39 protein-coding genes and 3 pseudogenes are annotated in these 44,671 nt (G+C 72.0%); 27 read left to right on the forward strand and 15 right to left on the reverse strand.

The genetic code is table 11. From position 1 onward, the window contains the following. Nucleotides 1-185: 185 nt before the first annotated feature. The 5 genes from KBX37_RS17655 to KBX37_RS17675 all read right to left on the reverse strand — a co-directional run bounded on the left by KBX37_RS17655 (nt 186) and on the right by KBX37_RS17675 (nt 6,321). Nucleotides 186-1,928: an ABC transporter substrate-binding protein gene (locus KBX37_RS17655; protein WP_210777047.1), complete on the reverse strand. Its 1,743-nt coding sequence runs from the start codon at nt 1,926-1,928 to the stop codon at nt 186-188. A gap of 155 nt (nt 1,929-2,083) precedes the next feature. Beyond that, entirely contained in the window at nt 2,084-3,070 is a 987-nt protein-coding gene (locus KBX37_RS17660; protein ID WP_210777048.1) for an ABC transporter permease, read from the reverse strand. Nucleotides 3,071-3,080: 10 nt separating this feature from the next. Beyond that, nucleotides 3,081-4,091 (reverse strand): ABC transporter permease, encoded by a 1,011-nt coding sequence (locus KBX37_RS17665; protein ID WP_210777049.1) that lies wholly within the window; start codon nt 4,089-4,091, stop codon nt 3,081-3,083. After that, nucleotides 4,088-5,269 (reverse strand): ABC transporter ATP-binding protein, encoded by a 1,182-nt coding sequence (locus KBX37_RS17670; protein ID WP_247658319.1) that lies wholly within the window; start codon nt 5,267-5,269, stop codon nt 4,088-4,090. The genes KBX37_RS17665 and KBX37_RS17670 overlap by 4 nt, the downstream gene beginning before the upstream one ends. Beyond that, nucleotides 5,266-6,321: an ABC transporter ATP-binding protein gene (locus tag KBX37_RS17675; protein ID WP_307849107.1), complete on the reverse strand. Its 1,056-nt coding sequence runs from the start codon at nt 6,319-6,321 to the stop codon at nt 5,266-5,268. The genes KBX37_RS17670 and KBX37_RS17675 overlap by 4 nt, the downstream gene beginning before the upstream one ends. Before the next feature lie 288 nt (nt 6,322-6,609). Between KBX37_RS17675 and KBX37_RS17680 the strand changes: the two genes are divergently transcribed. The 7 genes and pseudogenes from KBX37_RS17680 (at nt 6,610) to KBX37_RS17710 (ending at nt 15,619) form a co-directional block, all read left to right on the forward strand. Beyond that, nucleotides 6,610-7,158, forward strand: coding sequence for a Uma2 family endonuclease (locus KBX37_RS17680; protein WP_210777051.1), 549 nt, complete (start codon nt 6,610-6,612; stop codon nt 7,156-7,158). A 33-nt stretch (nt 7,159-7,191) separates the two neighbouring features. After that, entirely contained in the window at nt 7,192-8,628 is a 1,437-nt protein-coding gene (locus KBX37_RS17685) for a TldD/PmbA family protein (RefSeq protein WP_210777052.1), read from the forward strand. Further along, nucleotides 8,625-10,013: pseudogene (locus KBX37_RS17690) on the forward strand (TldD/PmbA family protein); the annotation flags it as partial. The gene KBX37_RS17685 and the pseudogene KBX37_RS17690, both read left to right, overlap by 4 nt. A gap of 194 nt (nt 10,014-10,207) precedes the next feature. Further along, a complete protein-coding gene (locus tag KBX37_RS17695) occupies nt 10,208-11,551 on the forward strand; it encodes a BtrH N-terminal domain-containing protein (RefSeq protein WP_210777054.1) in 1,344 nt (447 codons plus the stop codon). A 269-nt stretch (nt 11,552-11,820) separates the two neighbouring features. Continuing rightward, complete coding sequence (locus tag KBX37_RS17700; protein WP_210777055.1) at nt 11,821-12,627, forward strand: hypothetical protein; 807 nt, start codon at nt 11,821-11,823, stop codon at nt 12,625-12,627. An 11-nt stretch (nt 12,628-12,638) separates the two neighbouring features. After that, on the forward strand, nt 12,639-14,552 hold the full coding sequence (locus KBX37_RS17705) for a fumarate reductase/succinate dehydrogenase flavoprotein subunit (RefSeq protein ID WP_210777056.1): 1,914 nt from the start codon (nt 12,639-12,641) through the stop codon (nt 14,550-14,552). Beyond that, nucleotides 14,552-15,619: a succinate dehydrogenase/fumarate reductase iron-sulfur subunit gene (locus KBX37_RS17710; RefSeq protein WP_210777057.1), complete on the forward strand. Its 1,068-nt coding sequence runs from the start codon at nt 14,552-14,554 to the stop codon at nt 15,617-15,619. Before KBX37_RS17705 ends, KBX37_RS17710 begins: the two co-directional genes overlap by 1 nt. Nucleotides 15,620-15,780: 161 nt before the next feature. Here the strand turns inward: KBX37_RS17710 and KBX37_RS17715 are convergent, their stop codons facing one another. After that, the gene (locus KBX37_RS17715) at nt 15,781-16,170 is read right to left on the reverse strand and encodes a (deoxy)nucleoside triphosphate pyrophosphohydrolase (RefSeq protein ID WP_374103781.1); all 390 of its coding nucleotides are present in this window, start codon (nt 16,168-16,170) and stop codon (nt 15,781-15,783) included. A 236-nt stretch (nt 16,171-16,406) separates the two neighbouring features. Here KBX37_RS17715 and KBX37_RS17720 point away from each other — a divergent pair, with 236 nt between their 5' ends. Together KBX37_RS17720 and KBX37_RS17725 are read left to right on the forward strand one after the other, a co-directional pair. After that, a complete protein-coding gene (locus tag KBX37_RS17720; RefSeq protein WP_210777059.1) occupies nt 16,407-16,715 on the forward strand; it encodes a 4a-hydroxytetrahydrobiopterin dehydratase in 309 nt (102 codons plus the stop codon). A 304-nt stretch (nt 16,716-17,019) separates the two neighbouring features. Next, nucleotides 17,020-17,358, forward strand: a complete 339-nt coding sequence (locus tag KBX37_RS17725; RefSeq protein ID WP_247658321.1) for a hypothetical protein — start codon at nt 17,020-17,022, stop codon at nt 17,356-17,358. Nucleotides 17,359-17,421: 63 nt separating this feature from the next. On the opposite strand, the gene KBX37_RS17730 is transcribed toward KBX37_RS17725, so the two are convergent. Beyond that, nucleotides 17,422-18,492: a DUF4190 domain-containing protein gene (locus tag KBX37_RS17730; protein WP_210777060.1), complete on the reverse strand. Its 1,071-nt coding sequence runs from the start codon at nt 18,490-18,492 to the stop codon at nt 17,422-17,424. Nucleotides 18,493-18,576: 84 nt separating this feature from the next. Between KBX37_RS17730 and KBX37_RS17735 the strand changes: the two genes are divergently transcribed. The 7 genes from KBX37_RS17735 to KBX37_RS17760 all read left to right on the forward strand — a co-directional run bounded on the left by KBX37_RS17735 (nt 18,577) and on the right by KBX37_RS17760 (nt 24,460). After that, nucleotides 18,577-18,939: a PH domain-containing protein gene (locus tag KBX37_RS17735; protein WP_088960401.1), complete on the forward strand. Its 363-nt coding sequence runs from the start codon at nt 18,577-18,579 to the stop codon at nt 18,937-18,939. 149 nt (nt 18,940-19,088) lie between these two features. Then, entirely contained in the window at nt 19,089-19,775 is a 687-nt protein-coding gene (locus KBX37_RS17740) for a hypothetical protein (protein ID WP_210777061.1), read from the forward strand. 93 nt (nt 19,776-19,868) lie between these two features. Continuing rightward, nucleotides 19,869-20,519 carry a hypothetical protein gene (locus KBX37_RS17745; RefSeq protein WP_210777062.1) on the forward strand — a complete coding sequence of 217 codons (651 nt, stop codon included), beginning with the start codon at nt 19,869-19,871 and terminating at the stop codon, nt 20,517-20,519. Between the two features lie 1,349 nt (nt 20,520-21,868). Continuing rightward, nucleotides 21,869-22,387, forward strand: a complete 519-nt coding sequence (locus KBX37_RS17750) for a trans-aconitate 2-methyltransferase (protein WP_247658323.1) — start codon at nt 21,869-21,871, stop codon at nt 22,385-22,387. A 61-nt stretch (nt 22,388-22,448) separates the two neighbouring features. Continuing rightward, nucleotides 22,449-22,640 (forward strand): hypothetical protein, encoded by a 192-nt coding sequence (locus tag KBX37_RS34570; RefSeq protein ID WP_247658325.1) that lies wholly within the window; start codon nt 22,449-22,451, stop codon nt 22,638-22,640. Between the two features lie 773 nt (nt 22,641-23,413). Then, entirely contained in the window at nt 23,414-23,734 is a 321-nt protein-coding gene (locus KBX37_RS17755) for a hypothetical protein (protein WP_154940200.1), read from the forward strand. A 159-nt stretch (nt 23,735-23,893) separates the two neighbouring features. Continuing rightward, entirely contained in the window at nt 23,894-24,460 is a 567-nt protein-coding gene (locus KBX37_RS17760; protein ID WP_247658327.1) for a YciI family protein, read from the forward strand. A gap of 279 nt (nt 24,461-24,739) precedes the next feature. Here KBX37_RS17760 and KBX37_RS17765 read toward each other — a convergent pair whose 3' ends face one another. The 4 genes and pseudogenes from KBX37_RS17765 to KBX37_RS17780 form a co-directional block, all read right to left on the reverse strand. Beyond that, entirely contained in the window at nt 24,740-25,675 is a 936-nt protein-coding gene (locus tag KBX37_RS17765) for a hypothetical protein (RefSeq protein ID WP_210777063.1), read from the reverse strand. Beyond that, nucleotides 25,672-26,367, reverse strand: a complete 696-nt coding sequence (locus KBX37_RS17770; RefSeq protein ID WP_247658328.1) for a SigE family RNA polymerase sigma factor — start codon at nt 26,365-26,367, stop codon at nt 25,672-25,674. Before KBX37_RS17770 ends, KBX37_RS17765 begins: the two co-directional genes overlap by 4 nt. Before the next feature lie 321 nt (nt 26,368-26,688). Then, nucleotides 26,689-26,802: pseudogene (locus tag KBX37_RS35245) on the reverse strand (DUF933 domain-containing protein); the annotation flags it as partial. Nucleotides 26,803-26,876: 74 nt separating this feature from the next. Next, entirely contained in the window at nt 26,877-27,284 is a 408-nt protein-coding gene (locus tag KBX37_RS17780; protein WP_210777064.1) for a hypothetical protein, read from the reverse strand. Nucleotides 27,285-27,457: 173 nt separating this feature from the next. Here KBX37_RS17780 and sigJ point away from each other — a divergent pair, with 173 nt between their 5' ends. Continuing rightward, the gene (gene sigJ, locus KBX37_RS17785) at nt 27,458-28,399 is read left to right on the forward strand and encodes an RNA polymerase sigma factor SigJ (protein ID WP_210777065.1); all 942 of its coding nucleotides are present in this window, start codon (nt 27,458-27,460) and stop codon (nt 28,397-28,399) included. A gap of 325 nt (nt 28,400-28,724) precedes the next feature. Here sigJ and ychF read toward each other — a convergent pair whose 3' ends face one another. Further along, entirely contained in the window at nt 28,725-29,810 is a 1,086-nt protein-coding gene (ychF, locus tag KBX37_RS17790; RefSeq protein ID WP_210777066.1) for a redox-regulated ATPase YchF, read from the reverse strand. Nucleotides 29,811-29,914: 104 nt separating this feature from the next. Between ychF and KBX37_RS17795 the strand changes: the two genes are divergently transcribed. Beyond that, complete coding sequence (locus tag KBX37_RS17795; RefSeq protein ID WP_210777067.1) at nt 29,915-30,499, forward strand: exonuclease; 585 nt, start codon at nt 29,915-29,917, stop codon at nt 30,497-30,499. Between the two features lie 35 nt (nt 30,500-30,534). Here KBX37_RS17795 and KBX37_RS17800 read toward each other — a convergent pair whose 3' ends face one another. Continuing rightward, complete coding sequence (locus tag KBX37_RS17800) at nt 30,535-31,269, reverse strand: peptidase E (protein ID WP_210777068.1); 735 nt, start codon at nt 31,267-31,269, stop codon at nt 30,535-30,537. Nucleotides 31,270-31,337: 68 nt separating this feature from the next. Then, on the reverse strand, nt 31,338-31,877 hold the full coding sequence (locus KBX37_RS17805) for a MarR family transcriptional regulator (protein WP_307849106.1): 540 nt from the start codon (nt 31,875-31,877) through the stop codon (nt 31,338-31,340). Nucleotides 31,878-31,929: 52 nt separating this feature from the next. On the opposite strand from KBX37_RS17805, the pseudogene KBX37_RS17810 reads away from it, so the two are divergent. Further along, nucleotides 31,930-32,751: pseudogene (locus KBX37_RS17810) on the forward strand (EamA family transporter); the annotation flags it as partial. A 77-nt stretch (nt 32,752-32,828) separates the two neighbouring features. Here KBX37_RS17810 and KBX37_RS34580 read toward each other — a convergent pair. Continuing rightward, nucleotides 32,829-33,278 (reverse strand): hypothetical protein, encoded by a 450-nt coding sequence (locus KBX37_RS34580; protein ID WP_247658331.1) that lies wholly within the window; start codon nt 33,276-33,278, stop codon nt 32,829-32,831. Between the two features lie 174 nt (nt 33,279-33,452). Between KBX37_RS34580 and KBX37_RS17815 the strand changes: the two genes are divergently transcribed. The 8 genes from KBX37_RS17815 (at nt 33,453) to valS (ending at nt 44,669) form a co-directional block, all read left to right on the forward strand. Then, nucleotides 33,453-33,962, forward strand: coding sequence for a SigE family RNA polymerase sigma factor (locus tag KBX37_RS17815; protein WP_210777070.1), 510 nt, complete (start codon nt 33,453-33,455; stop codon nt 33,960-33,962). Beyond that, nucleotides 33,959-34,447, forward strand: coding sequence for a hypothetical protein (locus KBX37_RS17820; protein WP_210777071.1), 489 nt, complete (start codon nt 33,959-33,961; stop codon nt 34,445-34,447). Before KBX37_RS17815 ends, KBX37_RS17820 begins: the two co-directional genes overlap by 4 nt. A 154-nt stretch (nt 34,448-34,601) precedes the next feature. Beyond that, entirely contained in the window at nt 34,602-36,095 is a 1,494-nt protein-coding gene (locus tag KBX37_RS17825) for an AlkA N-terminal domain-containing protein (RefSeq protein WP_210777072.1), read from the forward strand. After that, nucleotides 36,092-36,601, forward strand: a complete 510-nt coding sequence (locus KBX37_RS17830) for a methylated-DNA--[protein]-cysteine S-methyltransferase (protein WP_210777073.1) — start codon at nt 36,092-36,094, stop codon at nt 36,599-36,601. The genes KBX37_RS17825 and KBX37_RS17830 overlap by 4 nt, the downstream gene beginning before the upstream one ends. A 37-nt stretch (nt 36,602-36,638) precedes the next feature. Then, nucleotides 36,639-38,444, forward strand: coding sequence for an ABC transporter ATP-binding protein (locus KBX37_RS17835; protein ID WP_210777074.1), 1,806 nt, complete (start codon nt 36,639-36,641; stop codon nt 38,442-38,444). Then, nucleotides 38,441-40,315: an ABC transporter ATP-binding protein gene (locus tag KBX37_RS17840; protein WP_210777075.1), complete on the forward strand. Its 1,875-nt coding sequence runs from the start codon at nt 38,441-38,443 to the stop codon at nt 40,313-40,315. The genes KBX37_RS17835 and KBX37_RS17840 overlap by 4 nt, the downstream gene beginning before the upstream one ends. A 152-nt stretch (nt 40,316-40,467) precedes the next feature. Continuing rightward, nucleotides 40,468-42,048 carry a S1 family peptidase gene (locus tag KBX37_RS35650; protein WP_210777076.1) on the forward strand — a complete coding sequence of 527 codons (1,581 nt, stop codon included), beginning with the start codon at nt 40,468-40,470 and terminating at the stop codon, nt 42,046-42,048. A 56-nt stretch (nt 42,049-42,104) separates the two neighbouring features. Next, the gene (gene valS, locus KBX37_RS17850; protein ID WP_210777077.1) at nt 42,105-44,669 is read left to right on the forward strand and encodes a valine--tRNA ligase; all 2,565 of its coding nucleotides are present in this window, start codon (nt 42,105-42,107) and stop codon (nt 44,667-44,669) included. Nucleotides 44,670-44,671 lie beyond the last annotated feature (2 nt).

Raw genomic sequence — 44,671 nt, forward strand, 5'->3', positions numbered from 1 at the left:
CATCCCCGCCACGATCTCTGTTGCACACACATCGCGATCATGGCGGGGATGATCTATTTGTCGAGCACCGCCAATCGGCGCGTCTCGCTATAACCCTCAGTCCTCAACCGGTTACCCGACGGTCTCTGAGACGCGGAAGGCCCCGGCCGACACCGTTGTCGACCGGGGCCCGTCCCTACCGCGAGTTACTGCTTGACGTGCGCGTTGACGAAGGCCGGGTAGCCGAAGACGCTGGAGATGAAGACCCCGCCGGCCTTGGAGCCGTGCACGACGTAGGCCACGTCGACGTAGAGCGGCACCACCGGGGCGTGCTCCTTCATGATCCGCTCATCGAGCTTGCCCCACTCCGGGCCCTGGTCGGCCGGGGACATGGCCAGGATCCGGTCGAACTCGGCGTTGATGGCCGGGTCGTTGAAGTAGGACTGGTTGCTGTTGCCCTCGGCCTTGATCGACCGGCCGTCGTAGAGCACGGGCAGGATGGACGCGCCGCTCGGCCAGTCCGCCGCCCAGTTGCCGATGTACAGGTCCCAGGGGTTGTTCTTCTTCTTGATCTCGTCGAGCTTGGCGTCGTCCGGGATGTTCCGGATCGTGATCTTGAAGCCGGCCTTCTCCAGGTTGCTCTTGATCTGGGTGGCCATCTCCTGCTCCTCCGAGTCGTCGGAGGCGCCGAGGACGAGCTGCGGGGTCTGGCCGCCGAGCAGCTCCTTGGCCTTGTCGATGTCGCCGCTGGCGCCCGCCGGGTACGCGTCGTACGCCTGGTAGCCGATCGTCGCGGGCGGCATCAGCGTGGTCAGCGGGGCCGCCACGGAGGAGCCACCGAGGGTCTTGATCAGGCCGTCCCGGTCGATGGCGTAGTTGAGCGCCTGCCGGACCTTGAGGTCGGTGACCCGCTGGGTGTTGATGACCAGCTGGTTGGCGCTCGGCGTCGGGGAGAGGATGGTGCGCGACTTCAGGTTGGCGTCACCGGCAACCTTGGCCACCAGCGAGGCGGGCACGAAGTTCCACGCGAGCGCGCTCTGGTCCGCGCCGTTGTCGGCGATCACCCGGTTGTTCGCGGCGTCGGCGGTCGGGCCGAACGTCCAGACGAACTGGTCCGGGTACTGGTGCCGCACCGGGTCGGTCTTCGGGTCCCAGTTCGGGTTGCGGTCCAGGGTCAGCTGCACGCCGACCTGGTGCTTGGCGACCTTGTACGGCCCCGACGAGAACGGCTTCTGGTCGAGGTTGACGCCGGTGTCCATCTCCGGCTTGAGCGGCGCGGTGGTCGGCAGCGAGACGGCGAACGGCAGGTCGCAGCGGGGCTTGGCGAACTCGAAGCGCAGCGTCTTCGCATCCGGCGTGGTCAGGCCCGGGGGCAGCCCGGTCTTGTTCTTCTTGAAGTCCCACTTGGTGTCGAACTGCGGGCTGTCGGCCAGCCACTCCTGGATGTAGGTCGGGCCGCCGGGCAGGTCCGGGTCGAAGGAGCGGGCGATGCCGTACGCGATCTCCTTGGCGGTGATCGCGGTGCCGTCCTCGAACTTCACCCCGTCCTTGATCTTGAATTCCCAGACCTTGCAGTCGTTGTTGACGTTGGTGCCGGGCGTCTCGGCCAGGTCACCGACGAGCACCAGGCCGCCCTTGCCGTCGTCCTTCCAGGTGGTCAGGTAGCGGGCGAAGAGCGGGTTGGCCATCAGGCCGGCGAACGAGTACGTCCGCTGCGGGTCCAGGTGGGAGATCGGCGTCTCCCGGATGATGCTGAAGGTGCCGCCCTTCTGGGCCCCCTCGACCTCGGCCGCCGGCCCCTGGGACTCCTTCGGGTCGGTCGCGATCACCCCGGTCTGCTTCCGGTTGTTGTCCACCACCGGGCCGTCGTCAGTGTTCTTCGTGCACGCGCCCAACGCCACAACCAGTGCGATAGCGCCGGATGCGGCTGCCGCCACCCGTGGTCGCATGTCGTACCTCCTCCACCGTGTGCTCTGCGGGCGCCGGGCGGGGACCCGCCGACGTCCCGAGGATCGTAAAGAAGAAAACCTTCGAGTTGTGTAACAGTTGTCGATAAATTTCGACGAGGCGTACATCGGGTGTCCGCCCCCGACCCGCGACCGCGTCAGCCCAGCCGGACCCGCGGGTCGATCGCGGCGTAGAGCAGGTCCACCACCAGGTTGGCGACCACCACGAAGAAGGCCGAGATCAGCACGGTGGCCATGATGGTGGGCAGGTCACCGCCCTTGACCGCGTCCACGGCGGTACGCCCCAGCCCGGTCAGGCCGAAGGTCAGCTCGGTGATCACCGTGCCGCCCAGCGCCCCGCCGACGTCCAGCCCGGCGATGGTCACCACCGGGGTGATCGCCGCGCGCAGCGCGTGCCGCCCGTACACCTGGGGTTTGGCCAGGCCCTTGGCCCGTGCGGTCCGGACGAAGTCCTCCGACAGCGTCTCCAGCATCTGCGCCCGGGACAGCCGGGCGTAGATGGCGGAGAAGAGGAAGGCCAGCGCGACCCAGGCGAGCACCAGCCCGCTCGCCCACTTCAGCGGGTTGTCGAGGATCGACGTGTAGCCGGGCACCGGCAGCAGCCGCGTCGTGTAGACGAAGACCAGCAGCAGCACCGCGCCGACGAAGTAGAGCTGCAACGAGGCGCCGGTCAGCGAGAAGCCGATCGCGGCCCGGTCCACCCAGGTGCCCCGACGCAGCGCGGAGATCATGCCGAGACCCACCCCGAGCAGCAACCAGAGGATCGCCGCCGGGATCACGATGCTCAGCGTCACCGGCAGCACCCGGGCGATGGTGTCGGAGACCGCCTCGTTGGCCACGTAGGACCAGCCCAGGCAGGGGGCGTCACACCGCCCGCCCTGGGCGCTGCCCAGGTCCCGGCCGGTGAAGATGCCCTTCATGTAGCCGGCGTACTGGGTGACGAGCGGGTCGCGCAGCCCCAGCTCCTGGCGTACCCGCTCCAGCCGCTCCGGGTTGCAGTTCTTCGGGCACATGCCGCTGACCGGGTCGCGGGGCAGCGCGAAGAACATCAGGAAGGTCAGCACGCTCACCACGAAGAGGGTGAGGGCGGCGGAGAAGATCCGCTTGATCAGGAAACGGGCCATGTCGGCACCCCTACCGCGACGACTTCGGGTCGAGCGCGTCGCGCAGCGCGTCCCCGAAGAGGTTGAAGGCCAGCACCAGCAGGAAGATCGTGACGCCGGGGAAGAAGACGTACATCGGGTCGGTCTCCAGGTAGCGCAGGCTCCGGAAGATCATCCGGCCGAAGCTCGGCGTTTCCTCGGAGAGCCCGACGCCGATGAAGGCCAGCGCCGCCTCGCTGGTGATGAACTGCGGCACCGCCAGCGAGAAGGCCACCAGGATCGGCGCCCAGATGTTCGGCAGCAGCTGCCGGAAGAGCATGTGCCCCAGGCCGGCGCCGCTGGCCCGGGCGGCCTCCACGAACTCCCGCTCGCGCAGCGCGATCACCTGCCCGCGGACCAGTCGGGCGGTGCTGGTCCAGCCGAAGACCGCGAAGATCGCGATCAGCATCGCCACGCCGAACGCCTCGGGCACCGCGTCGCGCTCGCCGTAGAAGCGCAGCACCAGCGTCGGCGTCAGGGCCAGCGCGATGATCAGGAACGGCATGGCCAGCACCAGGTCGGTGATCCAGGTGATCACCGCGTCGACCCAGCCGCCCAGGTAGCCGGCGACGACACCGAGCGTCACGCCGAGCGCGGTGCTGAGCACCGCCGCCGAGAAGGCGATCAGCAGGGAGGTCCGCAGGCCGTACACCATCCGGATGAAGATGTCCCGGCCGGTGCCGGGCTCCAGCCCGAACCAGTGCTCGCCGGAGATGCCGCCCAGGTAGCCCAGCGGCATGCCGCAGCACGAGTCCAGCTTGTCCTTGAAGTCCTCGCCGGGACCGACGCCGTACACGATGGACAACAGCGGGGCGACCAGCGCGACCACCACGAAGAAGACCAGCAGGGCGGCACTGACCCGGGCGGTCCGGTCCCGGCGCAGCCGGGCCAGCGCGAGCTGGCCGGGTGACCGGCCGACGACGCCTCTGCTCCGCGGCGCGTCGCCGTCGCCGCCGGACTCGATCTCCGCCAGCGCCACGCCCTCGATCGGGGACAGACTCACTTCGCCACCTCCTCGCCGCTCGCGCCCACCGATCCGGCCGGGGGCGTCGACCCGGCCGGGGGCGTCGACGCGGCCGGAGCCGTCGAACCCGCCGACTCCACCGACTCCGCCGGCCGCACCGGGACCACCGGGCCGGCGGCGGCCACCGGGCCGGCCTCCGGGCTCCTGCCGGCCGGTTCCCCTTCGGGGCTCGTGCCGGCCGGTTCCCCTTCGGGGAAGTGGCAGGCGGTGGCCTGCCGGCCGCCGTCCCGGGGCACCAGGGCCGGTTCCTCGGTGGCGCAGACGTCCTGCGCCTTCCAGCAGCGGGTCCGGAACCGGCAGCCCGAGGGCGGGTCCAGCGGCGTCGGGACGTCGCCGGCCAGCCGGATCCGGCCGGCCGGACCGAGCGCCGTCACGTCCGGGATCGCCGACAGCAGGGCCCGGGTGTACGGATGCTGCGGCCGTTCGTAGATGTCGGCCCGGTCGCCGACCTCGACGATCCGGCCGAGGTACATGACGGCGACCCGCTGGCAGAAGTGCCGCACCACGGCCAGGTCGTGGGCGATGAACACGAACGCCAGGTCGAGGTCGCGTTGCAGGTCCCGGAGCAGGTTGATCACCTGCGCCTGGATCGAGACGTCCAGCGCGGAGACCGGCTCGTCGGCGACGATCAGCTTGGGCCGCAGCGCCAGCGCCCGGGCGATGCCGATGCGCTGCCGCTGTCCGCCGGAGAACTCATGCGGGTAGCGGTTGTAGTGCTCCGGGTTCAGCCCGACCAGCTCCAGCAGTTCCTGCACCCGCTTGCGCACCCCGCCGGGCGGGTCGATGCCGTTGACCTGCAACGGCATCGCCACGATCCGGCCCACGGTGTGCCGGGGGTTCAGCGAGGCGTACGGGTCCTGGAAGATGATCTGGAGGTCCTGCCGCAGCGGCCGCAGCTCCCGCCGCCGGGCGTGGGTGATGTCCCGGCCGGCGAACTCGATGGTCCCGGCGCTGGGCTCCAGCAGCCGCACCAGCATCCGGCCGGTGGTGGTCTTGCCGCAGCCGGACTCCCCGACCAGGCCCAGGGTCTCCCCCGGCCGCACGTCGAAGTCCAACCCGTCGACCGCCCGCACCAGCCCCCGGCTGCGCAGTCCGGTGCGCACCGGGAAGTGCTTGGTCAGCCCGCGTACCCGCAGCAGCGGTTCGGTCTCGCTCATCGGGCCACTCCCACCTGTGCCACGTCCTCCTGGTAGAGCCGGGTGCGCTCCTGCGCGGACAGGTGACAGGCGACCAGGTGGCCGGCCTCGCCCGCCGGGCCCAGCTCGGGCACCTCGGTGCGCGAGCGGTCACCGTTGCGGCCGGCGTACCGGCAGCGCGGGTGGAACGCGCAGCCCGACGGCAGGTTGATCAGCGAGGGCGGCGTGCCGGGGATCGGCACCAGGTCCGCGTCCGCGTCGCCGTGCAGCGAGGGCACGCTCGACAGCAACCCCCAGGTGTACGGGTGCTGGGGGCGCCGCAGCACCTGCTCGACCGTGCCCCGCTCGACCGCCCGGCCCCCGTACATCACCAGCACGTCGTCGGCGACCTGGGAGACCACGCCCAGGTCGTGGGTGATCAGGATGATCGCCGAGTGGAACTCGGCCTGCAGGTCGGTGAGCAGGTCCAGGATCTGCGCCTGCACGGTCACGTCGAGGGCGGTGGTCGGCTCGTCGGCGATCAGCAGGTCCGGGTCGTTGACCAGCGCCATCGCGATCATCGCCCGCTGCCGCATGCCGCCGGAGAACTCGTGCGGGTACTGGTCGAAGCGACGCGCCGGCTGCGGGATGCCGACCCGGCCGAGCATGTCGACCGCCCGGGTACGCGCCTCCCGCCGACCCGCCCCCGGGTGGTGCACCCGGTACGCCTCGGCGATCTGCCGGCCCACCGTGTAGTAGGGGTGCAGTGCCGACAGCGGGTCCTGGAAGATCATCGCCATGTCCCGGCCGCGCAGCCGGCGCACCTCCTCGTCTCCGAGGCCGACCAGTTGACGACCGCCGAGGGTGATCTCCCCGGTGATGGTGGTCCGCTTGGCGTCGTGCAGGCCCAGGATGGCCAGCGAGGTGACGCTCTTGCCCGAGCCGGACTCGCCGACGATGCCGAGCGTGCGCCCGCGCGCCACGTCGAAGGAGACCCCGTCGACCGCGCGCACCACGCCGTCGGTGGTGGCGAAACTGACCCGCAGGTCGTCGACCCGCAGGTGGGCCGCCTCGACGGCGCGCTGCTCCGGCACGCCGGGGCGGTCGTCCGACTGCCCGGACGGCACGGGTTCCGGACTGGCCACGACCGCCTCCCTCAGGTTGTAGAGAACCTACAACAAAGATTCGAGGGTGAAAATAAGCTACAAGCGGCGGAGCTGTCAGCGGCCCACAGCGTAACGAGTCGACAACGGGCGTGAACAGCCCTCACCAGGACATCCACCCCGGCAACTCGATGTCGTGCCACCACGGTCGCACCTCGGGTGCGACCATGGTGGCGGCACCCGCGGGAGGATTCCCGCCGGCACGAGGTGGAGGTGACCATGACCGCGGCGGTGTTCGACCACGAGGGACCGTGGACCGAAGAGGAGTACCTCGCCCTCGGCGAGACGCAGCAACGCGTCGAACTCTTCGACGGGAGCCTCCACGTGACCCCAGCCCCCACTCCCCGCCACCAGAACATCTCCGGCGAGCTTCGGGCCGTCCTGCGGCAGCCGGCTCGCGAAGCGCGACTCCGGGTCCTGGAGGCGGTCAACGTCCGGCTACGGCCGGGTCGCATTCTCATCCCCGATCTCGTCGTCACCGGTGAGATCGACTTCGACGAGGTCAACATCGAGGCGCACGACGTCCGTCTCGTCTGCGAGATCATCTCGCCGAGCAACGCGGCGACCGACAAGGTGCTCAAGATGCACTATTACGCCACCGCAGGTATCGAGTGGTACCTCCTGGTGGAGCAGGAGAACGGCACCCTGCACCTTTATCGCCGGCAGAGCCGGCACTACGTGGAGCAGTCGGTGGCCAAGGTCGGCGAGACGCTGGAGCTGACCGAACCGGTTCGCGCCACCATCAGGCCGGAGGAGCTACTGCCCTGACGGATGTCGGCCGGCTCGCCTAGGGTCGGGCGCATGACCGAGTTCGACGCGGCCTCCGCCGCCGTCCAGGCCGCCCTCGACGCCGGCGCCCGGTACGCGGACGCCCGGGTGATGCACCGCCGCTACGAGTCGATGTCGGCCCGCAACGGCGCCATCGAGGAGCTGACCCAGGACGAGAGCATCGGCCTGGGGGTGCGGGCGCTGGTCGGATCGAGCTGGGGCTTCCACGCCGTACCCGAGCTGTCCGACGCCGCGGCCCGCGATGCCGGCCGGCGCGCCGCGGCGATCGCCGCCGCGAGCGCGCGGGTGCCCGGCCCGCCGATCGACCTGGTGCCGACCGACGCGACCGTGGCGAGCTGGGCCTCGTCGTACCGGGTCGACCCGCTCGGGGTCGCCCTCTCCGACAAGGGCGACCTGCTGGTCGGGGCCACCGCGACGATGCGGGAGCACGGCGCCGACCTGGCCGAGGGGCTCTACCAGATCTGGGACACCGCCAAGTGGTTCGTCTCCAGCGAGGGGCACCGGATCGACCAGCGCATCCGCGAGTGCGGCGGCGGCATCTCGGCCACCTCCATCGGTGACGGCGAGACCCAGCGCCGCTCCTACCCCAGCTACCGGGGCCAGTACGGCACCACCGGCTGGGAACTGGTCGAGTCGCTGGACCTCCCCGCGCACGCCGCGCGCATCGCCGAGGAGTCCCGGGCGCTGCTCACCGCGCCCGAGTGCCCGGCCGGCGAGACCGACCTCATCCTCGGCGGCGAACAGCTCGCGTTGCAGATCCACGAGTCGGTCGGCCACGCCATCGAGCTGGACCGCATCCTCGGCTGGGAGGCCGCCTTCGCCGGCACGTCCTGGTTGGACCTGGCCCAGCTCGGCTCGCTGCGCTACGGCTCCGAGCTGATGAACATCACCATCGACCCGACCATCCCGGGCGCGCTGGGCAGCTTCGGCTTCGACGACGAGGGCTCCCCGGCGGTCCGCCGGGACGCGGTCCGCGAGGGGCGCTGGGTGGGCGTGCTCGCCGGTCGGGACTCGGCCGCCGTCGCCGGTCTCGACCACGGCGGCAGCGTACGGGCCGACGGCTGGGCCCGGCTGCCGATGGTCCGGATGACCAACGTGGGCCTGGAGCCCGGCCCGCACACGCTCGACGAGATCATCGCCGCCACCGACGACGGGGTGCTGATGGACGTCAACCGCTCCTGGTCGATCGACGACAAGCGGCTCAACTTCCAGTTCGGCTGCGAGATCGGCTGGGAGGTGAAGAAGGGCCGGCGCGGGCGGATGCTGCGCAACCCCACCTACACCGGCATCGGCCCACTCTTCTGGCGCTCGATGGACATGCTCTCCGCCGAGACCGTCGCCTGGGGCACGCCCAACTGCGGGAAGGGCCAGCCCGGCCAGGTCGGCCACACGGGCCACCCGGCCGCCCCGGCCCGCTTCCGTTCCGTCCGAGTGGGGGTGCGTGCATGACCGAGCTGGACGTCGCCGGTCAGGTGGTGGAGCTGGTCCGCCGGCTGGCCGGCCCCGACGCGCAGGCCGAGGTGGCGGTGACCCGGCACGACCTGGCGCTGACCCGGTTCGCCAACTCCTTCATCCACCAGAACGTGGCCGAGTCCGGGGTCTCGGTGCGGCTGCGGCTGCACGTCGACGGCCGGACCGCCGCCGGCGGTGGCAGCCTGGTCGACGCCGACGGCCTGCACGCGCTGGTCGAGCGGACGGTGGCGGCGGCGCGGCTCTGCCCGCCGGACCCGGCCTGGCCGGGGTTGACCCCGCCCACGGCGGTGCGCTCCAGCGGCCTGCTCGACGAGGACACCGCCTACGCCGAGCCGGACGCGCGGGCGGACCGGGTCCGCGCCTTCGTCGACGCGGTGGGCGGCCTGGAGGCGGCCGGCTACTGCCGGACGTCGTACCGGTCCGGGGCGTTCGCCAACTCCGCCGGCCACACCGCGCAGGGCCGCACCACCGAGGCGGCGATGGACGGCATCGCCCGGGCCGGCGGCGCGGACGGGGTGGCGCGGCTCTGCGCCGACCGCCTGGCCGACCTCGACGGGGCGGCGCTGGGCACCCGGGCCGCCGGCAAGGCGCGCGCCGCCGCCGACCCGGTGGAGCTGCCCCCGGGCCGGTACGAGGTGGTGCTGGAGCCGGCCGCGGTGGGCGACCTGCTGCAGAACTTCTCCTGGTACGGCTTCAACGGCAAGCGGTACGCCGAGCGGCAGTCCTTCGCCGAACCGGGCAATGCCCAGTTCGACCCGTCGGTGACCCTGGTCGACGACCCGCTGCACGCCTCCGCCCTCCCGTACGACCTGGAGGGCAGCGCCCGGCGGGCGCTGACGCTGGTCGAGGCCGGGGTGACCCGCGCGGTGGCGCACGACCGGCGCAGCGGCGCCGAGGTGGGCACCGGGTCCACCGGCCACGGCATGGTCGGCGCCTCCACCTTCGGCCCGATCCCACGCAACCTCCGCCTGCTCGCCGCCACCGGCCCGGGCGGGCGGCCCGACGGCGGCGCCGAGGTCACCCCCGGGGCGGTGGCGGACGGGGACACTGCCGCGCTGGTCGCCGGGATGGAGCGCGGGCTGCTGGTCAGCGACTTCTGGTACACCCGGGTGCTCGATCCGAAGAGCCTGGTGATCACGGGGCTGACCCGCAACGGGGTGTGGTTGGTCGAGGACGGCGTGCCGACGCGGGCGGTCCGTGACTTCCGGTTCACCGAGTCGTACCCGCGGGCGCTGGCGCCGGGCGCGGTGCTCGGCCTCGGCCGACGGCCGGTCCGCCAGCCGGACCGGCTGGACGGGGTCTGGTGGGAGGCGCCGGCGCTGCGCCTGGCGGCGTGGAACTTCACCGGCGGCGCCTCCGGCTTCCCTCGGGTAGCGGGGTCGCGCGCACGCTCGCGTGCCGGACCTCCTGACCTGGCGCCCACGCCGCCTGGCCGAGCGGGGGCGAAGGTGGCCCGTTGCCATCGCGAGTGACGCGTGTCGTTCGGGCCGATCCGCCGGATGGACGCGACGCCGGCGTGGGGTACGGCGGTCGCGCTGTCCAGAAGGCGTAGCTCATGACCGAACAGAAGAAGCTCAAGCAGCGGGTACGGGCCCGCATGGCGGCCACCGGCGAGAGCTGGACCACCGCCCGCCGCCAGGTGCTGGCCCACGCCGAGCCGTCGGCGGACCGGGTGCTCCCGCCGGGCCTCGTGCCCGGCTACCGCACCTTCGGTCCCCGCCAGCACCGCGAGTCGGGGCTGCTCGCCCACGTGCTGGCGGCACAGGGGGTGCGCGCGCCGCACACCGACGCCCCGTACACCGAGGCCATGCTCGCCGGGCTCGGCGGCGGTGTGGGATTCATGTACGCGGTGTTCGAGTACCGCGATCTGCCCCCGTTGCTGACCATCGTGGCCCAGCACCATCCACAGCCCTGGGTACCGGCCGCGCTGGACCGGCTGGGCCTGCCGTACGTCGAGGAACACAGCTCGAAGGCGGGACCGGCGATCGACCGGCTCCGGACGGCGCTGGGCGGAGGCCGACCCGTCTTCGCCACCGTGGACCGCAGTCGACTCCCGTGGCACGGGCTGGAGCCGGGGCCCGGCAACGACCCCTATCCGGTGGTGGTCGCCGGCGTCGACGGGGATGTCCTCCACCTGGACGACGAGGGGCCGCACCCCCGCCAACTCCCGGTGCAGGCGTTCGCCGCCGCCTGGTCGGCCCACCGCAAGGGGCGCCACCAGGCCGTCACGGTCACCGCCAGCCGCCAGCGGACCGACCTGCCGACCGCGATCCGCGACGCCGTCGCCACCACCGTCGCACACCTGACCGGTCCGGTCCTCCACAACAGCTTCGACACCAACTTCGGCTTCAGCGGCATGGCGAAGCTCGCCCACCAGTTGCGCGACACCCGCACCAGAACCGGTTGGACCCGGCGCTTCGGAGCCCCGGTGCCCTTCTTCCACGGGGTGCGCCGGTTGTACGAGTGCCTGGAGGTGGAGTACACCGCGCCCGGCGCCACCCGGCCGGTCTACGCCGACTTCCTCGACGAGGCCGCACCCCTGGTCGGCGACCGGCTCACCGAGGCCGCAGCGCTGTTTCGCCACTCCGGTGAACAGTGGTCGCGCCTCGCGGCACTCGCCCTGGACACGGTGCAGGGACTCGGCGCGTACACCGAGGTGGCCGAGCAGCGCATGGCGCTGGTCTTCAGCCGGGGGCGCGACGCCGAGGCCGAGATCCGGGAGCTGACCCGGCGCCTGGCCGAACTCGCCGAGGAGTTCACCGCCGAGGACCAGCTCGGGGCGGTCGGCCGGCAGGAGCTCTTCGCCGCCATGGCGGATCTGGTGGAATCCTGCCTGGAGTCGGAGCGGCACGCGGTGACCGCGTTGGCCGGCAGGACCATCGGCGGGGTCTCCGGCTGACCGTCCGGCGTCAACCGGAGACGATCTTTCCCGGTTGACGGACATTGATCATGCTCCGGGTCTTTCCAACCTGCGGGACACACGGGACACTGCGTTGCGCGGCCGGGCCGTGGAGATCGGCGTAACGTGTGTCACTTAGCTGCGCCGTCACGCCGGTGCGGTCGTTGGTGTGCGCAAAGACGTGGCAGTGGACCCCAGTCCCACCGGTCCGCTGACCGAACGGAACGTGATCCGCCGCCCGCGAGGGCCCCGTCAGGGAGACGACTCGAATGACATCAACGGCAACGAAGCCGCTGGGGGCGCGGGCGCGCGCCGCCATCGCGGCGAAGACGTTGCGGACCGACCGATGGTGGCTCGCCCCACTGCTCACCTTCCTCGGGCTCAGCGCCTGGGTCGCGTACGCGACGGTCCGGGTCTTCATGCACGACTGGTACTGGGTCGACGCGTACCACTACCTGACCCCGTTCTACTCCCCGTGCGTGACCGACCGGTGCATCGAGGGTGCCTCGCACTTCGGCCGGTTCCTGCCCGGCTGGTGGATCGTCCCGGACGCCGCGCTGACCCTGCCGTTCCTGCTGTTGTTCCGGTTGACCTGCTACTACTACCGCAAGGCGTACTACCGCTCGTTCTGGCTGTCGCCGCCGGCGTGCGCGGTGCCCGACGGGCACAAGGCGTACAGCGGCGAGACGCGGTTCCCGCTGCTCGGGCAGAACCTGCACCGCTACTTCTTCTACGCCGCCGCGATCATCTCGCTGATCAACACCTGGGACGCGATCCTGGCCTTCCACTCGCCGAAGGGCTTCGGCTTCGGGCTGGGCAACATCATCCTGCTCGGCAACGTGGTGATGCTGTGGGCGTACACCATCTCCTGCCACTCCTGCCGGCACATCATCGGCGGCCGGCTCAAGCACTTCTCGAAGGCTCCGATGCGTTACAAGGCCTGGACCTTCATCTCCGCCCTGAACGTCCGGCACATGCAGCTCGCCTGGATCACCCTCGGCACCCTCGCGCTCACCGACTTCTACGTGATGGCGGTCGCGGCCGGGTGGTTCAACGATCTGCGGTTCATCAACTGAAGGCCCGGGACATGACTGAGACGCGAATCGAACGACACCACTACGACGTCGTCGTGATCGGGGCCGGCGGCGCCGGCCTGCGCGCGGCGATCGAGGCCCGGCTGGCGGGCAAGAAGACGGCGATCATCTCCAAGTCGCTCTTCGGCAAGGCGCACACCGTGATGGCCGAGGGCGGCGCGGCGGCCGCCATGGGGAACGTGAACAACCGGGACAACTGGCAGGTCCACTTCCGCGACACCATGCGCGGCGGCAAGTTCCTCAACAACTTCCGGATGGCCGAGCTGCACGCGAAGGAGTCGCCGCAGCGGATCTGGGAGCTGGAGACCTACGGGGCGCTCTTCGACCGCACCAAGGACGGGAAGATCTCCCAGCGCAACTTCGGCGGTCACGAGTACCCGCGGCTGGCGCACGTCGGCGACCGCACCGGCCTGGAGCTGATCCGCACCCTCCAGCAGAAGATCGTCTCCCTTCAGCAGGAGGACAAGCGCGACCACGGCGACTACGAGGCCCGGATCAAGGTCTTCTCCGAGACCACGATCACGGAGCTGCTGCTCGACGGTGACCGGATCGCCGGCGCGTTCGGCTACTACCGGGAGTCCGGCGAGTTCGTCCTCTTCGAGGCGCCGGCGGTGGTGCTGGCCACCGGCGGCGTCGGCCGGTCCTACAAGGTCACCTCGAACTCCTGGGAGTACACCGGGGACGGTCACGCGCTGGCGCTGCGCGCCGGGGCGACGCTGATCAACATGGAGTTCCTCCAGTTCCACCCCACCGGCATGGTCTGGCCGCCCTCGGTGAAGGGCATCCTGGTCACCGAGTCGGTGCGCGGCGACGGCGGCGTGCTGAAGAACTCCGAGGGCAAGCGGTTCATGTTCGACTACGTCCCCGACGTCTTCCGCAAGCAGTACGCGGAGACCGAGGAGGAGGCGGACCGCTGGTACACCGACCCGGACAACAACCGGCGCCCGCCGGAGCTGCTCCCCCGCGACGAGGTCGCCCGCGCGATCAACAGCGAGGTCAAGGCCGGCCGGGGTACGCCCGCGGGCGGCGTCTACCTGGACATCGCCTCCCGCCGCTCGGCGGAGGAGATCCGTCGCCGGCTGCCGTCGATGTACCACCAGTTCAAGGAGCTGGCCGACGTCGACATCACCGCCGAGCCGATGGAGGTCGGCCCGACGTGTCACTACGTGATGGGTGGCGTGGAGGTGGACCCGGACTCGGGCGCCGCGTACGGCATCGTGCGCGGGCTCTTCGCCGCGGGTGAGGTCTCCGGGGGCATGCACGGCTCGAACCGGCTCGGCGGCAACTCCCTGTCCGACCTGCTGGTCTTCGGCAAGCGGGCCGGCGGGCACGCGGCGTCGTACGCCGACCAGCTCGGCGCGCGGCCGAAGGTGTCGATCGGCGCGGTGGAGGCGGCGGTGGAGACGGCGCTGGCGCCCCTGCAGCGGGACACCGGTGAGAGCCCGTACACCCTCCAGCAGGACCTCCAGGCGGTGATGGGGGACCTGGTCGGGATCATCCGGCGGGAGGGTGAGCTGATCGACGCGCTGCGCCGGCTGGCGGAGCTGCGCGAGCGGGTGGCCAAGGTCAGCGCCAGCGGCGGCCGGCGCTACAACCCGGGCTGGCACCTGGCCCTGGACCTGCGCAACATGCTGGTGGTGTCGGAGTGCACCGCGAAGGCGGCGCTGGAGCGGCAGGAGTCCCGCGGCGGGCACACCCGGGAGGACTTCCCGGCGATGGAGCCGAAGTGGCGGCGGGTCAACCTGGTCTGCTCGCTGGACGGCGACACCGTACGCCTGGACCACAAGCCGCTGCCGACGATGCGGCCGGAGCTGATCGGCCTCTTCGACCGTGCCGAGCTGGCCAAGTACCTGACCGACGAGGAGCTCGCGGAGTTCGACGCCCTCGCTGAGGAGGCGGGCAAGTAATGGGCAACAAGCGACAGTTCCGGATCTGGCGGGGCGACGAGACCGGCGGCGACCTGCAGGACTACACGGTCGAGGTGAACGAGGGGGAGGTGGTCCTCGACGTCATCCACCGGCTCCAGGCCACCGACGCGCCCGACCTCGCCTGCCGGTGGAACTGCAAGGCGGGCAAGTGCGGCTCCTGCTCGATGGAGATCAACGGCAAGCCACGGCTGAGCTGCATGACCCGGATGTCGACCTTCGAGGAGGCCGAGACGGTCACGGTCACCCCGTTGCGCACCTTCCCGGTCATCCGGGACCTGGTCACCGACGTCTCGTTCAACTACGAGAAGGCCCGGGAGATGCCGGCCTTCGCGCCGCCGGCCGACGTGGCGCCCGGGGACTACCGGATGCAGCAGGTCGACGTGGAGCGCTCGCAGGAGTTCCGCAAGTGCATCGAGTGCTTCCTGTGCCAGACCGTCTGCCACGTGATCCGCGACCACGAGGAGAACAAGCAGGCCTTCGCCGGCCCCCGGTTCTTCATCCGGGCGGCGGAGCTGGACATGCACCCACTGGACGCGAAGACGGACCGCAAGGATTACGCGCAGGCCGAGCAGGGCCTCGGCTTCTGCAACATCACCAAGTGCTGCACCGAGGTCTGCCCCGAGCACATCAAGATCACCGACAACGGGATCATCCCCATGAAGGAGCGGGTCGTCGACCGCAGGTACGATCCCCTCGTGTGGCTTGGTAGCAAGATCTTCCGTCGGGGTGACACGCCCCAGAGCACCGCGGGCAGCGCGGGGAAGGAGTCCGCGGTGCACAGCGGCGCTCGTCAGGCTGGGGTCCACTCGCACGCGGGGGGTTCGCACGATCCGCTCGCCGAGGTGCAGGCCCAGCAGGGTGTGAACTGGCACCGCGAGGTCCCGCACCCGACCGCCCCGGCGGTCGACGCCACCGGCCGGCTGCCGCTTACGGAGCTGACCTTCGACCGGGCGGCGGCACCGTCGCCGTTCGGCGACGACGTCACCTTCCCGCTGCCGCCGGAGCACCTCAACTTCGCTCACCCGAGCCAGGACGAGAAGCACTGATCAGGACGAGCATCGACGGGGGCCGCGGCGACAGCCGCCGGCCCCCGTCCCCTTTTCGCCCCCCTGTCGCTTTCCCCCGGGGTCGTCCAGCTCGTTGATCACGAAGCTGTCGCCCGGGTCGGCGTGTCGGGGCGACAACTTCGCCGGGCGGACCCCGGGGGTCAGGGGGCGGTCAGCAGGAGGGGGCGGAGGGCGGCCACGATGGGAACGTCGGCGGGGAGCCAGGTGACGGTGTCCAGCTCGGCGGCGGAGAGCCAGCGCATGGCCTGGTGCTCCAGCGCCTTCGGCTGGTCGTCGTGCAGGAGCCGGGCCGCGTACACCTTGAGCACCGAGCGGCCGTGGGCCATCCGGACGTCGCGCCCCACGCGGTCGCCGATCTCGACGCGTACGGCCAACTCCTCGGCGCACTCACGGGCCAGCGCGGCGGTCTCGCTCTCGCCCGGCTCGACCTTGCCGCCGGGGAACTCGTACATCCCGGCCACCTCCGGCGGCGCGGACCGCGCGCAGGCCAGCACCCGCCCGTCGCGGATGATTGCCGCCCCGACGACCACCTTCGGCTCGCGCCGCTCGGCCTGTCCGCTTCCGCCTACCCGTTCGGTCCGCACGGGCGTCCAGCGTGCCAGATCAATCGTCGGTTTGGGTACCGTCCCCGACCGGTAGGTCAGCAGAACACGGAAGTGTGGGCGTGGACACACCGTCCCACTGACGACAGACTAGGGACATCGCGAGGACACGGGACGGCGACGATTTGGCCACAAGCCGGCAACGACGCCTGGGAGGTGCGGTGATGCGCGGGCTGTTCAACAGCCGGTCGAAGCACGACTACCTCAGCGACGCGCTGACGCTCCTCACCGGGTGGACCCGCGAGGGTGAGCAGATCCGGCGGACCCTCGTGATGGACGACACCCAGCACGCGGCGCTGACCGAACGGGTCAAGGTGGTCGCGGACGCGCTCCGGCTACGTCCCGAGATCAGTCGCCGGGACGAGAAGACCCAGATCCGGGTCGGGCACGGTGACGGTGAGCCGCTGACCGAGGGCGAGGTCCTGCTGGCGGCCCGCATCGAGGACGCGTACCGGGCAGTCACCGCCTCCTGAGCGGCACCCGTCGAGGCCGCAGCCTGGTGGCACGTCTCCATCGTCGGCCCCCGTCCCCCACCGCCGGGGTGATCGGCGGCGTCGCTCCCAGCCTAGGGCTCGCCGGTGCCGCCCGGCCTCGCCGGAACGTGCGGGACCGGGCCGGCCGAGTGGCCGGTCGGCGACGGTCCGTCGTCCCCTCCTGAGACTTTCCTGAAAATCTGTCGTTTCCGTGAAGTCGCCCAGGGTACAAGCTTCGGCACGGGCAGGCTGAAAAGGCCCGTAGAGGACTAACCCACACGAAGTTATCCCCTTTGGAGCTGACATGACCACGCCCACCGGCACCAACGTCACCACCCACGGCGTCGACCACCACGGTGACCACCTCGGCCACCACGACGTGCGGGTCGCCCGTCGGCACGGCGACGAGACCAAGCCCTCGTGGAAGACCACCGAGCTCGCCGTCTACCTGCTCTCTGTGATCGGCGTGCTGATCGCCTCGAACGCCGTCGGCGACGGCGCCGCCAACAACGGCGGGGACTACTTCGCCGCCGACAAGGCCTGGTGGTACATCACCCTGCTGACCATCGGTTACCTGGTCAGCCGGGGCCTGGCGAAGTCGGGCAGCCGCAGCCGCGACGACGACCCGCGCACCAACCACTGACGACCGCACCTCCGCGGCCCCGCCGCGCCGCGTCCCCGACGCGACCGGCGGGGCTCGCGCGTGTCAGCGCGCCGGTTCGCCCTGCACGGTGGACAGACCCAGGGCCCGGCGTACGGCCAGCTCCGTCTGCGGCTCGCGGCGCTGCTCGGCCTGCGCCACCAGCCGGAGCGTCTGGTCACGGTCGGCGGCCTTCTCGGCGTCCCGCCAGTACGCCGCGGCCTCCTGCGCCTCGGCGATCAGCTTCTCCATCGGCTCCTTGACCTGCGCCGGCCACGCCTGGGCGCTGAGCGCGAGCCAGAACCGGCCGTTGGCCGTCGCCGTCCGGGCCACCATGGCGCGCAGCTCGGCCGGCGCGGCGGTCGGGCCCTGGGCGGCGAGGACGGCCCGGGCCTCGTCGAGCTCGCGGGTCGCCATCAGGTAGGCCAACTGCTCGGGGCGGACCACCGTGGCGTCCTGGCGCAGCTGCCGGGTCAACGGCGTCGACCCGGCGGCCAGATAGCAGGTGATCTGCGGATAGGTCGGCCACTCGACCCGCGACGGGACGTACCAGCGCAGCCGCACGTCCGGCGGGAGCGAGAGCGGGTCGAGGACGTAGCTGCGCTGCTGCTGCCGGCAGGCCGCCTCGGCCTGCGCCGACAGCGCGGCCGTACCCGGGTACGCCTCGCCGGCGTGCCGAACGTAGGCGGGCAGGCGGTCGACCAGCTCCGCGTCGTGCGGCGCGGTGCAGGGCACCGTGGTGACCTCCTCCGGCGCGGTGCGCGTACCCGTGGGGGTGTCGTCGACGCGGAAGCAGTCACCCGCCCGCAGCCCCCGGACGCCGACCGCCGGGTCGGGCCGGGACACCACCCCGGTGAGGACCAGCACCAGCGCCAGCGCCCAGACGCCGCAGAGCACCAGGCCGGCGACCGCCAGACCCCGGCCCCGCTCCCCGGTCCGCCTGATCCGGTGCAGCGCGACCACCCCGGCCACCGCCCCCAGCACCCCGCCGAGCAGGCCGAGGACGAAGGCGGCGACCGCCAGGCGGTTCATCCGCCCACGCGGCCGGGGCCCCGCCCACGGCTCCCACTCACCCGCGGCCGGCTCGGCGAGGCCGGGCGACGTCGGTTGCCTCGCCCTGGTGTCGTCCGTGGTCATGTCCGGTCCCTTCCCCCGCATCCCCCGTGCGGCGTGCACACTAGTCGATTCGGCCGGTGGCGTCCGCTTCCTACCGTGGGATCCATGGCCAATGCGACGTACGACCGCAAGGAGCAGTTCCAGCAGATCCAGAGTGGACTGCTCGACGGAGAGCAGATCATCGCCGTCTACGACGCCGTCGGCACCGGCACCGGGTTCATCGGGCTCACCGACCGGCGCGTGATCATTCAGGACCGGTCGTTCATCGGCAAGCGGTACGCCATCACCAGCATCCCGTACTCGAAGATCACCAGCGTGAGCGTGGTGAGCAACAAGTCGTGGGGTGGCTCGTTCTTCTCCACCGGAGCGATCGCCGTCCACGTCGGCACACACACCTACGAGGTGGAGTTCCGGGGCGCGCAGAAGAGCCACCACGTGCACAACGTGATCCTGCACTACATCAGCTGATCCAAAAACTTCGCGCCGGCATTTGCAGGGGAAAATATCGACAAGTCCGATGCTTATGTGGATCTTCTCACAGGCACATAGACGTTCGTCGTCATCCACATTCGACTAGCCTCCTACCAGATCGGAACTGGAAATCACGGGGAGGCGCTTTGCGCAGTAGAGAAAAGAAGAAGTCGTCGGCCACAGTGCGGGAAGTCGTGGCGGCGGCCACCGTCGTCGGCGTCCTGGCAACCGGCGCCACCGCCGCCCACGCGGCGCCGGAAGGCACCGACCAGCCGGCCACAGCGTCCGTCACCTTCCTCTCACCCGAGCAGTACGAGCAGCAGTGGGGCGTGCCGTCCACGGTGCCGCCGAAGGTGTCCGAGCTGGCGGACGAGGCCAGGGTCACGGTCGCCACGAGCGACAGGCAGGCGTCCGGCGCCGCCCCTGCGATCGAGATGGATCCGGGCGGCGGCAAGCCGGCCGAGTGGTGGATCATCTTGAAGGAGTACCGGGACCGGTCCAACCGGACCGTGCCGGTCCGGCTGGGCAACGGCGCGCTCGGATACAATCACTACGCCGTTCGGCACAATCTCCGGAGTTTCGCTCCCCTGGAGGCCGCCTTCAAGACGACCAAGCCGGACAAGATAAACGGCAACCGGATCGAGTACATCGCCTACGTGGTGAACACGGGCAACGGCGCGATCCACAAAATCGTCCGGGTCATCACGCAAAACGCACGCCACAGCAGCGATTACGCCTACGAGACTCCCGACGGCAAACCGGTCGGCGTGATCACCGCGTACTGCCAGGGCGAGAACAAGTGCCCCGACTGGGTCAACAAGGTTCCGTCCTAGCTCGGAACCGAATCGAGGAGTTGCCAGAGAATGGCGAACAGCCTGAGGGACGCCGTCCACCAGTTCATACTGCGGAGCACGCTGCCGCTTCTGGTGACGGCGTCCCCAGGTGGTCCCACGGTCAGGGGCATCGTCCGCGCGGACGACGGGCACACGAGAATCGCGCTGTGGGCCGGCGACGCCGGACCTGGGGTCGCCGCCGAGTTCGCGCTGGAGAGTTTGGCCGACAACGGCGAGGTACTGCGCGCGGAGGCGGCAGTCGACCATGTCCGCACTGTCCTCACGGCCGACTTCGAGCGGCACCGCAGCAACCCGTCGCTCACCCGGGACAGTCACCACAACGCGATCGTCCCGGTATCGCCGGCGGAGATCGCCGCGCTGGCCGGGCGGGTCGGTCCCGAGCACGGCCTTGCCCGGCTGTTCGCCATGCTCGCCTACGGCGGTGATCCACCGTGGTTCGCCGAGGTCTTCACGTTCACCGGATTCATGCTCCAGGCCGGCCAGCGGTGCCGGTCGTACCTCAGGGCCGCCGAGGACGGCACGACCTACGGCATCGACTTTCCACTCAGGCACGCCAACGGCCACGCCATCCGGGGGACCGCCGCGAGCCTGCCCCAGGAACTCGAATCCCTCATCCGGGTCGGTGACCTGCCGATCCAACCGCGGATCGACGTACCCGACGACTACTGCGACGTGCTCGTTGACATGACCCAGTGGGTCGACCCGCCGTCGCCCGCCGGCTGAAGTTCCGCGAGGGCGACCTGCTGAGCCTGCCGGCGGCGGACGGTGAGTTCGGCGCGGCGGTCGCGCTGTACTCGGCCATCCATTGCGACGCGCGGAGCTGCGGCCGGCCTTCGTCGAGATGCGGCGGGTGCTGCGGCCCGGCGGCGCGCTGCTGGTGGCGTTCCACCGCGGAGCCGAGGTGCGACGGGACCTACTTCGCCGGTCGCCGACCCACGGCCGCCAGCCGGCACCTGGCGGCTCGCCGACGAGGACGAGCGATGGGTACGGCTCGACCTCGGCGTCCGCGAGGCCGGCCCCGCCCGGGACCACGGGTCGCCCGACCGGTACGCGTTCGGCGACGCCCTACTGGTCGACCACGGGACGCGGGTTCGCGCTGCTGACGTTCGACGGCTCGCCGGACGAGGGGTGGACGAACGCTTCGACCGCTGCGCATCCTGACCGGCTGGGATCGACTCGGTCTGCGGGGCGGCGACCCCCGACGGCCTGTCCGACCGCCCCACTACGGTCGGGTCGACCTTCGGGAGATCGCGAGTCCGGGTAACGGTCGAGAGGTTGAGACGTGGGCGCTTCGGGCTGGTCGTACAGCGTCGCCTACCAGCCGGACGTCGCCGCTGCGCTCCGGCAGCTACGTCAGGACGTGTACGACCGGGGCGCGTACCACCGCGAGGAGCCGGGCCCGACGTACGCCCTGACCGAGGACGAGTTCCGCGCGACACTCGATCCCGCGCACGACGACAGCGGAATCAACGATTTCCTGCTGGACGATTGGCGAGCCGCGCAGCGGCGACCCGACCGGTCGACCCGGGCTCGCTGTTCGCCGCGCAACCGCACTCGGGTACGCACTCCGTCATCGACATGGTCAACGGCGGACCGGGGAGGACAGTTCCTCGCCACCGGCCGGGTGGCCATTCAGCCCCCGGCCGGTCGCGCTGTCACTGGAAACGCCTGCCGGGCCTTCTGGCGCCGGTCGGCTTGCTGATCACGGAATCCTTGGCTCGGCGGCGCACCACGATCGCGCTCGCCTTCCTCCGCAACCCCTTCAGGATCCTGTCCTTCATCGCCGGCATCCCCTCTCGCGTACGTCAGATCAGTCGTGCGCGTTTCCGCACCGGATCCTTCGCGTACCGCAGTCCGCGTACCCGATGGGACAGCAGCCATTCATCAGCGTCGGGCTGGCCTGCCCCACGTCGGCGGGCAGACCGACCATCCCGCCCAGCCCGCCAGACCAGGGGACGGGGCCGGAATCGGACGTTGAGGCGGAACTCGGGCGGCCCTCCCGTCACCTGTGCCGACCTGGGCGGCTGGGGCGCGCGGAAAGTCCGGGCATCGACGGCGCAGATCGTGTCAGGATGCTCGCCATGTCTCGTCGCGCACTGAGCTTCGGAGTGGTGGCGGAAGCATACGAACGGTTCCGGCTGGGTTATCCCGTGGAACTCTTCGACATGGTGATGACGTACGCGGGTCAACCGGTCCGGACTGCCCTGGAGATTGGCGCCGGGACCGGCAAAGCAACCCGTCTGTTCGCTGAACGAGGGCTCACGGTCACCGCGACCGAGCCTGACGGGGCCATGCTCGCCGAGCTGCGAAAGCACGTGGCAGCAAACGTCAGGACCGTGCAAGCCGCGGTCGAGGACTTGCGACCGGGCGAGCGCTACGGGCTGGTGTATGCGGCAGCGGCGCTGCATTGGACGAATCCGGAGGGCCGGTGGTCGCGCATGGCCGCGCTGCTGGAGCCGGGTGGCGTGTTCGCCTCGTTCGGTGGACCACTCCAGCTGGCCGATCCGGCTGTGGAAGAAGCTGTTCGCGCGGCCCGGGCACCGTTCTTGGAGAGCGAGGATGTCTCCAGATGGGACGCCTCCGGGACATGACATGCAGTGGCCGGGTACGGAGCTCCGCCGGTCTGAGTGGTTCGCCGATGTTCGGCAGTCCGTGATCGTGCGGCGGGCGACGATGAGTGCGCGCGACTACGTCGGCCATCTCTCGACCATTTCGGCTTATCTCGAAATGCCGACCCTGGAGCGGGAGCAGGTATTCGGTCAGATCATGCAGGTCCTGCCCGAGACGGTCGAGATTGCCGCCGACATCACCGTTCACCTCGCGCGTCGGTGCTGCGAGCAGTAGTGCTTCGACATGCTGAAGAAGGCCGGCACCGCGCGTTTCCGCAGGCCAACAGGTGTGCGTGTGACAGCGCGCACGGCGGGAAGGTCAGTCGGATGACTGACCCAGGGGAGCTGGCGCGAAGCGCGCTCCAGCGAATCCACAAGGCTGCCGTGAGACATCGGGACCTTGAGCTGCACCAGGCGGCCGATGACATCGCCCGAGCGGCCCAGGCGAGGGGCCTCGATCCGGGCTCCGTCGAGTCGTACCGCCCCTGCCCGGTGTGCGGTGCTGAGCCGGGACAGTTGTGCATGACCGTCCCTGGCCGCCCGGTGACGCCGGGCGACATGCACCCTGAGCGCACGAAATAGGGGCCACTTTCCGTTCCGTCGGCTCTCGAAACGGACGTAGCCAACCGCCTGGCTTGCGGGAACACGCCGCCGATAGTGTTCGCCGTCGTCCGGTACTGAAGCAGGCAACCCCGCGACCACCGCCAGCTCGCTGATGCGGCCGGCCTCCGGGCTTCCCAATCTCCGCGCATGCCGCCGGGCATCTTGCGTGGCCGGCACGGAGCGACAGCGGAGTGCAGGCCACGCCCCGGCGGCGGCGCGTGTGGTCCGCTTGTCGGGCCGCCTTAAAAGACGTGCAGAAGCTTGAACGCGGATTCAAGGGGATATTCTGTCCGGTCTCGGGACCTGGGTGACAGATCGGTATCAGGACCTGCGTGACAGACCGCCGAGTCTTCGTGGAGATCACCGGGGTGAAGCACAATCCGGGGTTGATGCCATGCTGACTCGGTGCCCAGTCAACCGTTCCAACCGTTCCCCACCCGTGTCTGGCAGGCCACAGACCGCACCGGCGGCCCGCTTGACGAGCTGCTCGACACGCTTCGCCAGCAACACCCCGGCTTGTGGGTGGAACGACTCGACAAGACCCAACCCGGCGACGACAACAACGTCTACTTCCTCGGTCTCGGGCAGACCCGCGACATCGTGCAGGTCGACACCGGCCCAGACGGACAAGCACCGTTCACCGTCGAAGCCGATGACCGGGTCGACACCACCGAACCCGGCGAAGCCCTCGCCGCTATTCGAGCCCGGCTCAACCCAGCACAGTAAGAGCCCACACCGCAACCAGGGCAAGATCGTCTAGCCGGACGTGTCACGCAGGTCCCGAGACTGATCTGTCACGGAGGTCCTGAGACCCGACATTCAAGGGGACATTCAAGGGGACGGTGTTGTCGTACCGGTTGATGCATTACAGGTTGGCTTCACATGATGCGTGACACTGAGGCCATGTTCTTCTGCTACCACCGCGACCGGCCCGGTTCCGTCCCGCTGCGCAAGGACCTGCTGGAGGAGCACTGGTCCTACATGGACCGCTACGCGTCACAGATGATCGCCCGCGGCCCGACCTTCGCCAGCGACGGCGACACCCCCACCGGCAGTCTTCACATCGTCGACCTGCCGGATCTCGCCGCCGCCCGCGCGTTCGCCCTCGACGAGCCCAATTACCAGGCCGGCGTGTACCGGGACGTGTTGCTGCGCCGGTGGCGCAACATGCTGGGGCGCACGATGTGGGATTTTCCCGGTGGCCGGACCGGTGGCAACCGGTACCTGGTGCTCGGCCTCGGCTCGGGGGAGGCCGCTGATCTCGCCGTGCCGCCCGACCGGGACGAGCTGATCGTGTACGGGCCGCTGCTCTCCGACAACGGCACTACCTGGCTGGGTACGGCGGTGCTGCTCAGGTCGCCCGACCAGGACACCGCACGCGCCGTCCTCAACCCGGACCGGTACGCCGACATCGAGGTCCACGACTGGCAGTTCGGCGGGCGGCCCTCATGAGCCGAGAACGTTCAGCACACCACGAAGTCGGCCGGGAAGATCCGCACCTGGGCGGGCAGGCGGCCTGAACCAGATGTGGGCCGCCAATCCGGAGGCAACAAGATCGTCCAGCCGGATGCGTTACGGATCATCCGACCTTGATCCGTAACGCATCCAGTGGAGCCCGGGGCCGGCGTGCCACCGCCAGTCGCCGGACGCTGAGGACCGCATCTCCGGGCGCTCGGTCGCTCGCTGCGGGTACGGCCGTCGTCATCGCCGAGGCGATTCGTCCCGAGTTAGTTACTTGGACGGCCACGTATGGAAGTGGGCCGGCGGCTCGACCTTCACCGGCGTGCCGTAGTCGGACAGTTCGGTGACCACGTGCAGGTGGTAGGTGTGGACCTCGCCTCTGGTGACGGAGACCGTACGGTCGTAGGCCACCCTCGCGATCCGCTTGTCCGCGCCGAGCGTCACCTCGCCCACGAGACGGTCGACGGCGCCCCGCGAGGGAACGTCCTTCACCTGAACGTCGAAGTGGTAAGCGCCATCGGGGGTCTCGGTGACCTTGGCCCCGACCCGCTGCAGGGCACGGAACAGCTCCTGCGGATCCGCCGAAGCGGTCAGGCCACCGCCCAACGCGAGGTCGTAGTCCAGGTTGTTCTGCTGGCCCGGGTATCGACTCCAAACGATCTTGCCGTTGTCAGGCGCGGAGCCATCCCGGGTACCGATGTACCGGACGCCGTTGACCAGCCGCTCATGTTCGAAACCCGCGGCGACCACGGGACGCAGACCGGTGTACGGCGAGTCCAGGTAGCCGGTGGCCGTCGCCGGATCGAAGGCTCCCTTCGTGACCCAACTCGCGCTCACCGGCTCGGGCAGTTCATTCCTCGGCGGGAGCTTGTCCTTCACGGTGGTCGTGACCTTCACCCGCCAACTGATGTTCTCGCTGGCCGCGGCAGCTGCGGCCAGCCGCAGCTGCGGCGTGTCGACCGTCGTCGCCGTGGGCCGCTCGGCAACCGGCCCGGGCGAGACTGCCGTGCCGCCGGTGCCCACCGTCATGGCCGCGGCAAGCGCCCCGGCCACACCGACGACGCCGGCGGCGTACGCGGTGCGGTGCCAGGCGGTGCGCCGCCGGTGCCGTCGGGTGGCCTCCCCCAGTACGTCACGGGTGAACGCCAAGCCGGCGACCTCGTCCCGCATCCCGACGGTCAGCTGATCTTCCAGGTCAATGGTCATCTACCCACTCCGTTCATGCCTGCGTCTTCGAGCGCCCAGGCGGCCGTGAGCTCGCGTAGCCGGGCCAGCCCTCGGGAGGCGGTCGACTTGACGGTGCCGACCGAGCAGCCGAGCAGCTCGGCGGCTTCGGATTCGCTGAACTGCTCCCAGTAGCGGAGCACCAGCACGGCCCGTTGCCGCGGCGGCAGCATGGCCAGCGCCTGGATGAGTGCCTGCCGGAGGTGCAGCGCCTCGGTACCGTCCGCCTGGCCCGGCGGCTCGATCTCGGCCAACACCTCCGGCCGGCGCCTGCGGAGCCGCCACCGGTCAACCGCAAGGTGGTACAACGTGCGACGCAGGTACCCCTCCTTGTCGCCCTGTACCCGGCTCCAGTTCCGCATCAGCCGCTCCAGCGCCACCTGCAACAGGTCCTCCCCAGCGACCCGGCTGCCGGTCAGCAGTACCGCCGTCGCGAGGAGCGCACCGCCGCGTTCGGCGACGAGGACGTCCAACCCGTCGAAGCGTTTCTTCCGCCGCACCCGATCTCCTTCCGTCCCCAGCAAGGACGACGGGTACAGCCCGAAGGTTGACTGGCCGGCGAAACTCGCCTGGATCGAATGGCAGTTCGCGCCGCAGTCCAAGGTGCGCACCGAGCCGAAGACTCGCCGGTCACGCCGGACCGTCCCGCTACCCCAGGTGGTGGCGACTGCCATCCGCGAGCATTCGACGCAGTTCACGCCGGCTGCCGATCGGCGCCCCCAGAGCGGTCCAACCGCCTGACCTGCCGGAACGGGCCGCAATCAGACGTTGAAGTGGAACAGTAGGCCGGTAGCTTCGGGACCTTGTGCCCCGGCTGTACCCCAGCGCTCGCGTGGGACAGGGCTTAATCGCTGTTGCCTCCTCCCAGAAGACTGCAAACAAGATCAGGAAGCACACGAACAGCACGATGGCAAGCACTGCCGCAATCGGCTGGAAGCGCCCGCCATCGCCGTTCCATCCGTTCGCCGCGAAAGACGCCGGACCATCGCTCGGGCCTGGACCAGGTCGGCGTAGGAGACCACCTCGGCCTTGATGAAGCCGCGCTGGAAGTCACTGCGGATGATGCCCGCGGCCTCCGGCGCGGTCGCGCCCACTTGGTCCGGTGTCCAAGGGTGTGGGGAGCGATGAGCACGGCGGAGGCCCGCCGACTGTCGGGTCAGCGGGCCTCAGTGCCTGGTAGGCGTCACGGGGTACGTCGCAGTGGGTTGACGCCCGGGGCGGTGGACAACGCCTGGCCCAATGCCAGCACGCTCAGGCCGAACATCAGGATGCCCAGGGGGACATGGAGCGACGGTATGTGCGCAATGCCAAGGACCACCTGCCCCGAGGCGAGCACGAGGAAGCCGGACGCGTACAGGATGGGGCGTGGCGACCCGCCGCCCGGACGCCATGCCAAGATCGCGGCGAGCACGTACAACATCGACGCGCCGTACATGACGCGCGATCCGACGTCGTGCAGTACCGCGCCGAGGGACGAGGACAGCAGCATTCCGGCGGTGACCCCCTGGAAGAAGAGGGCCAAGGTCTGCAAGGCGATCGCGACGTGCAGGAACGCGAACCTGCCCGGTGCTGTCGTCGTCTGCACAGCCATGATGTAGTCCTCTCTTCTGCCTCGCGGCGACGGATCGGTAGCCTCTCGACAGTCCGACGACGCGGGCCCGCGAAATGTGAGGTGAAGCGTCAACCTCACAGTCCAGTGCGGTGTTTCGCCGTAGCGGGGGGAGGACGGAAGCGGACGAGACGAACCAGGGAGCGGCCGCGACCATGAGTACCCCGTCCGAGTCGGCGCACGACCGGTCTGAGCCGGGCCTGAACGCGATCGTCGGCGAGCGGCGCCAGCTGACCAATCTTGCCTACCGGCTGCTCGGTTCGCTGGCCGAGGCTGAGGACGCCGTGCAGGAGACCTACGCCCGCTGGTACGCGATGTCAGGGCAGCAGCAGGAGGCCATCGCGTCGCCCGGCGCCTGGCTGACGACGGTGGCCAGCCGCATCTGCCTGGACGTGCTCGGCTCGGCGCGGGCCCGGCGCGAGCGCTACGTCGGCGCATGGATACCCGAGCCGCTGCCCGACCGCACGGAGTGGATCAGCGGGCGGGCCGGCGGCAGAGCCGAAGCGGCCGACCCCGCCGACCGGATCACCCTGGACGAGTCGGTGAACATGGCCTTCCTCGTCGTACTGGAGTCGATGACGCCGGCCGAACGCGTGGCGTTCATCCTGCACGACGTCTTCCGCTATCCCTTCGCCGAAGTCGCCGAGATCGTCGGCCGGACGCCCGCGGCCTGCCGGCAGTTGGCGTCCTCGGCCCGTCGGCGCATCCGCGCCACGCGGGCTCCGGCGGCCGGGCAGGCCGGTCTGGTGCGACAATTCAAGGAGGCGTGGGAGGCCAGGGACATCGAGGCCCTGGTCGGCCTCCTCGACCCCGACGCCGCGATGGTCGCCGACGGCGGCGGCCTGGTCGGCACCGTCCTGCGCCCGGTCGAGGGCAGCAGGCGTATCGCCGAGTACCTGATCCACATCGCCGAGAAGGCCCCTGGACTGACACTCCTGGAGCGGACGGTCAACGGCCGGCCTGGCCTGGTCGCCCAGCACACCGGTGTCACGATGACCGTGGCCGCCTTCGACCTCGCCGGAGACCGCATCACCCGCATCTGGGCGGTCCGCAACCCGGAGAAACTCCAGGCGTGGACCGGAAGCAGGCAGATCTGATCCGGCGCCACGCCCCGAACGGCGCCGCCGGGCGGTTCGACAGTTCTCCGCTCTGGCGACCAGCCGCAGGTCGGCACGGGGCGAATGGGGAATCACGGCGAGCAGGGTCCGGGGAACTCCCCACCACCAGGTGGGAAATTCGAAGAGTCCCATCAAGGGGGCTAGGCAGATGGGGGCCGCTCACGCGGGTCGGTTCCTGGCGACTGCCACCCCTCCGCCCCCTTGACCGGCACACCGGAGAGAGCGTCTGAGGCAGGCGCACAGTGGGCCCTGACCTGGGGTTTCTTACCCTGACCAGCCACCCGGCCGATCAAGGAATCAGGCACTACACGTTGAAGCGGAACTCCACCACGTCGCCGTCCTGCATGACGTACTCCTTGCCCTCGATCCGGACCTTGCCGGCGGCCTTGGCCGCCGCCATCGATCCGGCCTCGACCAGGTCGGCGTAGGAGACGACCTCGGCCTTGATGAAGCCGCGCTGGAAATCGCTGTGGATGACGCCCGCGGCCTCCGGCGCGGTCGCGCCGACCGGGACGGTCCAGGCGCGCGCCTCCTTGGGGCCCGCCGTCAGGTACGTCTGGAGCCCGAGCGTGCGGAAGCCGACCCGGACGAGCTGGTCGAGGCCGGGCTCGTTCTGCCCGATCGACTCCAGCAGCTCGCGGGCCTCCTCGTCGGGCAGGTCCACCAGCTCGGACTCGATCTTCGCGTCCATGAAGACCGCCTCGGCGGGCGCGACCAGCGCGCGCAGCTCGTCGAGGAACTCGGCGTTGGCCAGCTCGGCCTCGTCGACGTTGAAGACGTACAGGAAGGGCTTGGTGGTGAGCAGGTGCAGCTCGCGCAGGTGCTCCAGCTCGATCCTCGCGGCGGCGGCGCCGGCGTAGAGGGTGGTACCGCCGTCGAGCACGTCGACGGCGGCCTTGGCGGCGGCGACCGCGGCGGCCCGGTCCTTGCGGAGCTTGGCCTCCTTCTCCAGCCGCGGCAGCGCCTTCTCCAGGGTCTGGAGGTCGGCGAGGATCAGCTCGGTGTTGATCGTCTCGATGTCGTCGGCCGGGGAGACCTTGCCGTCGACGTGCACCACGTTCGGGTCGGAGAACGCGCGCACCACCTGGCAGATCGCCGAGGCGTCGCGGATGTTGGCCAGGAAGGCGTTGCCCCGGCCCTGCCCCTTGGAGGCGCCCCGCACCAGGCCGGCGATGTCGACGAACGACACCGGCGCCGGCAGCACCTTCTGCGAGGAGAAGATCTCGGCGAGCGTGGCCAGCCGCTCGTCCGGCAGCCCGACGACGCCGACGTTGGGCTCGATCGTGGCGAACGGATAGTTCGCGGCGAGCACGTCGTTCTTGGTGAGCGCGTTGAACAGGGTGCTCTTGCCGACGTTGGGCAGGCCGACGATGCCGATGGAGAGACTCACGACGAGCCAGCTTACGCCGGTGTCGGCCGGCACCCGGCAGGTAGGCCCACCAGCCGGGGGAAAAGACGTCCCGGGCACGCCCACAGCGTTGCTAGCCTGCCCGGATGACGAGCGGGGCGGACGAGCGGCTGCCGGAGCTCTACGTGGCGGTGGACGTCGAGGCGGACGGCCCGATCCCCGGCCCGTACAGCATGATCTCGCTGGGCATGGCGGTGGCCGGGCGGCCCGACCTCACCTTCTACACCGAGCTGAAGCCGATCTCCGAGGAGTTCGTGCCGGCCGCCCTCGCGGTCTCCGGGCTCGACCGGGACCGGCTGCTACGGGAGGCGCCGACCGCCGAGGAGGCGATGGCCGCCGCCGCGAGCTGGGTCAACGGGCTGCGCCGGATCGGCCGGCCGGTCTTCCTGGCCGCGCCCGCCGTCTGGGACGGCATGTTCGTCCACTGGTACTTCGTCCGGTTCACCGGCCGCAGCCCGTTCGGCGCGACCGGCTCCGGCGTGGACCTGCGTAGCTGGTGGATGGGGCGGACCGGCTGCGAGTGGGTGCGGACCCGCAAGGGGATCATCAAGCACGAGCTGGGCCTGACCGACGTGCCGCACACCCACCACGCCGGGGAGGACGCGGCCGAGCTGGCCCAGGTCTTCGACGCCGCGCTCCGGCACCGCCCCGGGCGGGCCGAGGCGGGCTGAACGGGCCGCACCCGCGTACCCGAAGGGACCGGCGTTCAGGCGGTGAGCAGCCGGGGTTCGATCCGGGTCTCCCGGGCGCCGCCCGCGCCGTCCGGGGTCAGCTCGTACGCGGCAACGTCCTCGCGGTCGGCGACCGCCTCGGCCAGCCGGGTACCCCGGTAGACCAGCCCCACCCCGTCGTCGGTGCAGTGGCTGACCGGCAGGGTGCCGTCGCCGACCAGCCGGTGCATCAGCGGGCGGCGCTGCTCCTCGCTGTCGTAGTGCACCCCGTTGCCGTACGGCAGCCACCCGAGGCCGTCGGTGAAGGCGCGCAGCGTGCGGCCGAAGCTGTCGGTGGCACCGCCGACGTGCCAGCAGATCGAACCGGCGGAGACGCCGCCGAGCACCACGCCGGCCTCCCAGCACTCGCGCAGGATCTCCGGCAGGCCGTGCACCCGCCAGACGGCGCAGAGGTTGGCGACGCTGCCGCCACCGACCCAGATGATGTCCTGGGCGAGCAGGTGGGCGCGGATGTCGTCGACGGTCGGCATCGGGAACAGCGCCAGGTGGGACGGGCGGAACCGGGTGCCGGCGAAGGCGCCGTAGAAGACGGTGAACGCGGTGGGCTGGTCGCCGACCGCCTGGTTGAGGTAGCAGATCTTCGGCTCGTCGGCCCCGGACAGCTCGGCCATCAGGTCGAAGACCGGCCCGGGCTTCGCGTCCCAGGGGCCACGGTCCCGGCTGGTGAAGCCCATGCTGGTCGCGACGATGGTGGGTTCGCTGGCGGGCACGGGTGATCCTTCCGTCGGACGGGTGACGCCCCCATCCTGCGTCATCGCCGGCCCGGCCGTCGGCCCGGTCAGCCCGCTTCGGCGGCGGCGAGCAGCGCGCGCAGCAGGTCGCCCAGGCGGGTCTGGTCGGCCGCGGGCAGCGCGTCGAGGATCCGTCGCTGCACCGCCAGGCCCGCCTCGGCGGCCTCCTCGACCGCGCGGCGGCCGCTGTCGGTCAGGGTCACCCGCAGGCCCCGCCGGTCGGCCGGGTCGGGCGCGCGGCGCAGCAGCCCGGCCCGTTCCAGCCGGTCGAGCCGGCCGGTCATCCCGCCCGAGGTGAGCATCAGCGCGGCGGCCAGCTCCTTCGGCGCCAGCGTGTACGGCTCGCCGCTGCGGCGCAGCGCGGCCAGCACGTCGAACTCGCCACGGCCGATGCCCCAGTCGGCGTAGACCCGCTCCTGCGCGTCGCCGACGATCCGGGCCAGCCGGTAGATCCGGCCGAAGACCGCCATCGGCTCGGGCCGCATCCCGGCGCGCTCGCGGCGCCACTGTTCGACGATGAGGTCGACGTCGTCCCGGTCGGTCACCCCCGGATTGTGCCCCACGTCGCCCTTCCGCTTTTCACTCACGGGTGATTAGCTTAGCACTAAGCTACTTACCGCAAAGAGAATCGAGTGCCCGATGAGCCGTCGCCGCACCGACATCGCGTTGACCGCCCTCGCGCCCACCGTCTGGGGCACCACCTACCTGGTCACCTCCGAGCTGCTGCCGCCGGACCGGCCGCTCTGGTCCGGCGGCCTGCGGGCGCTGCCCGCCGGGCTGCTGCTGCTCGCGCTGACCCGCCGCCGGCCGCACGGCTCCTGGTGGTGGCGGGCCGCCCTGCTCGGCGCGCTGAACATCGGCGCGTTCTTCCCGCTGCTCTTCCTCGCGGCGTACCGGCTGCCGGGCGGCACCGCCGCCGTGCTCGGCGCCGCCCAGCCGCTGCTCGTCGCCGGCCTCACCGTGCTGGTGCTGCGGGACCGGCCGCACCGGCTCGCCCTGCTGGCCGCCGTGGCCGCCCCGCTGGGCGTCGCGCTGGTCGTGCTCCGGCCGGACGCCGGCACCGACCCGCTCGGCGTGGCCGCCGGCCTGGCCGGCACCGCCGCGATGGCCACCGGGCTGGTGCTCACCCGCCGCTGGGGCCGCCCGGCCGGAATCAGCACCCTGGCCGCGACGAGCTGGCAGCTCACCGCCGGCGGCCTGCTGGTCACGCCGGTCGCCGTCGCGGTCGAGGGCGCGCCGCCGGCCCCGGACGCCCCGGCCCTGCTCGGGTACGCCTGGCTCGGGCTGGTCGGCACCGCGCTGGCGTACGTGCTGTGGTTCCGGGGCGCGGCGCGGCTGCCGTTGACGCAGGTCTCCGTGCTCGGCGCGCTGAGCCCGCTGACCGCCGCGGCGCTGGGCTGGATCGTGCTGGACCAGGCGCTGAGCCCGACCCAGCTCACCGGCTTCGCGCTGGCGGTGGCGGCGATGGTGGTGGCGCAACTGCCCGCCCGCCCCGGTGGGGCGGCGTCCGGACCCGTCGGCCGCCTCGGCGGGGCGGGTCAGCCGGCCAGGCGCCAGTGCGCCCCGAGGGCGTCGGCCTCCGGCAGCGCCCCGGCGGGCAGCTCGGCCGCCGCGGCCAGCGGCAGGGTGAACCGGTGCGCGGCGGACGGGCCGGCCGCGTACGACTCGCCGAGCATCCAGCGCACCTCGTCGGCCGTCCAGCCCAGCCCGCGCCGGCCGGCGACCTCGCGGACCAGCCGCAGCCCCGGGCGGGTGTCGTCGTCGTAGAAGCGCATGCACCAGTGGTGCGCCCACATGCCCAGCGCCCGCACGCCGGCCGGATCCAGCGACGCGGCGAGCCGGCCACACGCCGTCTCGCCGAAGGGGCGCCCCGGCTCACCGACCCGGTCCCGCTCGATCGCCCCGTACGCCGCCGGCGCCACCGCCCGCATCCGGTCGTAGAAGCCCTGCACCACCGCGCGGTCGAGCCGTGCCCGCCCCGACCGCATCAGCGGGCACCCCGCCCGGCCACGCTCGCCATCGCCCCCGCACCCTTCTTGAGTTGGTGGCCGGACCGTACCGACCACTACCGACAATTTCTCGCGTCCGATTCCTTGCCACGCAACGGATAGCTGGCCCGAGCTGCGGCGTCTGTATCGGTAGGAGCGGAGCGGGGAGGACGTGTGGACGAGGACGAACGGGCCCGGCTGGCCGAGTTCGTGGCGAGCCGTACGCCGGCGCTGATGCGGGTCGCGTACCTGCTCACCGGCGACCGGCACGCGGCGGAGGACCTGGTCCAGTCGGCGCTGGCGCGGACGATCCCGCGCTGGCGGACGCTGCGCAACGCCGACCCCGAGGGCTACCTGCGCACGGTCATGTACCGGGAGCAGGTGAGCTGGTGGCGGCGGCTGCGCCGGTACCGGGAGTCGCTGCTCACCGGCGCGCACGAGGTGCCCGCCGCCGATCCGAGCGGCGGCACCGACCTGCGGCTGGCCATGCGGGCGGCGCTGCGGCACCTGCCGCCGGCCCAGCGGACCGTGGTGGTCCTGCGCTACTACGAGGACCTCACCGAGACCCAGGTGGCCCAGGTGCTGGGCTGCTCGGTCGGCACCGTCCGCAGCCGTACCCATCGCGCCGTCGCCCGGCTGCGCGAACTCCTGCCGGACGTCGAACTCCTGGAGGTACGGCGATGACGTCCCCCCTCGAAGACCTGATCCGCACCACCCTGACCGACCTTGCCGAGGAGGCACCCACAGTGCAGGACCAGTTGCCGCCGGCGGAACGACGAGCCCGGACCCGACGCCGCGCCACGGTGACCATGGGCGCGGTGGGTACGCTCGCCGCCGTCCTGATCGCCGCCCCGCTCGCCATCGCCCAGGCCGGCTCGGACGCCCCCCGCCCGGCCGCTCCCACCGCCCCGGCCCCGTCGCCGCGCTCGGCCGAGCCGGTCCCCTCCCCCAGCTCCGACCCGACACCCGCGCCCCGGCCACCGCTGCCCAGCCCGACCGCTCCGCAGACGCCCCCGCCGCCGGGCGCCCCCAGCCCCGTCAGATCCCAGCCGTCGGAACCGCCGTCGGCCAGCCCGGCGCACCCCGGCGCGCCCCAACCGCCGGGGGCGCCGGGAGTGCCGAGCCCGATCGGCACCCGGACGCCGGGCCCCACCCCGTCCCCGCGCTGACCCCCGCGAGTGCGCTCCCGGTCGAACCTGCGCCGGGGCGCGAACGGGATGCGCCAGGCGCCCCGGCCGACTCCCGGCCGGGGTGTCGGGCGTCGCCACGCCCAGGTCCGATTCCCGCGAGCCATCGGCCTGACCAGCGGGCATCATCGGTGGCGTGGAGTTGGACTTCGAACGGTGCTACCGGGCCGTGGACAGCCGTGACCAGCGCTTCGACGGCTGGTTCTACACCGGCGTGACGTCGACCGGGATCTACTGCCGGCCGTCCTGCCCGGCGATGACGCCGAAGCGGCAGAACGTCCGGTTCTTCCCGTCGGCCGCCGCCGCGCAGGGCGCCGGACTGCGCGCCTGCCGCCGGTGCCGCCCGGACGCGGCGCCCGGCTCGCCCCAGTGGGACGTCCGGGCCGACGTGGTGGGCCGCGCCGTCCGGCTGATCGCCGACGGGGTGGTCGACCGGGACGGCGTACCGGGGCTGGCCACCCGGCTCGGCTACACCGAGCGGCACCTGCACCGGATGCTCCGCGCCGAGCTGGGCGCCGGCCCGCTGGCGCTGGCCCGGGCCCAGCGGGCGCAGACCGCCCGCACCCTGATCGAGACGACCGGGCTGGGCATGGCGGAGATCGCCTTCGCGGCCGGGTTCGGCAGCGTCCGGCAGTTCAACGACACGGTCCGCGAGGTCTTCGGCACCGCCCCGTCGGAGCTGCGGGTGGCGCGGGGCGGCCGGCCGGTGGCGGGCGGCGCGGGGACGATCACGCTGCGGCTGGCGTACCGGCCACCGCTGCACGCCGCCGCGCTGCTGGACTTCCTCGCGCTCCGCGCGCTGCCGGGCGTGGAGGAGGTACGCGACGGGACGTACCGCCGGGGGTTGCGACTGCCGCACGGCGCCGCGGAGGTGGCGCTGACCCCGGCGGCCGGCCACGTCTCGGCGACCCTGCGCCTGGCCGACATGCGCGACCTGGCCCCCGCGGTGGCCCGCTGCCGCCGCCTGCTCGACCTCGACGCGGACCCGCAGGCCATCGACGAGACCCTCGCCGCCGACCCGGCCCTGGCCGCCGTGGTGGCGGCCGAGCCCGGCATCCGCCTGCCCCGCGCGGTGGACGGCTTCGAGGCGGCCCTGCGCGCCGTGGTCGGCCAGCAGGTCTCCGTCCGCTCCGCCCGCACCACCCTCACCCGCCTCCTCACCGCCGCCCCCGTCCCGCAGCCCCCCGTCGATCACGAGGTCGACGGCGGTATGGAGCTCCAGGACCCTGGTCAAGCTCATGATCGGCCGGGGCTGCGGGGGTTCCTCCGGGCGGAGGAGGTGGCGGGGTTGCCGGACTCGGCGTTCGGCATGCCGGCGGGGCGGCGGGAGACGGTGCGGGCGCTGGCCGCGGCCGTCGCCTCCGGCGAGATCGACCTCGACCCGGGCGGGGACCGGGAGGAGGTGGTCCGGCGGCTGACCGCCGTGCCCGGGATCGGGCCGTGGACCGCCGGCTACGTGGCCATGCGCGCCCTCGGCGACCCGGACGTCCTGCTCCCCACCGACCTGGCGGTACGCCGGGGCGCCGCCGCCCTCGGCCTGCCCACCGACCCGAAGACCCTCGACACCCATGCCGAACGCTGGCGCCCGTGGCGCTCGTACGCGGTGATCCGACTCTGGAGAGCAGCATGAGCATCGACAGCACCGTCATCGACACCCCCACCGGTCCGCTGAGCATCCTGGCCGGCCCGGACGGGGCCGTCCGGGCGGCCGGCTTCACCCCGGCCCCGGAGAACCTGCTCCCGCTGGTGCACCCGAGCCTGCGCGGGGCGCTGCGGCACCGCGCCGACCTCGGCCCCGTCACCGTCGCCGTCCGGTCCTACCTGGACGGCGACCTGACCGCCATCGACGGGGTGCCGGTGCGGCAGCACAGCGGCGGGGCGTTCATGACCCACGCCTGGGAGGTGCTGCGCGAGGTGAAGCCGGGCGATCCGGTGACGTACACCGGGTTCGCCGGGCTGGCCGGCCGGCCGGCCGCCGTACGGGCGGCGGCCGCCGCCTGCGCCCGCAACGCCGCCGCCCTCTTCGTCCCCTGCCACCGGGTACTGCGCACCGACGGGACCCTCGGCGGCTACCGCTGGGGGCTGGAGGTGAAGAAGTGGCTTCTCGGGCATGAGCGGCGGTTGACGGCAAGCTGACACCGGCCTCGCTCCCATTTGACGCTACGGTCGGGTAGTGCCTGCGCAGCGTGACGGCGACCCCGCCACACCGGTGCAGGTCCACCCGCGTCCGCTGGGCAACCTCTGGCGGTTGCGCCGCTACCTTCGCCCGTACGCGGTGGAGTGGTGCCTGCTGCTGGTCGCGGCGCTGGCGGCCACCGCGGCCGGCCTGGCGGTGCCGCTGGTGGTGCAGCGGGTGGTCGACGGCCCGATCGCCCGGCACGACTCGGACGGGCTGCTCCGCCTCGGCTGCCTGGCCCTGCTGCTCGGGCTCGCCGAGGCGGTGCTGATCTTCATCCGGCGGTGGACCCAGTCCTCCTCCTCGGTGGGCATGGAGTCGGCGATCCGCGCCGACCTCTACGCCCACCTGCAACGGCTCCCGGCCGGCTTCCACGACCGGTGGCAGTCCGGCCAACTGCTCTCCCGGGTCACCAGCGACCTGTCGGTGATCCGTCGGTTCCTCTCCTTCGGCCTGCTCTTCCTGGTGCTCAACCTGGTCACCTACCTCGCGGTGGTGGCCCTGCTGATCCGGCTGCACGGCCCGCTGGGCCTGCTGGTGGCGGCCAGCGCGGTGCCGCTGTTCCTGATCAGTCGCCGCTTCGCCCGGCACTACCACGCCGCGTCCCGCCGGATGCAGGACCAGCAGGGCGACGTGGCCACCCTGGTCGAGGAGACCGCGCAGGGCCTGCGCACGATGAAGGCGTACGGGCGGGGGCCGGAGCTGGTCGCCCGGTTCGGCGAGCGGGCCCGGGCGCTGCACGACACCGGCGTCGACAAGGCCCGGCTGCTGGCCCGTACCTCCGCACTGCTCGACCTGGTGCCCAACCTCACCCTCGGCGTGGTGCTGGTCTGCGGTGCGGCGCTCGCCGCCCGGGGCACCCTCACCATCGGCGAGCTGGTCGCCTTCGTCAGTTTGCAACTGATGCTGATCTGGCCGGTGCAGTCGCTGGGCTGGATCATCGCGAACGCCCAGGAGGCGGCGACCGCGGCCGACCGGATCCAGGAGGTGCTGGACACCCCGCCGTCCATCGTGGACGCGCCGCACGCGGTCACGCTCGCCCCGGCGGCGGTGCGGGGCCGGCTGCGCTTCGAGGGCGTCTCGTTCCGCTATCCCGGCGCCCCCGAGCCGGTGTTGCGAGAGATCGAGCTGACCGTGGAGCCGGGCGAGACGCTGGCGCTGGTGGGCGCGACCGGCAGCGGCAAGAGCACCCTGCTCTCCCTGGTGCCCCGGCTGCACGAGGTGACCGGCGGGCGGATCACCCTGGACGGGCACGACCTGCGCGACCTGCGGTTGGCGTCGCTGCGCCGGCTGGTCGGGGTGGCCTTCGAGGAGCCGACGCTCTTCTCCATGTCGGTCTGGGAGAACCTCACCCTGGGCCGCCCGGACGCCGACGAGGAGGAGGTCGGGGCCGCGCTGGCGCTGGCCCAGGCCGACTTCGCGTACGACCTGCCGTGGGGGCTGGCGACCCGGGTCGGCGAGCAGGGGCTGTCGCTCTCCGGCGGGCAGCGGCAACGGCTCGCGCTGGCCCGGGCGGTGCTCGGCCGGCCCGCGCTGCTCGTGCTCGACGACCCGCTCTCCGCCCTGGACGTGCACACCGAGGCGCTGGTCGAGGCGGCGCTGAGACGGGTGCTGCGGGACACCACCGCGCTGCTGGTGGTGCACCGCCCGTCGACCGTCGCGCTGGCCGACCGGGTGGCGCTGCTCGACGGGGGCCGGATCGCCGCGGTGGGGCGGCACTCCGAGCTGCTCGCCACCGTGCCGGCGTACCGGGCGGTGCTCTCCGCGGAGCCGAACTCCGCGCCCGGTCTGGTGCGCTCATGACCCTCCGGCTGCCCCGGCAGCGGGCCGAGCCACCCGAGGAGTCCCGCTGGCGGGGGCTGGCCACCGACCCGGACGCCGACCGCAGCCGCGCCGAGGACACCGCACCCGAGGCGGTGGCCCGGCTGCGCGCCCGCAGCCGGGTGCTGCTGGGCGAGCTGCTGCGCCCGCACCGGGGCCGGCTGGGCCTGGCGGTGGGCCTGCTGCTGGCGCAGAACGCGGCCGCCATGTCCGGGCCGTACCTGGTCATGCTCGGCATCGACCGGGCCATCGCGCCGCTGCGGGCCGGCGACGCACGCCCACTGGCCGCCGTCGCCGGCGCCTTCGTGGTCGCGGCCGTGACCGAGTACGCGGCCCGGCGCGGCTTCCTCACCCTCTCCGCGCGGATCGGCCAGGCCGTCCTGCTGGAGCTGCGCCGACGGGTGTACGGGCACTTCCTGCGCCTCTCCGTCGGCTTCCACGAGCGCTACACCTCCGGCCGGGTGGTGTCCCGGCTGACCAGCGACCTGGAGTCCATCGCCGAGCTGGTCGACGGGGGCATCGACAGCCTGGTGACCGCCGCGCTGTCGGTGCTCTCCGTGGCCGCCATCCTGCTCTGGCTGGACCTGCCGCTGGCCGCGGTCACCCTGCTCGCCTTCCCGTTCCTCTACCTGCTGTCCCGCTGGTTCGCCCGCGCGTCGGCCGACGCGTACCGGCGCAGCCGGGAGGCGGTGGCGCTGGTCATCGTGCACTTCGTGGAGTCGCTGCGGGGCATCCGCGCCGTGCAGGCGTACCGCCGGGAACCGCGCAACCAGCAGATCTTCGGGGCGGTCAACGACGGGTACCGGCGGGCCAACCTGCGGGCGTTCCGGCTGATCGCCACGTACTCGCCGGGGATCAAGGTGATCGGCAACGTCACCGTCGCGGTGGTGCTCGGGTACGGCGGCTGGCGGGTGCTCGGCGGCGCGACGGAGGTGGGGGTGCTCGCCGCCTTCCTGCTCTACCTGCGCCGCTTCTTCGAGCCGATGCAGGAGCTGAGCCAGTTCTACAACTCGTTGCAGTCGGCGACGGCGGCGCTGGAGAAGCTGGCCGGGGTGCTCGACGAGCGGCCCGGCGTACCCGAACCGGCGCAGCCGGTGCCGCTGCCCACCGGGCCGGGGCGCGGGGCGGTGGCGTTCCGGTCGGTCTCCTTCGGCTACCGGCCGGGCACGCCGATCCTGGTCGGGCTGGACCTGCGGGTGCCGGCCGGGCAGACGGTCGCGCTGATCGGGCCGACCGGGGCGGGCAAGTCGACCGTCGCCAAGCTGCTGGCCCGCTTCCACGACCCGGACAGCGGCGCCGTCGAGCTGGACGGGATCGACCTGCGCGACCTGGCCGACCCGGAGCTGCGCCGCGCGGTGGTGCTGGTGACCCAGGAGAACCACCTGTTCAGCGGCACGGTGGCGGAGAACATCCGGTTCGGCCGCCCCGGCGCCGACGACGCGGCGGTGCAGGCCGCCGCGCGGGCGATCGGCGCGCACGACTTCATCGCCGCGCTCCCCGACGGGTACGCCACCGAGGTGCACCGGCGCGGCGGCCGGCTCTCCGCCGGGCAGCGGCAGCTCGTCGCGTTCGCCCGGGCGTTCCTGGCCGACCCGCGGGTGCTGATCCTCGACGAGGCGACCTCGTCGCTGGACGTGCCGACCGAGCGGCTGGTGCAGCGGGCGCTCGCCACCGTGCTGCGCGACCGCACCGCGCTGGTGATCGCGCACCGGCTCTCCACGGTCGAGACCGCCGACCGGGTGCTGGTCCTCGACGGCGGTCGGGTGGTGGAGGACGGACCGCCCGCGCGGCTCACCGCCGCCGGCGGCCGGTACGCCGCCCTGCACCGGCAGTGGCGCGACTCGCTGGTCTGAACCGGTCGCCCCGCCGCCGGCGCGGCGACGCGGGCAACCCGGGGAACCGTCGCCCGGCTAGACTGCCGCTCGTTGATCGGCCCGGCGATCGCCCGAGGGCGACGTGCGGTGGGATCGGTCAGGCACAGCCGAGCACACGGGGAGGTTGCGGCGTGCGGATCCGACGACGAGTGGTTGTCGCGGCGGCATTGGTGATCAGCACGGTGGGCGCGGCGACGGTCGCGCTGACCAGGGAGGGCGACGCCGGTGCCACACCGACCGCCGTCTCGGCGGCCGGCGACCTGTCGGCGACGGCCGCGGCCGCTCCGGCGGACGCGGTGCCCAGTGCGGACAGCGGCATCGGCAGCCGAGCCGGCGCGGGCCGCTCCACCGTGGACACCCGACCGGTCACGGCCGTCGGGCGGCCCGCCGGGGAGGTGGCGAAGGACGCGCCCGCCTCGGTGGCCTACCTGAGCGACCGCTACCGGGTCGGCCAGGACGAGGCGGCCCGCCGGATCGCCCTCCAGGAACTCTCCGCGCCGCTCGCGGCCACCCTCGCCGCGAGGTACCCCACCGAGTACGCCGGCATGTGGCTGGACCAGGCCGGCGGCGGCGTACTGACCATCGCGGCCACCGACCCGGCCCCGGTCGCGAAGGCGGTCGCCGGGGTGCCGGACGCCGCCCACGTGAAGGTCGTCCCGGCGCGCCACTCGCTGCGCGAGCTCACCGAGGCGGCGGCCCGCATGGCCGGCGCGCTCGGCGCGACCGCGGGCACCGACGTGGTGGTCGACGAGCAGGCCAACGAGGTCCTGGTCCTCACCGGCGGCGCGGTCGCGGCGGACGACGCCCGGCTGGCCGGCGCGATCGAGGCCGCCGGGGTGCCGGCCCGGACCCGGCAGCTACCGGCCTCGATCGAGAAGTCGTGCGACCCGCTCGACTGCGCCCAGGCGCCGATGCGCGGCGGCATCCGGCTGGACGTGCCCCGGGACGACGACACGGTCGGCGGCTGCACCAGCGGCTTCAACCTGCGGGCGCGGTCCGGGCGGTACTACGTGCTGACCGCCGGGCACTGCGTGGTCGGCGGGCGGCACACAGAGCTCGACCGGACGTGGCACCAGTTCCTCGGGCCCAAGGTGCCGGTCGGCGTGGAGTCCACCAGCCCGGTGCTCGCCGAGAACAACACCACGTACGACTACGCGGTGATCCCGTACCAGGACGGCGCGATCGACCGGTGGGCGTACCCGCGGCGGAGCGGCGGCGACCAGGCCAGCCTGGTCAACTACTTCTGCGTGTCGGACAACCCGGCCTGCGCCACCAAGGGCAGCCGCGACGTGAAGATCACCGGATACACCCCCTACAGCGCCGTGCTGACCGGTTGGGTCGTCTGCGCGACCGGCTCGGGGTACACGCCGAAGGCGGGCGAGGTGTACGTCGACTCGGGGGCGGGCGCCGGTTACGTTCCCGGCACCCGCTGCGGCACCGTCACCAGCAAGACCAACGGCCGCATCAACGTGCGGGTCTGCGCCCGCCCCGGTGACAGCGGCGGCCCGCTCTTCACCGAGTCCGACGGCCGGGCGCTCGGCATCCTGAACGACGGCGACCCGGGCAGCGGCGCCTGCACGAACCCGAACGAGCAGAACTACTACATGCCGGTCTCCACCATCCTGGACCGGGTGAATGCCAACACCGGCCTCGGCATCCAGCTCGCCACCCGCGGCCCGCTGCTCAACCCGATCGGCTCCTCGAACCGTTAGGCGACACCCGCGGATAAGCCGTGGGCAGCTCGACGTGGGCTGCCTACGATCGACCGATGACTGATACGGCGAGGACGGCCCGCGCCGGCGTCCCCGAGCGTCCGACCCTGGACGGGCTCGAGGAGACCTGGGCGCGCCACTGGCAGGAGGAGGGCACGTACGCGTTCGACCGCTCGAAACAGCGGTCGGACGTGTACGCGATCGACACCCCGCCGCCGACCGTATCGGGCGAGCTGCACATGGGACACGTCTTCTCGTACACGCACACCGACATGGTGGCCCGCTTCCAGCGGATGCACGGCCGGACGGTCTTCTACCCGATGGGCTGGGACGACAACGGCCTGCCCACCGAACGGCGGGTGCAGAACGTCTACGGGGTGCGCTGCCACCCGTCGCTGCCGTACGACCCGCACTGGCAACCGCCGGCGACACCGGTGAGCGAGGATCGGCGCAAGGACCCGACGCCGATCGACCGGCGCAACTTCGTGGCGCTGTGCGAGCGGCTGACCGCCGCCGACGAGCAGGTCTTCGAGGCGCTGTGGCGGCGGCTCGGGCTGTCGGTGGACTGGTCGCTGACGTACACGACGATCGGGCGGGTGGCGCGGGCGACGAGCCAGCGGGCGTTCCTGCGCAACCTGGCCCGGGGCGAGGCGTACCAGGCGGAGGCGCCGACGCTCTGGGACGTCGGCTTCGCCACCGCGGTGGCCCAGGCGGAACTGGAGGACCGCGAGCGGCCCGGGGCGTACCACCGGCTCCGGTTCACCGGGCCGGGCGGGCGCGAGGTGCTGATCGACACCACCCGTCCGGAGCTGCTGCCGGCCTGCGTGGCGCTGGTCTGCCACCCCGACGACGAGCGGTACGCGGACATGGTGGGGCGCTCGGTGCGCAGCCCGGTCTTCGCGGTCGAGGTGCCGGTGCGCGCGCACCCGCTGGCGGACCCGGCCAAGGGCACCGGCATCGCCATGGTCTGCACCTTCGGCGACCTGACGGACGTGACCTGGTGGCGGGAGCTGCAGCTGGACACCCGGGTGGTGATCGGCCGGGACGGCCGGCTGCTGCCGGAGCCGCCGCACGGGGTGCCGGCCGAGCCGTACGCCGCCCTGGCCGGGCAGACCGTCAACGGGGCCCGGCGGACCATGGTGCAGCTGCTGGCCGACGCCGCTGACCTGGTCGGCGAGCCGCGCGCGATCACCCACCCGGTGAAGTTCTACGAGCGCGGCGACCGGCCACTGGAGATCGTCTCGACCCGCCAGTGGTACCTGCGCAACGGCGGGCGGGACGCCGGCCTGCGGGAGCAGCTGCTGGCCCGGGGCGGCGAGCTGCGCTGGGTGCCGGAGCACATGAAGCACCGGTACGACCACTGGGTGGGCGGGCTGACCGGTGACTGGCTGGTCAGTCGGCAGCGCTTCTTCGGGGTGCCGGTGCCGGTGTGGTACCGGCTCGACGACGTTGGCGAGCCGGACTGGTCCCACCCTCTCACACCCGACGAGGCGATGTTGCCGGTCGATCCGTCCAGCGATCCGGCGCCCGGTTTCGAGGAGCCGCAGCGCGGGCTGCCGGGTGGCTTCGTCGGCGACCCGGACGTGCTGGACACCTGGGCGACCTCCTCGCTGACCCCGCAGATCGTCGGCGGGTGGGAGACCGACCCGGACCTGTTCAGCCGGGTCTTCCCGATGGACCTGCGCCCGCAGGGGCAGGAGATCATCCGGACCTGGCTCTTCTCCAGCGTGGTCCGTGCCCACCTGGAGCACGGCGTGCTGCCCTGGCGGGACGCGGTGCTCTCCGGCTGGATCCTCGACCCGGACCGGAAGAAGATGTCCAAGTCCAAGGGGAACGTGGTCACCCCGATGGCGCTGCTCGAGCAGCACGGCTCCGACGCGGTGCGGTACTGGGCGGCCAACGGCAAGCCCGGCATGGACCTGGCCTTCGACCCGGCGCAGATCAAGGTGGGCCGGCGGCTCGCCACCAAGCTGCTCAACGCCTCCCGGTTCGCCCTGGGGCTGGGCGCCGCGGACGCGTTGCGCGCCCCGGCGACCGCGCCGCTGGACACCGCCATGCTCGCCGGGCTCTCCGGCGTGGTCGCCGCCGCGACGACCGCCTTCGACTCGTACGACCACACGGCGGCGCTCCAGGTCACCGAGGCGTTCTTCTGGCGGTTCTGCGACGACTACATCGAGTTGGTGAAGGAGCGCGCCTACGGCTCCGGGCCGGGTGCCGAGTCGGCACGGGCGGCGCTGGCCACCGCGCTGTCGGTGCAGTTGCGGCTCTTCGCCCCGGTCCTGCCGTACGTGGCCGAGGAGGTCTGGTCCTGGTGGCGGTACGGCTCGGTGCACCGGGCCACCTGGCCGACCACCTACGAGGTGGGGCGGGCGGTCGAGGGCCCAGCCGACCCGCACCTGCTGCGGCTGGCCGGGGACGCGCTCGGCCAGGTGCGCCGGGCCAAGTCGGAACGGAAGCTGTCCATGAAGGCGGAGGTGCCGCTGGCCGAGGCGCTCGGCCCCGCCCCCCTGCTGGAGCAGCTCACCCTCATCGCCGACGACCTCCGCGCCGCCGGCCGCATAGCCAAACTCGACCTCCTCCCCGACCGCACCCCCGACCTGGTCATCGCCTGCGCCTTCTAACC

Origin of the sequence: Micromonospora sp. U56 (genome assembly GCF_018070095.1) — a bacterium.
Classification (GTDB): Bacteria; Actinomycetota; Actinomycetes; order Mycobacteriales; family Micromonosporaceae; genus Micromonospora; species Micromonospora purpureochromogenes.

What these genes read in the sequence shown, in the direction of transcription:
- sigJ (WP_210777065.1), top strand. Translation starts at nt 27,458, where the DNA reads ATGAGTACCCCGTCCGAGTCGGCGCACGACCGGTCTGAGCCGGGCCTG.
- KBX37_RS17680 (WP_210777051.1), top strand. Translation starts at nt 6,610, where the DNA reads ATGACCGCGGCGGTGTTCGACCACGAGGGACCGTGGACCGAAGAGGAG.
- KBX37_RS17730 (WP_210777060.1), bottom strand. Translation starts at nt 18,492, where the DNA reads ATGACCACGGACGACACCAGGGCGAGGCAACCGACGTCGCCCGGCCTC.
- KBX37_RS17660 (WP_210777048.1), bottom strand. Translation starts at nt 3,070, where the DNA reads ATGGCCCGTTTCCTGATCAAGCGGATCTTCTCCGCCGCCCTCACCCTC.
- KBX37_RS17710 (WP_210777057.1), top strand. Translation starts at nt 14,552, where the DNA reads ATGGGCAACAAGCGACAGTTCCGGATCTGGCGGGGCGACGAGACCGGC.
- KBX37_RS17670 (WP_247658319.1), bottom strand. Translation starts at nt 5,269, where the DNA reads ATGAGCGAGACCGAACCGCTGCTGCGGGTACGCGGGCTGACCAAGCAC.
- KBX37_RS17685 (WP_210777052.1), top strand. Translation starts at nt 7,192, where the DNA reads ATGACCGAGTTCGACGCGGCCTCCGCCGCCGTCCAGGCCGCCCTCGAC.
- KBX37_RS17725 (WP_247658321.1), top strand. Translation starts at nt 17,020, where the DNA reads ATGACCACGCCCACCGGCACCAACGTCACCACCCACGGCGTCGACCAC.
- KBX37_RS17795 (WP_210777067.1), top strand. Translation starts at nt 29,915, where the DNA reads ATGACGAGCGGGGCGGACGAGCGGCTGCCGGAGCTCTACGTGGCGGTG.
- KBX37_RS17695 (WP_210777054.1), top strand. Translation starts at nt 10,208, where the DNA reads ATGACCGAACAGAAGAAGCTCAAGCAGCGGGTACGGGCCCGCATGGCG.
- KBX37_RS17780 (WP_210777064.1), bottom strand. Translation starts at nt 27,284, where the DNA reads ATGGCTGTGCAGACGACGACAGCACCGGGCAGGTTCGCGTTCCTGCAC.
- valS (WP_210777077.1), top strand. Translation starts at nt 42,105, where the DNA reads ATGACTGATACGGCGAGGACGGCCCGCGCCGGCGTCCCCGAGCGTCCG.
- KBX37_RS17655 (WP_210777047.1), bottom strand. Translation starts at nt 1,928, where the DNA reads ATGCGACCACGGGTGGCGGCAGCCGCATCCGGCGCTATCGCACTGGTT.
- KBX37_RS17705 (WP_210777056.1), top strand. Translation starts at nt 12,639, where the DNA reads ATGACTGAGACGCGAATCGAACGACACCACTACGACGTCGTCGTGATC.
- KBX37_RS17765 (WP_210777063.1), bottom strand. Translation starts at nt 25,675, where the DNA reads ATGACCATTGACCTGGAAGATCAGCTGACCGTCGGGATGCGGGACGAG.
- KBX37_RS17735 (WP_088960401.1), top strand. Translation starts at nt 18,577, where the DNA reads ATGGCCAATGCGACGTACGACCGCAAGGAGCAGTTCCAGCAGATCCAG.
- KBX37_RS17750 (WP_247658323.1), top strand. Translation starts at nt 21,869, where the DNA reads ATGCTCGCCATGTCTCGTCGCGCACTGAGCTTCGGAGTGGTGGCGGAA.
- KBX37_RS17700 (WP_210777055.1), top strand. Translation starts at nt 11,821, where the DNA reads ATGACATCAACGGCAACGAAGCCGCTGGGGGCGCGGGCGCGCGCCGCC.
- KBX37_RS34580 (WP_247658331.1), bottom strand. Translation starts at nt 33,278, where the DNA reads ATGCGGTCGGGGCGGGCACGGCTCGACCGCGCGGTGGTGCAGGGCTTC.
- KBX37_RS17760 (WP_247658327.1), top strand. Translation starts at nt 23,894, where the DNA reads ATGCGTGACACTGAGGCCATGTTCTTCTGCTACCACCGCGACCGGCCC.
- KBX37_RS17820 (WP_210777071.1), top strand. Translation starts at nt 33,959, where the DNA reads ATGACGTCCCCCCTCGAAGACCTGATCCGCACCACCCTGACCGACCTT.
- KBX37_RS17840 (WP_210777075.1), top strand. Translation starts at nt 38,441, where the DNA reads ATGACCCTCCGGCTGCCCCGGCAGCGGGCCGAGCCACCCGAGGAGTCC.
- KBX37_RS17830 (WP_210777073.1), top strand. Translation starts at nt 36,092, where the DNA reads ATGAGCATCGACAGCACCGTCATCGACACCCCCACCGGTCCGCTGAGC.
- KBX37_RS17720 (WP_210777059.1), top strand. Translation starts at nt 16,407, where the DNA reads ATGCGCGGGCTGTTCAACAGCCGGTCGAAGCACGACTACCTCAGCGAC.
- KBX37_RS17770 (WP_247658328.1), bottom strand. Translation starts at nt 26,367, where the DNA reads ATGGCAGTCGCCACCACCTGGGGTAGCGGGACGGTCCGGCGTGACCGG.